Genomic DNA, 44,792 nt, shown 5'->3' with positions numbered 1-44,792 from the left:
TCTAAAACACCTATATTTTAATAAACACACCAAATATCCGCTCGCGCCCGGGGGGGGGGGCCCGCGGGCGCGCGGCGTCGCCCGCCCCCCCCCCCGCCTTTCGGGTGCGGGGGGCGCGGATCAGGCCCTGGCGGCGGCCCGGCGCTGCCTCAGGTACCCGGTCGCGGCGAGCGCGACGGTCAGACCGCCGGTGAAGACGACCTGGACGCGGGTGTCCTCGCCCAGGGCCATCAGGACCAGCACCCCGGCCACCGCGGCCAGCGCCACCCAGGTCAGGTAGGGGAAGCCCCACATCTTCACGACGAGCTTCCCGGGGGCCTCGCGCTCCATGCGGCGCCGCAGCGCGAACTGCGAGACGGCGATGAAGCCCCAGACGACGAGGACGACCCCGCCGACCATGTTCAGCAGCCAGGCGAAGAGGGTGTCCGGGTACCAGTACGACAGCAGCACGGTGACGAAGCCGAAGCCGCAGGAGGCGAGCACCGCGCGGCGCGGCACCCCTCCGCTGACCTTGCCCAGCGCCTTGGGGCCCTGGCCGCGGGCGACGAGGGAGTAGGCCATGCGGGAGGAGCCGTAGATGTTCGCGTTCATCGCGGACAGCAGGGCGACCAGGATGACCACGTTCATGATCTGGCCGGCGTGCGGGATGCCCAGGTGGTCCAGGGTGGCCGCGTACGGGCCGTCGGTGCTGACCGCCGGGTCGTTCCACGGCAGCAGCGTGACGATGACCAGCATCGAGCCGACGTAGACGACCGCGATCCGCCACATGGTGGTCTTCACGGCCCTGGCGACGCCCTGGACCGGGTCGTCGGACTCGGCGGCCGCGATGGTCACCGTCTCCAGGCCGCCGTACGCGACCACGGAGGCGAGCAGTCCGACGAGCAGCCCGTCCATGCCGTTGGGCAGGAAGCCGCTGTCGTGGAACAGGTTGGCGGTGCCGGGGGAGTCGGTGCCGGGCAGCACGCCCAGGACGGCCAGCACGCCCAGGCCCAGGAAGAGGGCGATCGCGCCGATCTTGAGGGCGGCGAACCAGAACTCGAACTCGCCGAAGTGGGAGACGGCGGCCAGGTTGGACCCGCAGAACACCGCCATGAAGATCAGCACCCACATCCACGACGGGGTGCCCGGGAGCCAGCCGGTCACGATGTGCGCCGCGCCGATGGCCTCGATGGCCACGCCCACGCACAGCAGGGTCCAGAACATCCACCCGGCGGTGAAGCCGGCCCACGGTCCGATGGCCCGGTCCGCGTGCACGGAGAAGGAGCCGGAGACGGGATTGGCCGCGGACATCTCGCCGAGCATCCGCATCACGAACATCACGAGCAGGCCGGAAGCGGCGTACGCGAGCACGATCGAGGGGCCCGCGGCAGCGATGCCGGCGCCGGAGCCCACGAAGAGCCCGGCCCCGATGACGCCGCCGAGGGCGATCATCGAGAGGTGGCGCTGCTTGAGCCCGTTGCCGAGGGGTGACCCGGCTTCGGGCGGAGGTACGGAGCCCTGCTGCTCGGGCGGGGTCAGGGTGCTCTGGCGCATGGGGAGTTGCCTGTCCGGTGTGCGGGTGGACGGGGTGAAGTGCCCCAGTCTGCCGACCGTCCGTTTATCGGACATTCACTGTCCAACATTCGGACGCCTGTTTCACCGGACGTGATCATGCACCCCGCGCAACGCGACGGGCGGGCCCGGGACCAAAGCCCCGGACCCGCCCGTCGCCGTCCTCCGCGCCAGGACCGCTAGGCCCTCCCGGGCTCCCGGTGCTCCCGGCGTGCGCGGACCTCTCGGATCCACGCCACCAGCAGCACCGCGCCCGCGGCCCCCGTGGACCACAGCAGCTGCGGCCGCGCCGCATCGTCGAACAGCATCAGGACCAGTACCGCGGCCATCCCGATCAGCGCCGCCCACGTCGCGTACGGGAACAGCCACATCGGCAGCGTCAGCCGTTCCGGCATGTCCCGCTCGATCTTCGCCCGCAGCTTCAGCTGCGAGACCGCGATCAGCGCCCACACGAAGAGCAGGACCGCGCCCACCGCGTTGAGCATGTAGAGGAAGATCGTGTCCGGCCACAGCAGGTTCAGCACCACCGAGACGAACCCGAAGGCCACCGACGCGAAGACCGCCCGGCGGGGGACCCCGCCGGCGGAGACCTTCAGCAGTGCCCCGGGCGCCTCGCCCCGCTCCGCCAGCGAGAAGATCATGCGCGAGGACCCGTACAGGTTCGCGTTCAGCGCCGACAGCAGGGCGACGAAGATCACGATGTCCATGATCTGGCCGGCCCCCGGCACGCCGATGGAGTCCAGCACCGCCACGTACGGACTCTGGCCCGGCTCCAGCGAGTCCCACGGCAGCAGGGCCACGATGACCAGCATCGAGCCGACGTAGAAGAAGAGGATGCGCCACACGGCGCTGCGCACCGCGCGGGCCACGGACTTGGCCGGGTCGTCGGACTCGGCCGCCGCGATGGTGACGACCTCCAGGCCGCCGAAGGCGAAGACGACGGCCAGCATGCCGGCCACCACGCCGCCCGCGCCGTTGGGGAAGAAGCCGCCGTGGCCGGTCAGGTTGGCCATGCCGACCGGGTCGGTGTCCGGGAGCTTGCCGAAGACGGCCAGCGTGCCGAGGACCAGGAACAGCACGATCGCGCCGACCTTGAGGGCCGCGAACCAGAACTCGAACTCCCCGAAGTTCCGCACGGCGGCCAGGTTGCTCACCGTGAAGACCACCATGAACAGGAGCACCCAGACCCACTGGTCCACCGACGGGAGCCAGCCGTTCGCGATCTTCGCCGCGCCGGTCGCCTCCACCGCCAGCACCACGACCAGCAGGAACCAGTACAGCCAGCCCGCCGAGAAGCCGGCCCAGCGGCCGAGCGCCTTCTCCGCGTACACCGAGAACGAGCCGGACGCGGGCATCGCCGCCGACATCTCGCCGAGCGCCCGCATCACCAGCATCGCGAGGACGCCCGCGAGCAGGTACGAGCAGATGATCGCGGGACCGGCGATGCCGATGCCGACGCCGGAGCCGACGAACAGCCCGGCGCCGATCACGCCGCCGAGTCCCAGCATGGTCAGGTGGCGCTGTTTGAGGCTGTGGCTCAGGGGTTCCGGAGGGAGCTCGCCCGTGCTGGCGGGCGGGTCGGGCAGGAGGTCGCGCATGAGGAGTGCTCGTACTCTCTGTGGCCTGGCGGCGGTGGGGGCTCCGCGACAGTTGGAGGGACCCTACAGTCTCCCTGGAGCGCACCCATCCGTGCAAAACGGACGTGCTATCGGTTCTGGCTCGTGATGCGGATCACTTCAACTCGGGTGTGAAACGGGTCTTTGTCAACTCCCCACCAAACGTGGGAGTGCGGCTTTGTCCCGGGCGACCCTGCTGCGGCCACGGGTCCGGGACTAACGTCGGTGATCTTCCTGTCGACACCACCCCCCGCGGAGTCCCCGATGAGCACTGCTTCCGTCTCCTTCCGGCCCGGCGCCGTCCTCGCCGACCTGCTGCCCGCGAGCCGCGTCCGTGAGGTGGCGCTCGTCGTCGGCGGAGCCGCGCTCACCGGCCTGGCCGCCCAGATCGCCGTGCCCGTCCCCGGCTCCCCGGTCCCCGTCACCGGCCAGACCTTCGCCGCACTGCTGGTCGGCGCCTCCTTCGGCGCCCGCCGCGGGTTCCTCTCGCTGGCCCTGTACGCGCTCGTCGGCATGGCCGGCGTGCCGTGGTTCGCGGGCGGCACCTCCGGCGCGGGCGGCGCCTCCTTCGGCTACGTGCTCGGCATGCTGCTCGCCGCCACCGTCGTCGGCGCCCTCGCGCGGCGCGGCGCCGACCGCTCCGCCTGGCGCACGGCGGCCACGATGCTGCTGGGCTCCGCGGTCATCTACGGCGTCGGCGTGCCCTACCTCGCGCTGTCCACCGGGATGTCCTTCGGCGCGGCCGTCGCGGCCGGTCTGACCCCGTTCCTGATCGGCGACGCGCTCAAGGCCGCGCTGGCGATGGGCGTGCTGCCGGCCGCCTGGAAGCTGGTGGGCCGCCGCGGCTGACCGCGCCCCGGACGAAAGACCGGCAGCCCCGGACCGCGAGCGGCGGTCCGGGGCTGCTGTGCGTCGTGGGCGGGGCCCTCGCGCCGGCGGCGGCACGCTGCCGCCCGTGCGCTTACGCGGAGAGGCGTGCGGCGGCCTTGCGGCGCACGTCGCGGATCACGCCGATCACCAGGACCACGGCCGCGACCAGCAGCGACAGCAGGACGGTCTCGCGGTTGTCCTTGTCGTAGACCATGTAGCCCAGGACGAAGGTGATCATCGCGGCGGTGGCCCAGGTCAGGTACGGGAAGAACCACATCTTCACCGTCACCTTCTCCGGCGCCTCGCGCATGAGGATCCCGCGCATCCGCAGCTGGGTCAGGCAGATCACGAGCCACACGAACAGCGCGATGGCGCCCGACGCGTTCAGCAGGAAGGTGAAGACCGTGTCCTTGAAGGCGTAGTTGAAGTAGACGGCGACGAAGCCGAACACGACCGAGCCCAGGATCGCGATCACCGGCACGCCGCTCTTGCTGACCTTGGCGAAGGCCTTCGGGGCGTCGCCCCGCTCGCCCAGCGAGAACGCCATGCGGGAGGCGGTGTACAGGCCCGAGTTGAGGCAGGAGAGCACGGCCGTCAGCACGATCACGTTCATGATCTGTCCGGCGTGCGCGATGCCGATCGAGTCCAGGGCGGCGACGTACGAGCCCTTCTCGGTGATCGACTTGTCGTTCCACGGCAGCAGGGTGAGGACGATGAAGATCGATCCCAGGTAGAAGACGCCGATCCGCCAGATCACGGAGTTGGTGGCCTTGGTGACCGCGCGCCGCGGGTCCTCGGACTCGCCGGCGGCCAGCGTGACGATCTCACTGCCCATGAAGGAGAAGACGACCATCAGCACACCGGTGAGGACCGAGCCCCAGCCGTTCGGCATGAAGCCGCCCGTGTCGGTGAGGTGCGCGAAGCCCGCGCCCGGGTTGTCCGAGCCCGGCAGCACGCCGAAGACGGCCAGCATGCCGATGACCACGAAGCCGCCGATGGCGACCACCTTGATGCCGGCGAACCAGAACTCGAACTCGCCGTACGAGGCGACCGAGCCGAGGTTGGTGACCGTCAGCACCGCCATCACGATCAGCGCCCAGGCCCACTGCGGGACGGCCGGCACCCAGCCTTCGAGGATCACCGCGCCGGCGGTGGCCTCCACGGCCAGGACCACGACCCAGAAGAACCAGTACAGCCAGCCGATGGAGAAGCCGGCCCAGCGGCCGAGCGCCCGGTCGGCGTACGCGGAGAAGGAGCCGGAGTTCGGGCTCGCGGCGGCCATCTCGCCCAGCATCCGCATGACGAAGACGACCATCGCGCCGACCAGCGCGTAGGAGATCAGAATGGCCGGTCCGGCCTTGGCGATACCGCCGCCGGAGCCGACGAAGAGGCCGGCACCGATGACGCCGCCGATGGCGATCATGGACAGGTGGCGGTTCTTGAGACCGGCCTTCAGTCCGTCGGAGGGCTGGCCTTCGCCGGAGTTTCCGGTGGGGTCGCCTGCCTTCTGAAGGGTCGTCGTGGGACTCATGAACGATTCCTTAGGTTCTCGGGGCGCTCGGGTTACGAGCCCCGGCATTCAAACCCGACACACCGACGGGACGGAAGACCCTGTTCCGGATAGTTGCCCAGGGCTCAAAGTCCCGGACATGCGTCCCGCCCCGTCCCATCTGGGTTGTTTGGGTTTACTTGAGCTTGAGAAGTGACTTACGCGACACCCGCTTCGGGCCGACGGGGCGGCTCGTGCCACACTCGACCCATGCGCGTGTACCTCGGATCCGACCATGCCGGCTTTGAGCTCAAGAACCACTTGGTGGACTGGCTCAAGAACAACGGCCACGAGCCCGTCGACTGCGGGCCCCACATCTACGACGCGGTGGACGACTACCCGCCGTTCTGCCTGCGTGCCGCGGAGAAGACCGCAGCCGACGCCGACGGCCTGGGCATCGTGATCGGCGGCTCCGGCAACGGCGAGCAGATCGCCGCGAACAAGGTCAAGGGCGTGCGCGCCATCCTGGCCTGGAGCGTCGAGACGGCGAAGCTCGGCCGTGAGCACAACAACGCCAACGTCATCTCGGTCGGCGGCCGGATGCACACGCAGGACGAGGCCGTCTCCTTCATCGAGGCCTTCCTGGCGACCCCGTACTCCGACGAGGAGCGCCACACGCGCCGCATCGAGATGCTCTCGGCGTACGAGACCACCGGCGAGCTCCCCGCGATCCCGGCGCACCACCCGCAGGGCTGATCCCGCTTCCGGTCGCGTCGCCTCCCGGGGCGGCGCGGCCGGTTTTTCTTTTCCGAGGAGTACCGCCGTGCCCGAGGGGCATACGATCCACCGCCTCGCCGAGGACCACCTCGAGTGGTTCGCCGGCCGGGAGGCCGCCGTCAGCAGCCCCCAGGGCCGGTTCGCCGAGAGCGCGGCCCTGCTCGACGGTCGGATCCTGGACGGCGTCGACGCCCACGGCAAGCACCTCTTCCTCGGCTTCGGGGGGAGCGGGTGGATCCACATCCACCTCGGGCTCTTCGGCACGTACGCGACGGGCCCCGCCCCGGCCCCGCCGGCCACGGACACCGTCCGGCTGCGCCTCGCCAACGAGGACTGGTTCTCCGACCTGCGCGGCCCGACCACCTGCGCGTGGATCACGGACGCGGAGAAGGCGGCGGTGAGCGACCGGCTGGGCCCGGACCCCCTGCGCGACGGCGACGACCCGGACCGCGCCTGGGCCCGCATCTCCCGCTCCCGCACCACCGTCGCCGCCCTGCTCATGGACCAGAAGATCGTCTCGGGCGTCGGCAACGTCTACCGCGCCGAGGTCCTCTTCCGCCACGGCATCGACCCGTACCGCACCGGCAAGGACCTCACGCGCGGCGAGTGGGACGCGGTCTGGGCCGACCTGGTGCTGCTCATGCGCGAGGGCGTGCGCAACAACCGCATCGACACCGTCCGCGACGAACACCTGCCCGAGGCGATGGGACGCCCGCCGAGGGTGGACGACCACGGCGGCGAGGTGTACGTCTACCGGAGGGCGAACATGCCCTGCCACATCTGCGGGGGCGAGATCCGCACCGCCGGTCTCGCCGCCCGCAACCTCTTCTGGTGCCCGGGGTGCCAGGCCCGCTAGCCAGCCACGTCACCCACCGGTGCACCGGCCCTGCCGGCCCGCACTGGTCCCTGCCGGCTCTGCTAGCCCTGACGCGGCACTAGAACCCGTGCGACAGCCACGGGGCCACGTCCCCGGCGAAGGCCCGGGAGGCCTGCGCCAGCGCGTCCGCGCGCGGTGCGCGCACCCGGCCGGCCGCGGCGAGGGAGGTCAGGGTGACCCCGCCCAGGTACGCCGCGCCGAGCTCGCCGACCGACAGTTCCAGATCCGCCGGCGCGTCGGTGCGCGTACAGGAGGCCGCGCCCCCGGCGGCGGCCGTCAGCCGCCATCGGCCCGCGTTCCACGGGCAGAACCGGTCCTCGACCTCGAGGACCACGTCCAGCGGGGCCCCGTAGCCACGGGCCTCCAGCGCCGCCGGCAGGTCCACGAGCCGCACGTGCAGCGCGTCGCGCTGGCGCACCTCGGCCCGCCGCACGTCGCTCACCAGGTGCAGCACCGGATCGTCGACGGGCCGCCCGTACGCCCGCACCCGCCAGGCCAGGTCGATGTCGAAGAGGTAGCGCCACAGGGCCGCGTACGCCGCCGGATCCAGCGCTTCCAGGGTGCGCAGCTGGACCTTGCCGTCCGAACCGGTCTGCTCCCAGTCGGGCTTGACCCGGTAGCGGGCGTAACCGACCACCTCGCCCTCCGGCCCCTCGGCCACCACGCACTTCAGCGGCGAGGCGCCCGACCGCCCCGACGGCGGGTCCAGCAGCGCCTGCAGTTCCCAGCCCGGCTGCCGGGCCGGCATCCCCGGCCGGCCCGCGACCAGGGCCGCGTAGACCCGCTCGCAGTCGGGCAGGGACTTCAGGGGATCGACGAGCCGCAGGCGCACGTCGTCGGTCCCCGGCGGCACGGAGAGCCGCACGCGCGTCGTGTCGATGTCGATGGACACGGCGTACGCGGCGGTGCCGTAGCCGAAGCGCCCGTAGATCGCCGGATCCGAGGCCGTCAGCACGGCGAGCGGTTCACCACCCGCCCGGATGTCGTCCAATTGCCGGCGCATCAGCGAAGTGAGCACGCCCCGCCGCCGATGGGTGGGGGAGACGCCCACCATCGTGACCCCGGCGGCCGGCACGAGCGCGCCGCCCCCGGGGACGGACAGGCGGAAGGAGAAGGCCCCGGCCGAGCCGACGCACTCGCCGCCGTCCCACACACCGAGCGAACGTTCGAGCTCGGTCAGGGACTTGTAGAGTTCGCGCTCCTCGGAGATTTCGGGCACACCTCCGAACGCCAGTTCCAGATGGTCGAACCAGACATCCCACTCATCAGCCGTCAATATGCGCGTCTCAAGTGCCATACGGCCATCCCTATCAGGGCAATCCGTCCCGTGCGAGCCCTTTTCGGTCGCCGTTGGACCCGTGTTCCGGGGGTACCCCTGCGCACGCACAGCCAGGATGGATAGGGTCCCGAAGCAATGGCCGGAGCACGTGTGGAGACCCTCCTGGCCCGGACGCGCATGCTGTCGCACCGGGCACGCACCGCCCTGCGCAAATCCGCCGTCGACTATTTCCGCGGCGACGCCTCGGACTGGCTCGCCTTCGGCGGGCTGCTGCTCACCGTCCCCGCCATCGCCTGCGGCACCCTGATGCTGCCGGTGTGGTTCTCGCCGTCCGCGCTCGTCCTGCCGATCGTGGCCGGCGGCCTGCTGTTGCGGCCCGCCAGCCTGCTCTCCCTGTACGCGGCCTCCGCGGCCGCGCTCATCGTCGAGGCCCTCGTCCTCGGGCCGTACACCCAGGGCCCGGCCCGGGTCACCCCCGGCACCGTGCTCGTCGTCGCCGCCTGCGGGTTCTTCGGGCTGGTCATCGCCCAGTTCCGCAGCCGCGTCGGCGTGCCGTGGAGACGCGGCGGCACCATGCTCTTCGACCTGCGCGAACGCATCCGCGTGCAGAGCAAGCTGCCCGCCCTGCCGCGCGGCTGGCACCGCGAGATGGCCCTGCGTCCGGCCGGCGGCCAGTCCTTCTCCGGAGACTTCGTCGTCGCCGCCCGCACCAACGGCGGCCGCACCCTGGAGATCGTCCTCACCGACGTCTCCGGCAAGGGCATGGAAGCCGGCTCCCGGGCCCTGCTGCTCTCCGGCGCCTTCGGCGGCCTCCTCGGCGCCCTGCCCGCGCACGGCTTCCTGCCCGCCGCCAACGGCTACCTCCTGCGCCAGGACTGGGACGAGGGCTTCGCCACCTCCATCCACCTCGTCCTGGACCTGGAGACCGGGGACTACGAGCTGCTTTCCGCCGGACACCTGCCCGCCCTCCAGCTCTGCGCGGGCACCGGCCGCTGGCAGGAGGTCTCCGGCGACGGCCCGCTGCTCGGGGTCTACGACGGGGCCGAATTCGAACCCGCCCGCGGGAACCTGCGGCGCGGCGACGTCCTGATGCTCTTCACCGACGGCCTCGTCGAGACCGCCGAACGCGATATCAGCGAGGGCATGGACCGGCTCACCGGCGAAGCCGACCGCTATGTCGCCGCGGGCTGGGACGGCGCGGCCTGGCACCTGATCGAGAAGGTCGCCAAGGACGTCAACGACGACCGCGCCCTCCTGCTGATCCGCCGCTCGGTCTGATCCGCCGGTCGGTCCGACCCGGGGCTCGGGTCCGACCCGGGGCCGGGCTGAGCTGCCCTTTCCCCCGGCCGATGCTGGGGTTTACCCCACCATCGGTCCGCCTGCCTCCGTCATGGCCGCGGACCCCCCGCCCTCCGTAGCGTCAACGACACGATCACCGCGGGGTGGTCGACCAGCACGGAAGGCGGCACACCATGGGGCTCCGGCGGAGCAAACGACAGGCCGAGCAGCGGGCGGGGCAGGCCGATCACGCCGGGCACGCGGGGCATGCGGGGCATGCGGGGCACGCGGGGCACGCGGGGTGGACCGCGCAGGCCGGGCAGGCCCGGCACGCCGGGAACGGCGCGCACACCGCGCAGGCCGGGAACGACGGATGGGCCGCGGCGTCGTACGACTCCACCGCCGCCGTCGAGCTGCACGGGGTCCGCCGCCGGTACGGGCGCGGCTCCGCCACCGTCCACGCCCTGCGCGGCATCGACCTCAGCCTGCCGCGCGGCAGCTTCACCGCCGTGATGGGCCCCTCCGGCTCCGGCAAGTCCACCTTCCTCCAGTGCGCCGCCGGCCTCGACCTCCCCAGCGAGGGATCCGTCCGCCTCGGCGGGACCGAGATCACCGGCATGAACGAGAACCAGCTCACCACCCTGCGCCGCGGCCGCCTCGGCTTCGTCTTCCAGGCCTTCAACCTGCTGCCCTCCCTCACCGTCGAGCAGAACGTCCTGCTCCCGCTGCGCCTCGCCGGCGGCCGCGCCGCCGCCCAGGGCCAGGCCCGCGCCGCCGAACTCCTCGCCCGCGTCGGCCTGGAAGGCAAGGGCCGGCGCCGCCCCGCCGAACTCTCCGGCGGCCAGCAGCAACGCGTCGCCATCGCCCGCGCCCTCGTCACCAGCCCCGACGTGATCTTCGCCGACGAGCCCACCGGCGCCCTCGACACCACCACCGCGGTGGAAGTGCTCGAACTGCTCCGGAGCGCCGTGGACACCCTCGGTGCCACCGTCGTCATGGTCACCCACGACCCGGCCGCGGCCGCCCACGCCGACCAGGTGCTCTTCCTCGCCGACGGCCTCATCGCCGACCGGCTCCCGCGCAGCTCCGCCGCCACGATCGCCGCCCGGATGACCACCCTCACCGCCGCCCCGGTGTACGCGGGAGCGGCCGCCTGATGGCCCTCCGCTCCAACGGCCTGGCCCGCGCGGCGATCCGCTTCCGCCCCGCCGCCTTCGCCGGCACCCTCGTCGCCCTGCTCATGACCGTCGCCATCGTCTCCGCCTGCGGACTCCTCCTGGAGACCGGCATCCGGGCGAGCGTCCCGCCGACCCGGTACGCCGCGGCCCCCGTCGTGGTCGCCGCCGACCAGCGGGTCACCCTGCGGGTGGGCAGCGGCGAGGGGGCCTACGACGTCTCCGCGCAGATCCCCGAGCACGCCCGGGTCGACGCCGCGCTCCTGGACCGGCTGGCCCCCCTGGGGCGGGCCGTCCCCGACGTGACGTTCCCCGTGCGCGACGCGGCGGGAGCGGGGGCCGCGGCCGGAGCCGCCGGCGCGGCCGGCCGTTCCCTCGACGCGTACGGCTGGGGCTCCACCGCCTTCAGCCCCGCGGAGCTGCGCACGGGCCGCGCCCCGGCCGCCCCCGGGGAAGTCGTCCTCGGCGGCGCCGACGGGCCCGGCCGGGTCACGCTCGACACCCCCGCCGGAAAGCGGGAGTTCCGGGTCGTCGGGCGCACCGACCGCCCCGGCGCCTGGTTCTCCGACGCCGAGGCGCGCGCCCTGTCCGGACACCCCGAGGCCCTCGACGCCATCGTGCTGCTCGGGGCCGACGCGGCGAAGGCACGGACCGCCGTGGACGGCCGCGCCCAGGTCCTGACCGGCCCGGACCGCGCCATGGACAAGCAGCTCGCGGGCGCCAAGGAGCTCCTGACCGGTCTCGGCGGCTCCTTCGGCGGCATCGCCACCCTCGTCGCCGTCTTCACCGCCGCGGGCACCGTCGCGCTCTCCGTCGGCCAGCGCTCCCGCGAGTTCGCGCTGCTGCGCGCCGTCGGAGCCACCCCGCGCCAGATCCGCCGCACCGTCGCCACCGAAGCCCTGCTCGTCGCACCGGTCGCGGGAGTCCTGGGCTGCGTACCCGGCGTCGCGCTCGCCTCCTGGTGGTTCGGCCAGCTCAAGGAGAAGGGGGCGATCCCGGCCGACGTCGACCTGACCGTCTCCTGGATCCCGCTCGTCTCCGCCGCCGGCATCGGGCTCGTCACCGCCCTGCTCGCCGGCTGGGCCGCCGCTCGCCGCCCCGCCCGCATCCGCCCCGGCCAGGCTCTGGCCGCGGCCGCCCGGGAACGCCTGCGGCCCGGGTGGGTCCGTACCCCGCTGGGCCTCGCCGCCCTCGCCGGCGGCGCCACCTGCGCCTCCCTGGCCGCCACCAGCAACGGACCGGACGCCGCCAACGCCGCCCTCGGCGTCGTCATGCTCTTCATGCTCGCGGTCGCCCTGCTCGGCCCGCTGATCGCCCGCGCCTGCGCCGCCCTCTTCGGATTGCCGCTGCGCGCCGCCGGCGCCTCCGGCTCCCTGGCCGCCGCCAACTCCGGCGCCAACGCCCGCCGCCTCGCCTCCGCGATCACCCCGATCGTGCTCGCCATGGCCTTCTCCTCCACCCTGGTCTTCCTCCACACCAGCCAGGACCGCGCCGTGAGCCAGCAGCAGAAGGCCGGACTGATCGCCGACCACGTCATCACCGACCCGCGCGACCCGGACCGGGCGGTCGCGGCCGGAGCGGTCGCGCTCACCCGCACCTCCGTCCTCGCCGTCGTCGGTTCCGGCTCGGAGCGCCTGGTCCAGAACGCCTCGGCCCAGGGGGTCACCGGCGACATCACCACCGTCGAGGATCTGGGCGTGGTCTCGGGAGACCTCGCCCGGCTGGCCCCCGGCAAGATCGCCGTCGACCGGACCCTGGCCGCCGCCGACGACGCCGCCGTGGGCGACCGCCTCGAGCTCCGCCTCCCCGACGGCACCCGGGCCGACCCCGAGATCGTCGCCGTCTACTCCCGCGGCCTCGGCCTCGGCGAGATCACCCTGCCCGCCGCCGACCTGGCCGGCCACACCACCGCGGGCCGGCCCACGGAGCTCCTGATCCGCGGCCCGCTCCCCGCGGACCTCGGCCCGGCGCAGTCCGCCTCCGCCTGGACCACCGCCCAGAGCCTGGACCGCGAGGTCAACGCCTGGGCCAACACCGTCATGGCGGCCGTCCTCGGCGGCTTCGCGGCCGTCGCCGCCGCCAACACCCTGGTGATGACCGTCCTCGACCGCCGCCGCGAACTGGGCATGCTCCGCCTCGTCGGCTCCACCCGCCGCCAGGTGCTGCGGATGCTCCGCTGGGAAGCCCTCCTCGTCAGCGGCGCCGGTATCACCCTCGGCTCGGCGATCGCGCTGACCACGCTGATCCCCCTGGCCAAGGCCGTGACGGGCAGCGGTCCCTACGTCCCGCCCGGCGTCTACGCCTCCTTCGTGGCCGCCGCCGTGGCCCTCACCCTGGCCGCCACGGCCCTCCCGGCCCGCCGCGCGCTCCGGCTCAGCCGAGCCTGATGTGCCGTACGCCGACCAGCGCGCGCCGGGCCCACGCCCGGAGCGCGCTGTCGGTGTCCGCGGTCAGCTCCAGCCCGGAGCGGGCGGCCACCCGCTCGGCCACCCCGGCCACCGGGATCCGGTCCGTACGCAGGTGCTCCGCGAACTCCGGCGCTTCCAGGGCCTCCAGACACCCGTCCAGCCGCGCCACCGCGAAGCCCTCCCGCTTCAGCCCGCGCCCCCAGCCCCGCTCGCGCAGCCGCCGCAGTACGGTCTCGCGTTCGGCCAGCAGCGCGAAGTGGCGTACGTCGTGCCCGCGTTCGCGCAGCCGCCCCACCGTCTCGGCGAAGTAGCCGGAGTCGGTGACGGTCATGGGCACGATCACCACCCCGGGATGCTCCCGGGCCGCCAGGTCCAGCACCTCGAACACGCCCCGCCGCCATGCCGGAAGGTCCTGGAAGTCCCCGCGCAGCGCCGGCGGCAGCATCCGGTGCAAGCCGAAGCCGACGTGCTCCGGATCGCACACCACACTGCCGGGCAGCCGTCGGTGCAGGGCGTACGCCGTCTGGGTCTTGCCGCCCCCGAAGGGCCCGTTGAGCCACACGATCACCGCGGCATCTCCTGCCACGGGCCGATCCCGAGCAGCCCGGTGTTGCCCAGGTCGACCGGCCGGGTCAGCCGCAGCCGCTGCTTGGGAGCACCGGGCCGGGCGGTGATCTCCAGCACCCAGGCGTCCGTCGCGACCACGGTCGAGTCCGTGACGAGGTTGCGCCAGACCATCGGCATGTACGCGGTCCGCCCCGGCCCCACCACCAACGGCCGCGGGGCCGCCTCCACGTTCGGTACCCCGGTGGTGATGTCCGCGGCCCCGTGCGCGACGGTCACCTCCACGGGCGTCCCGGCCTTGTCGAGCAGCCGCAGCTCCGGGTACCCGTCCAGTGCGTAGGGCTCCGTCCCGCAGTTGACCAGCTGCACGGACTCCGCCCGGAGCCCCATCGCGGCGCTCCCGTCCCCTTCGAGCAGCCGCACCCCGCCTTCGGGACACTCCGCTCCGGCTTCCGCCCCGGCGCCCGGTCCGGAGCCCGCCCCGGCCGCGGCCGAGGATCCGGAGCCGGCCGAGGACCCGGGCCGCGCCGGGGATCCCGCCGTCGCCCCCGGGGAGCTCCCCGACGGCCTTCCCGCCGCCGCCCCCGTGGGCCCCGGCGCGGGCGAGGGCGCGGGCGGGGTCCCGCACGCCGCCAACACCCCCGCCAGCGCACCGGCACCGACCACACCCCGCACCCACCGCTTCGCGATCATTCCCCGACCTTACGGCCGGCTCCCGGGGACCGTCCGGGGGCCGGCCGGGCGCCGGCAGGGGCGTCCGCGGGCCAATCGGCCCCGATTGGCCGGTCCGCCGCCGCCCGGCGGGGCCTAGCGTGCCCCCATGGACCGCATCCTCGCCGCCGATCTCGCCCGCCTCCCCGCACTCCTCGACGCCACCCGCGACGCCGCCGCCGCGGCCCTCACGGCCCTGGACGCGCGTCCCGTCGTACCTCCCCGTCCGGCCGGGCCCCCGGCTCCCGAACCGCTCCCCGAGCACGGCGCCGGGACGGAAGCCGCCCTCGCCGCCTTCGAGGACCGCTGGGCCCCGCGGCTGTCGGCCTCGGCGGGCCCCCGCTACCTGGGCTTCGTCACCGGCGGCGCCACCCCCGCCGCCCTCGCGGGCGACTGGATCACCGCGACCCACGACCAGAACTCCAACTCCGCCCTGGACGGCGGCGGCCAGGACCTCGAACGCGAGACCGTCGGCTGGCTCCGCGAGCTCTTCGGCCTCTCCGACGCCCACACCGGCACGTTCGTCAGCGGCGCCACCCTCTCCAACACCACCGGCCTGGCCATCGCCCGCGAATGGCTCGGCGAACGCCTCGGGGTCTCCCCGGCCGTGGACGGCGCGGGCGCCCTCGGCCGGGTCCGCGTCCTCTCCGGCGCCCCGCACTCCTCCATCGCCAAGGCCCTCTCCGTCCTCGGTCTCGGCCGTCGCGCGCTGGTTCCCGTACCGACCCTGCCCGGCCGGGAGGCCGTGGACCCCGCGGCGCTGGAGCGCGCCCTCGCCGACGAGCCCGGCCGCCCCGCCGTCGTCGTCGCCAACGCCGGCACCGTCAACACCGTGGACTTCGACGACCTCCCCGCCCTCGCGGCCCTGCGCGCACGCCACGACTTCTGGCTGCACACCGACGCCGCCTTCGGCGCCTTCGCCGCGCTCTCCCCGGAGCACGCCCACCTCACCGCCGGGCTCGACGCCTCCGACTCCGTCTGCGTCGACCTGCACAAGTGGCTCAACGTCCCCTACGACAGCGCCGTCCAGTTCACCCGCCGCCGTGACCTCCAGGCCCGCGTGTTCCAGAACGCCGCCGCCTATCTCGGCCCCCTCGGCGACCACCCCGACCTGGTCCACCTCACCCCCGAGAACTCCCACCGCCTGCGCGCGCTCGCCGCCTGGTTCACGCTGCGCGCCTACGGCCGCGAGGGTCACCGGGAGATCGTCGAACGCGACATCGCCTGCGCCCGCGCCCTCGGCGCGGCGCTCGCACAGGACCCGTCCTTCACGGTCCTCGCCCCGGTCCGGCTGAACGTCGTCTGCTTCACCCTCGCCGAGGAGCCCACGCCCGACCGCCTCACGGCCCTGCGCGAAGCGGCCGGGTCGGACGTCTTCGTCACCCCCACGCACTACGCGGGAACCCCCGCCCTGCGCGCGGCGTTCTCCAACTGGCGTACCACGCAAGCGGATGTGCGCCGGATCGCGCGGGCACTGCACACGGCGGCGAAGGAGCTCGGATGACCGACCACCACCCCCTGACCCTCCTCGAGGTCGAGGCCCTGGCCCGCGCCGCGCACGAGGGCCAGACCGACAAGGCGGGCAGGCCGTACGCCGAGCACCTCGCGGCCGTGGCCGAGGGAGTGCGCCTGCGCGGCGGCACGGCCGAGCAGCAGGCGGCGGCCTGGCTCCACGACGCGATCGAGGACGACGCCCTCACCCCGGCCTGGCTGGAATCGGCCGGACTCCCGCCGTCCGTCAAGGACATGGTCCTGTCCCTCAGCAAGCGACCCGGAGAACCGGTCGAGGAGTACGCGGCCCGCATCCTCGCCACTCCGGGCGCCCTCCTGATCAAGGAGGCGGACCTGGCCCACAACGCGGATCCGGCCCGCCTCGCGGTCCTCGACGCCCCCACCCGGGACCGGTTGTCCGCGAAGTACGCGTATGTCCGCTCGCTCCTCGGACTCACCGCGTCCTGACGGGAATGCGCCAGGTTGGTTGGCCACGAGGCGTATAGCCGGGGCGTGTTGGTGGGAAGATGGCCCATGTGGGGGTGCGCGAGTCGTGCCCCGGGCCGACCAGGGGACGACTGAAGGTGTGATCAGAAGTGGCCATTTCGCTGTCCGTAGTGGTTCTGTTGGCGATCATCCTCGTGGTGCTCGTCCGAGGAAGTCACCTCAAGGCGGGCCCCGCGATCGTCGCGGTCCTCTTCGGCTTCTTCCTCGCGTCGAGCTCGATCGCCCCGGACGTCAACCGCTTCTTGAACTCCCTCGCGGACACGATCGCCGGCATCAAACTCTGAGCCGCCCGGAGCCACCGCGAACCCCGCCGCCGTTCCCCGCCACTCCCCGCTCGCCGATGCCCCACCGGACACGCGCAGGGCACGGCCGCTACGAGCTCTCTGCACTCTCCGCGGGACGCGAGTGAACGGGGCCGGTCGCCGACGTGGTCCCGAGCTCTGTCACCGACCCCTCGGCCGCCGCCTCCCGGGCGTGGGCCTCGCGTCGAAGACGCAGCTCATAGTCCGCGATCTGACGCTCCACGGGCACGCTGGTAGCGGTTCGGATCAGCCGCTCGTTCTCACGATCCACCAGGAAGGGGCCGTTGCCTCCAAACCGGGGGCGCTGCCCTCTCGGCCTGTCACCGACCGCTCCCCAGTAGACGAGCCACCCGAACGAGAGCGGCTGTACCCGGTGGATTCCAAGCTCCTGCTCGACGCGGTAACGCGCTCGCGCGATCTCGGCGAGCACCAGCCGGCGGGCATCCTCTTCGGTCAACATCGCTCGATGGTGCCACGCGGACAGTGCCATGCCTGCGCTCCTGCGAGACCCCCCTGGACGATGTGTGCCGATCGTACGGGGGGTCGTGCACGCGGCCGGGGGGCACGCGGGGGGCGCGGCGGGCTGATCGGAGCCCCGGGAACGACGAAGGGCCAGGCGGAGGAAACATCCTCTGACCTGGCCCTTCGTACTTCTGAGCGGGTGACGGGAATCGAACCCGCGTAGCTAGTTTGGAAGACTAGTGCTCTACCATTGAGCTACACCCGCAGCACGTGCACCGCAGGTCCGGGGACCGCGGCACGGACAGCATCCTAGCGGGTCGGAGCGGGGGATCGCACACCACATTGCGGCCCCGCGTGTGCGCGCGGTGACGCTTTCGCCGGAACTCCGCACGGCGGAGGGTCTTCGGGCATGTACCCTACGTGTCGCACCGACGGGGTGTGGCGCAGCTTGGTAGCGCGTCCGCTTTGGGAGCGGAAGGTCGTCGGTTCGAATCCGGCCACCCCGACCAGCAGGGCCCTTCGCCGAAGATCGCGCGGGTGATCGCGCCGATGATCGCGTTGTGGGCTGATTGCCGCTTGCGGTTACTATGCAAGCTGCGTGCCCGTGTGTCTGATGGACCGGGCCCGATCCGCCGGACCGCTGAATCCCAGCGTGACGACAGAGACCCCAGCAGTCAGCCACAAGGAGACCAAACCGTGAAGAGCGCCGTGGAGACCCTGAACCCGACTCGGGTTCGGCTCACTGTTGAGGTGCCCTTCGAGGAGCTCAAGGAAAGCCTCGACGCGGCCTACAAGAAGATCAACCAGCAGGTCACGGTGAAGGGCTTCCGCAAGGGCAAGATCCCCGCCCGCGTCATCGACCAGCGCTTCGGCCGCGGTGCGGTGCTCGAGGAGGCCGTCAACGACGCCCTCCCGAAGTTCTACACCGAGGCGGTCAACGAGGCCGACCTGAACCCGCTGGGCCAGCCCGAGGTCGACATCACGGAGCTGAAGGACGGCGAACTGCTGGCCTTCACCGCCGAGGTTGACATCCGTCCCGCGATCGAGATCCCGGACTACTCCGGCATCGAGGTCACCGTGGACGCCATCGAGGTCTCGGACGAGGACGTCGAGAAGTCGGTCGAGCAGCTGCGCGGCCGCTTCGCGTCCACCAAGGACGTCGAGCGCGCGGCGGAGGACGGCGACGTCGTCACCATCGACCTCGAGGCCAAGGTCGACGGCGAGGTGCTGGAGGACGGTGTCGCCCAGGACGTCTCCTACACCATCGGCTCGGGTGAGCTTCTCGAAGGCATCGACGAGGCCGTCAAGGGCCTGGAGGCCGGTGGCGAGGCCACCTTCACCTCCCAGCTCAAGGGCGGTTCCGCCGAGGGCAAGGACGCCGAGGTCACCGTCAAGGTCACCAAGGTTTCCGCCCGCGAGCTGCCGGAGCTGGACGACGAGTTCGCCGGCATGGCCAGCGAGTTCGACACCCTCGAAGAGCTGAAGGCGGACAGCCGCAAGCGCCTCGAGAACATGAAGCAGTACGACCAGGCCACGCAGGCCCAGGAGCGCGTCCTGGAGAAGCTGCTGGAGCTCGTCGAGGTCCCGATCCCCGAGAAGCTCCTCGCGGACGAGGTCCAGACCCGCAAGCACAACCTCGAGCACCACCAGCTCGGCCAGATGGGCCTGTCCATCGAGAAGTACCTCGAGATCCAGGGCAAGACGGTCGAGGAGTTCGACGCCGAGACCGCCGAGCAGGCGATCAAGGGCATCAAGACCCAGTTCGTCCTCGACGAGCTGGTCAACAAGGAGAAGCTGAACGTCAACCAGGAGGAGCTCACCGAGCACCTCATGCGGCGTGCTTCCTCCTCGGGCATGTCCCCCGACCAGTTCGCCCAGGCCGTCGTCGAGGGCGGCCAGGTTCCGATGCTCGTCGGCGAGGTCGCCCGCGGCAAGGCCCTCGCGGTCGTCGTCGAGGCCGCCAAGGTCACCGACACCAACGGTGAGGTCGTCGACCTCTCCGACGACGAGGACGAGACCGGGGCCGAGCAGGGCGCCGAGACCGTCGAGGCCGACGCCGAGACCGCGGCCGACGAGGCCAAGTAACACCCCGGGGTCACCCCCGCCGAGCAGTACCGGAGCACTGCCGAAGGGCCCGCACGCAGCCGCGTGCGGGCCCTTCGCGGCACCCGTGGCGAACGCCCCGTGAGCGCCCGCGGACCTTGCGCTCCGAGCGAACAGTTCGGGAAGCGGGATGGCGTTGTCCTACCTGCGCGTTAGGGTCCATGAATACGAGGGCACGGGAGTACCCGACGCCGCGGGGCATCGCCCCATCGGTAGGTCCGAGCCCCAGAACGAGACGCTGAGACGGCACATGGCCGTCGGAGACGAGCAGGTGGATACGTGACGAATCTGAAGCCTTACGCCGCGGGTGAGCCGTCCATCGGTGGCGGCCTCGGCGACCATGTCTACAACCGGCTGCTCGGCGAGCGCATCATCTTCCTCGGCCAGCAGGTCGACGACGACATCGCGAACAAGATCACGGCGCAGCTCCTGCTCCTGGCCGCCGAGCCGGAGAAGGACATCTACCTGTACATCAACAGCCCCGGTGGCTCGGTGACGGCGGGCATGGCGGTCTACGACACCATGCAGTACATCCCGAACGACGTCGTCACCATCGGCATGGGCATGGCGGCCTCCATGGGCCAGTTCCTGCTCACCGGCGGCACCGCGGGCAAGCGCTTCGCGCTCCCGAACACCGACATCCTGATGCACCAGGGCTCCGCCGGCATCGGCGGCACCGCCTCGGACATCAAGATCCAGGCCCAGTACCTGCTGCGCACGAAGCAGCGCATGGCTGAGATCACCGCCCGCCACTCCGGCCAGACCGTGGAGACGATCATCCGCGACGGCGACCGCGACCGCTGGTACACGGCGGAAGAGGCCAAGTCCTACGGCCTCATCGACGAGATCATCTCCGCGGCCTCCCTGGTCCCCGGAGGCGGCGGCACCGGGGCCTGATCCCGGCCCCGGCGCGCGAGTCCCCGTACGGGGGCCCGTACGCCCGCCAGCACCAGGCAAGCCTCAGCCCGCAGAACGCCACCAGGATGGTGAACACCCAGATGCACATGAACAACCTCTCTCCCGCGAGCGGCCTCTACACCGGCGCGCCGGTGGACAACCGCTACGTCGTCCCGCGCTTCGTCGAGCGCACCTCGCAGGGCGTGCGCGAGTACGACCCGTACGCGAAGCTCTTCGAGGAGCGCATCATCTTCCTCGGCGTGCAGATCGACGACGCCTCCGCCAACGACGTCATGGCGCAGCTGCTGTGCCTGGAGTCGATGGACCCGGACCGCGACATCTACCTCTACATCAACAGCCCCGGTGGCTCCTTCACCGCGCTGACGGCCATCTACGACACGATGCAGTTCGTGAAGCCGGACATCTCGACGGTCTGCATGGGCCAGGCGGCCTCCGCCGCCGCCGTCCTGCTCGCCGCCGGCGCCCCCGGCAAGCGCATGGCTCTGCCGAACGCCCGCGTGCTGATCCACCAGCCCTCCGGTGGCACCGGTCGCGAGCAGCTCTCCGACCTGGAGATCGCGGCGAACGAGATCCTGCGCATGCGCGACCAGCTGGAGACCATGCTGGCCAAGCACTCGACGACGCCGCTGGAGAAGATCCGCGACGACATCGAGCGCGACAAGATCCTCACTGCCGAGGGCGCGCTCGCCTACGGCCTGATCGACCAGGTCGTCGCCACGCGCAAGACCTCGCACTGATCCTTGCCGCCAGTTGGCGTGGGCACGTCGCCGGATTCGGGATGTGAACCACGTCAAGGGGGCCCCGCACGGGGCCCCCGGCAAGGTACCGTCGGATATGAGGCACCAGGGGCGCTGATCCAGGCGTCTCCCAGGCGAAGGGGAAGTACCTCGTGGCACGCATCGGTGACGGCGGCGACCTGCTCAAGTGCTCGTTCTGCGGAAAGAGCCAGAAGCAGGTGAAGAAGCTCATCGCGGGACCCGGTGTGTACATCTGCGACGAGTGCATCGACCTCTGCAACGAGATCATCGAAGAGGAGCTCGCGGAGACCTCCGAGGTCCGGTGGGAGGAACTCCCCAAGCCCCGTGAGATCTACGAGTTCCTGGAGAGCTACGTCGTCGGCCAGGAGCCGGCGAAGAAGGCGCTCTCGGTCGCGGTGTACAACCACTACAAGCGCGTCCAGGCCGGCGAGAACGGCGGCGCGCAGGGCAAGGACGACGCGATCGAGCTCGCGAAGTCCAACATCCTGCTGCTGGGCCCCACGGGCTCCGGCAAGACCCTCCTCGCGCAGACCCTCGCCCGGATGCTGAACGTCCCGTTCGCCATCGCGGACGCGACGGCGCTGACGGAGGCCGGGTACGTCGGCGAGGACGTCGAGAACATCCTGCTCAAGCTGATCCAGGCCGCTGACTACGACGTCAAGAAGGCCGAGACCGGGATCATCTACATCGACGAGATCGACAAGGTCGCCCGCAAGAGCGAGAACCCGTCGATCACGCGCGACGTGAGCGGTGAGGGCGTGCAGCAGGCCCTCCTGAAGATCCTGGAAGGCACGACCGCTTCGGTACCGCCGCAGGGCGGCCGCAAGCACCCGCACCAGGAGTTCATCCAGATCGACACGACGAACGTGCTGTTCATCGTGGGCGGCGCCTTCTCCGGCCTGGAGCGGATCATCGAATCCCGCGCCGGCGCCAAGGGCATCGGCTTCGGGGCGACGATCCGCTCGAAGCGCGAGATCGAGGCGAGCAACCAGTTCCAGGAGGTCATGCCGGAGGACCTGGTGAAGTTCGGGATGATCCCCGAGTTCATCGGGCGCCTGCCCGTCATCACCTCGGTGCACAACCTGGACCGCGAGGCCCTGCTCCAGATCCTCATCGAGCCGCGCAACGCCCTGGTGAAGCAGTACCAGCGGCTGTTCGAACTCGACGGTGTGGAGCTGGACTTCGAGCGCGAGGCGCTGGAAGCCATCGCGGACCAGGCGATCCTGCGCCAGACGGGCGCGCGCGGTCTGCGCGCCATCATGGAAGAGGTCCTGATGTCGGTGATGTACGAGGTCCCGTCCCGCAAGGACGTGGCCCGCGTGGTCATCACCGCCGACGTGGTCCGCTCCAACGTCAACCCGACGCTGGTCCCGCGGATCGTCCCGAAGGACCAGGGTCCGCACGAGAAGTCGGCGTACCCGCCGTCCGCTACTTCTTGACGCGGGCGGTGTTGTAGAGCTTCGCCGTGAGGTCCGCGGTCTGCTCCAGGGTGTAGCCCTTCTTGCCTGCGAAGAGGGAAGCCACGTCGCTGGCGCTGACCATGCTCAGGGTGCTGTAGTCACCCCAGATGCAGATCGGCAGGGTCATCTCCTTCGGCCCCTTTGCCGTGGTGCTGGTGCCCGTGGAGGTCAACTTCATCTCCTGGCACTTCATCACCGCGCCCTTGAAGCCGGCCGGGGTCATGGTCTGGGGGCTCCCGATCAGCTCCGCCGAGAACTCCTTTTCCTTGCCGGCGTTGAGCTTGGCCATGGCGAAGTACGAGTCCACCGACTTCTCCGGGTCGGCGATGTCACCGTAGAGGCCGGAGAAGTTCAGGCCCTTGGCGGTCAGCGGGTTCTTCGGGTCGCCGGACTGGTAGTTCATGCCGACCTGGGTGGGGTTCTTGATGCCCACCCCCTCGGCTTCCTTCTTGTCCTTGTCGCTGAAGTCCTTGGCCACGTACTTCGGGTCCTTCTTGAAGTCGTCGACGGACTCCGGCGCCACCAGCTTGTAGCCCTTGGTGTCGGCCGAGATGGACGCGCTCGCGCCGCCGCCCTTCGTGAAGTACCAGCCCGCGCCGCCGATCACGGCGACCGCCAGGACCACCGCGATGACCACACCGGCCTTCGACTTCTTCGGGGGCGTGCCGCCGTACGGAGGCTGCTGCGGGTAGCCGCCGTACGGGGGCTGCTGCTGCGGGTAGCCCTGCGGGGGGACGCCCTGGGGAGCCTGCTGCGGGTATCCGTAGCCCGGCTGCGGGGCGGCGGGCTGCTGCCCGTAGGGACCGGGCTGGCCGTAGGGTCCCGGCTGCTGCGGCTGCGGCGGCTGCTGCCCGTAAGGCCCCGGCTGCTGCGGCTGTTGGCCTCCGTACGGCCCCGGCTGGTTGTAGCTCATCCCGCGTCCCCCCATGAGGTTGTTTATTCGTTTCACACATCCTGGCGGAAGCCGTGGGGCCACAGGGCCGCGGGGCCCCTGGAAAGCCGGTTTCATGACTGGACTGTTACCGCTCTAAACTGTGCCTCGTGACCGAGAACACGCAGACACCCAGCAGCCCCGACTCCGAACTGCCGACCGCCTACACGCCGGCCGACGTAGAGGGGAAGCTCTACGAGCGCTGGGTAGAGCGTGGCTACTTCGAGGCGGACGAGAAGAGCGAGAAGCCTCCGTACGCCATCGTCATCCCGCCGCCGAACGTCACCGGAAGCCTCCACCTGGGGCACGCCTTCGAGCACACGCTCATCGACGCCCTCACCCGCCGCAAGCGCATGCAGGGCTACGAGACGCTCTGGCAGCCCGGCATGGACCACGCGGGCATCGCCACCCAGAACGTCGTCGAGCGCGAGCTCGCCAAGGAGGGCAAGTCCCGCCACGACCTGGGCCGCGAGGCGTTCGTCGAGCGCGTCTGGCAGTGGAAGGGCGAGTCCGGCGGGCAGATCTCCGGCCAGATGCGCCGCCTTGGCGACGGCGTCGACTGGTCGCGCGAGCGCTTCACCATGGACGAGGGCCTGTCCGAGGCCGTCCAGACCATCTTCAAGAAGCTCTACGACGACGAGCTGATCTACCGCGCAGAGCGCATCATCAACTGGTGCCCGCGCTGCCTCACCGCGATCTCCGACATCGAGGTCGAGTACCAGGACGACGAGGGCGAGCTCGTCTCCATCCGCTACGGGGAGGGTGACGCCTCCATCGTCGTCGCCACCACCCGCGCCGAGACGATGCTCGGTGACACGGCCGTCGCCGTCCACCCCGAGGACGAGCGCTACAAGCACCTCGTCGGCACCGAGATCGAGCTGCCGCTCACCGGCCGCCGCATCCCGGTCGTCGCCGACGAGCACGTCGACCCCGAGTTCGGCACCGGCGCCGTCAAGGTGACCCCGGCACACGACCCCAACGACTTCGAGATCGGTCAGCGCCACGGCCTGCCCAACCTCGCCGTCATGGACGAGCACGCGGTCATCACCGTCCACGGCCCCTTCCAGGGCCTGGACCGGCTGGAGGCCCGTTCCGCCATCGTCGCCGCGCTGCGCGCCGAGGGCCGGATCGTCGCGGAGAAGCGCCCGTACACCCACTCCGTCGGGCACTGCTCGCGCTGCAAGACCACCATCGAGCCGCGCCTCTCGCTCCAGTGGTGGGTCAAGGTCGGCCCGCTCGCCAAGGCCGCCGGTGACGCGGTCCGCGACGGCAAGGTCAAGATCCACCCGCAGGAGATGGAGAAGCGGTACTTCGACTGGGTCGACAACCTCCACGACTGGTGCATCTCGCGTCAGCTGTGGTGGGGCCACCGCATTCCGGTCTGGTACGGCCCGAACGGCGAGATCGTCTGCGTCGGTCCCGACGAGCAGCCGCCCACCGGCGAGGGCTGGAGCCAGGACACCGACGTCCTGGACACCTGGTTCTCCTCCGGCCTGTGGCCGTTCTCCACGCTCGGCTGGCCGCAGCAGACCGACAGCCTGGCGAAGTTCTACCCGAACGCCGTCCTGGTCACCGGCTACGACATCCTCTTCTTCTGGGTCGCCCGGATGATGATGTTCGGCCTGTACGCGATGGACGGCACCCCGCCGTTCCACACCATCGCCCTGCACGGCATGGTCCGCGACGAGCGCGGCAAGAAGATGTCGAAGTCCTTCGGCAACGCGGTCAACCCGCTGGACTGGATGGACAAGTACGGCTCCGACGCCGTCCGCTTCACCCTGGCCCGCGGCGCCAACCCGGGCATCGACGTCCCGATCGGCGAGGACTGGGTCCAGGCCTCCAGCAAGTTCGCCAACAAGATCTGGAACGCCACGCGCTTCGCGCTGATGAACGGCGCCACGATCGAGGGCGACCTGCCGCCGGTCGAGCAGCTGTCGGCGACCGACCGCTGGATCCTGTCCCGGCTGAACACAACGGTCGCGCAGGCCGACGCGTTCTACGAGGACTACCAGTTCTCGAAGCTGTCGGACGCCCTCTACCACTTCGCGTGGGACGAGGTCTTCGACTGGTACGTCGAGCTGTCGAAGACGACCTTCTTCGCGGGCGGCGAGCCGGCCAAGGCGTCCGCCCGGGTCCTCGGCGAGGTCCTCGACGTCATGCTGCGGCTGCTGCACCCGGTGGTCCCCTTCGTCACCGAGACGCTGTGGACCACGCTGACCGGCCGTGAGTCCCTCGTGATCGCCGACTGGCCGAAGGACAGCGGCTTCCGCGACGCGGCCGCCGAGGCCGAGATCGAGGGCGTCCAGGCCCTGGTCAGGGAGGTCCGCCGGTTCCGCAAGGAGCAGGGCCTCGACGACAAGCAGAAGGTCCCGGCCCGCCTGGACCTGTCCGCCACCGCGCTGGCCGCGCACGAAGGCGCCATCCGCCAGGTTCTCCGCCTCCAGCCCGAGGGCGAGGCGTTCAGCGCCACCGCGACCCTGCCGGTCGCCGGTGCCACCGTCGCGCTCGACCTGTCGGGCACCATCGACGTGGAGGCGGAGCGCAAGCGGCTCTCCAAGGACCTCGCCGCCGCCGAGAAGGAGAAGCAGCAGGCCGAGGCGAAGCTCGGGAACGAGGCGTTCATCGCCAAGGCGCCCGACAACGTCGTGGACAAGATCAAGGGCCGCCTCACCAAGGCCGAGGGTGACATCGCCCGGCTCCGGGCCCAGCTGGACGCGCTGCCCCCGGCCTAGCCGCCCGGTGGCGCCGTAGAGCGCAGGCGAAGGCCCCCACGCCGTCGGTCGACGTGGGGGCCTTCGTCGTATCCGTTCCCCGCGGGGGAGCCGTCGTCACAGCAGGCGGCCGCCGAACCTCGTCAGGACCAGCGCCGCGACCACCCCGTACAGGGCCACCGGCACCAGCCAGTGCGGGACCGCCCGCAGCCGGGAGCCGGCCGGTGCCCTGGTTGCCGGGGCGGCGTTCCCGCGCTGGCTGTGGCGCGGGGTGTGGGCCGGGGCCGCGGCGGGGTTCGGCTTCACGCTGTGGCTGATCGGCCAGTGCCTGTACGCGATCGGGGCGCTGTGCCCGTGGTGTGACGTCTGGGCGGTGATGATCCCGCTGTTCTGGTACGTCACCCGGCACCTGGCCGGAGCCGACGGGACGGGGCTGTTCGGGTGACATTTTTCTCCTACGCTACGAAACCGGGCGCCCCCGCGGCAGGGCCTTCCGGCCATGACCGGACCGTCCAAAGTGCCGCATATCACGCTATGGGCGGCGTCGGCGGATCGGATCCACGATGGTGACCACGGATGATGGAAGGCATGCACGTGAAGCCCGTCGTCCCGGCGTTCCACCGGGCCCTGGCCGCCGGTCGCCGGTTCGCCGAGGGCTGGGCCGGCTCGCCCCGGGCGATGGACGTCCTCGCGGCGGGCAGCTGCTTCGCCCTGATGGCCCTGGACCTGCCGGGCCTCGCCGCCGCGGACAACTCCCTCACCGGCCCGCTCGCCGCCGTCGTGCTCGCCGCGGGCTGCCTCGGCCTGCTGGTGCGCCGGCGCGCGCCCTGGGTCTCCTACCTCACCGCGCTCCTCTTCATCGGCTGGCTCCACGAACTCACCCTGATCCAGTTCGCGCTCTACTCCGTGGGCCGCTACCGCGGGCGCCGCACCGGGATCCTGGCCACCCTCGGGTACGTGGCCTTCGCGCTGATGGTGTTCGCCGTACCCGGCTGGCCCGAACCGCGGATCGAGACACTGAGCTCGTTCCTCAGCCTCGTCGTCCCCATCGGGGTGCTCGCCTCGGCCGTCGGCATCGCCGCCTACCGGCACGACCTCGTGCGCGAGCTCGACACGGGGCGCGCGGAGGCCGCGGTCCTGCGGGCCGTCCAGGAGGAGCGCACCTCGGTCGCCCGTGACGTCCACGACTTCGTGGGGCGGGAGCTGACCCTGCTCACGGTCCGCTCCGAGGTGCTGTCGATGCGGGCGCGCGAGACGGCGTACGCGAAGGACTTCGAGGAGCTGGCCGACACCGCGCGCCGGGCGCACCTGGTGCTGAACGAGATCATCGTGCAGCGCGGGGAGCGGGCCGCGACCCCGGGGGTGGAGGGGCTGGAGGAGCTCGCGCAGGAGAGCGGGCGCGCGGGTTCGCCCGTACGGCTCGACCTGGATCCGGAGGCGCACGGGCTGTCGCCGCTGCGGCAGGCGGCGGTCTACCGGGTGGTGCAGGAATGCCTGACCAACGCGGCCAAGCACGCCCGCGGCGAGACCATCGAGGTCTCGATAGCGGCGAAGGGCCCGCAGCTCCGGATCGCGGTCAGCAACGGGCTTCCGGAGCGCAATCCGACCCGGGCGCCCGTCTCCGCCGGTTCGGGCACCGCGAGCATGTCGGAGCGCGTGCGCAGCCTGGGCGGCAGCCTGACGGCGACCCGCACGCAGGACGCGTACGAGGTCGTCGCGACCCTCCCGAAGGCCTAGACCGGGCGTCGGCCGGACGCCTGGCGGGCGCCGGGCGTCCGCCTTCGCCGGTCCCCGCGGGCGCGGGCGTCAGGCCTTCGCCGGTGCCAGCAGGCTGCTGAGCGCGTCCATGTCCTCGACGCAGCGGCCCGAGCCCAGGGCCACGCAGTCCAGCGGGGAGTCCGCGACGAAGACGGGGATCCCGGTGGCGTAGGCCATCCGCAGGTCCAGGCCGGGCAGCAGCGCACCGCCGCCGGTCAGGACGATGCCGTGCTCCATGATGTCGCCGGACAGCTCGGGCGGGCACTCCTCGAGGGTGGTGCGCAAGGCCGCGATGATCGCCTCGACGGGTTCGTCGAGGGCCGCGCGGACGTCGGCCGCTCCGAGCTGGAGGCTCTTGGGCATGCCGCCGACCTTCTCGCGGCCCCGGACGGTGAAGCTGCGCGTCTCCAGCTCCGGCCGGTCCGGCACGGGCCAGGCCGAGCCGATGGCGATCTTGATGTCCTCGGCGGTGCGTTCGCCGATGAGCAGGGCGTGCTCCTTGCGGACGTAGTCCATGATCGCGCCGTCCAGCCGGTCCCCGCCGACGCGCAGGGACTGGGCGGTGACGATGCCGCCCAGGGAGATGACGGCGACCTCGGAGGTGCCGCCGCCGATGTCGACGACCATCGAGCCGCGCGCTTCGGACACCGGCAGTCCGGCGCCGATCGCCGCGGCCATCGGCTCCTCGATCAGGTGCACGGTCCTGGCGCCGGCCCGGGTGGAGGCGTGGATGATGGCCCGCCGCTCGACCGGGGTGACCCCGGAGGGCACGCAGATCACCATCCGGGTGCGGACGCGCCGGCCGGGGACGGCCTTGCGGACGAAGTGCCGGATCATCTCCTCGGCGGCCTCGTAGTCGCAGATCACACCGTCCTTGAGCGGGCGGATCGCGGTGATGGAGCCGGGGGTGCGGCCGATGGTCTCCTTGGCCTCGGCGCCGACGGCCAGGGCGGTGGTCGTACCGGCCTTGACCGCGACCACGGACGGCTCATTCAGGACGATGCCGTGCCCCCGTGCGTAGACGAGGGTGTTGGCGGTTCCCAGGTCTATCCCTATGTCGCGGCTGGAAGCTGTCTTGTTGGTGCTGGCCTGCGGCATTCATTCCCCTATCTCCTGTCCGCAAGGCTTGCATGACGATCAGGTCACCTCCGCCGCCGAAGGCCCCGAAGCGACCAGGCCGAAAGTCCCGCCGCCCCTCGTCCGTAGACTGGGTCCCGTGAGTGAGCAGCAGCCCGAGAGCCACGATGACAGCTTCGACGAGTTCGACCAGATCGTGGCGGAAGAGTCCGACCGCGACCCCGACCTGGCGGTGATCGCTGCGGGCAGCCGCACCCTGCGCGCGCACGCCGGTCCACCCCAGGGCGACCCGGTGCCCGACGTGCCCGCCGACCCCCAGGTGAGCGAAGCGCTGCGGGAGGTGGAGCAGGAGCTGGCCGGGCGGTGGGGCGAGACGAAACTGGAGCCCTCCGTCACGCGGATCGCCGCGCTGATGGACGTCCTCGGCGAGCCGCAGCGCGCGTACCCCTCCATCCACATCACCGGCACCAACGGCAAGACGAGCACCGCCCGCATGATCGAGGTGCTGATGAACGCCTTCGAGCTGCGCACCGGCCGCTACACGAGCCCGCACGTGCAGTCGGTCACGGAGCGGATCAGCCTGGACGGGGCGCCGATCTCCGCCGAGCGGTTCGTCGAGACCTACCACGACATCAAGCCGTACGTGGAGATGGTGGACGCGGCCGAGGAGTTCCGGCTGTCGTTCTTCGAGGTCCTCACCGGCATGGCGTACGCGGCGTTCGCGGACGCGCCGGTGGACGCGGCCGTGGTCGAGGTCGGCATGGGCGGCACCTGGGACGCGACCAACGTGATCGACGCCGCGGTCGCCGTGGTCACCCCGATCAGCCTGGACCACACGGACCGGCTCGGCTCCACGCCCGGCGAGATCGCGGTGGAGAAGAGCGGGGTCATCAAGCAGGGCGCCACCGTGATCCTGGCGCAGCAGCCGGTGGACGCGGCGCAGGTGCTGCTGAAGAAGGCCGTCGAGGTCGACGCGACGGTGGCCCGCGAGGGCATGGAGTTCGGCGTCGTCACCCGTGAGGTCGCGGTCGGCGGCCAGCAGCTGACGCTGCGCGGGCTGGGCGGCGAGTACGACGGGATCTTCCTGCCGCTGTACGGCGCCCACATGGCGCACAACGCGGCCGTGGCGCTGGCCGCGGTCGAGGCCTTCTTCGGGATCGGCGCGGACCACGCGCGGGTGCTGGACGCGGACACCGTCCGCAAGGCCTTCGCCTCGGTGACCTCGCCGGGCCGCATGGAGGTCGTGCGGCGCAGCCCGACGGTGGTCCTGGACGCGGCGCACAACCCGGCCGGGGCGCAGGTCACGGCCGAGGCGGTCACCGAGGCCTTCGGCTTCAGCCGGCTCATCGGGGTCGTGGCCGCGAGCGAGGGCAAGGACGTGCGCGGGCTCCTGGAGGCCTTCGAGCCGATCTTCGCCGAGGTCGTGGTCACGGAGAACACCAGCCACCGGGCGATGTCCGCCGACGAACTGGCGGCCATCGCGGTCGAGGTCTTCGGACCGGACCGGGTGCAGGTGGAGCCGCGGCTGGACGACGCCCTGGAGGCGGCGATCACCCTGGCGGAGGAAGAGGCGGAGTACGGAGGGGCCGGGGTCCTGGTGACCGGGTCCGTGATCACGGTGGGCGAGGCCCGCCTGCTGCTGAAGAGGGGCTGAGGGATGCGCACGCTGTGTGCTTCGACGCTGATCGGCGAGTTCTTCGTGATCGGTTTCGCGGGGCTGGTCGCCATGAAGGGCGACCTGAGCCAGGCCGTGGTCTGGACGGTCTGCGGGCTCGGGATGCTGCTGTCGGTGCTGCTGTGCGGGATGCTGTCCCGCCCGGGGGCCGTGCAGATCGGCTGGGCCCTGCAGATCGGGCTGATCCTGAGCGGCCTCGTGGTCCCGATGATGTTCATCCTGGGCGTGGTGTTCGCGGGCCTGTGGTGGTGCTCGGTCCACTACGGGCGCCGGATCGACGTCATCAAGGCCCGCTGGGCGGCCGCGCAGGCCGAGACGCCCGCCGCCGCGGAGGCGTAGGCGCCGACGGGGCCGGGCCGGGCGACGCCTGCCCGCCCTGCCCCGATCGGCCTAGCCCCGCCGGGCCTTGACCCGATCGGCCCAGGGCGCCGCCGCCGAAGTGGCGCCCGGCCGCCGAAGTGGCGCCCGGCCCGGGGAAGGCCCCGTACGGCGGGGCTCCGGGCCCCTGTAGCCTCGTCGGACCGCACCCGTATGCCGCAAGGAGTTACCCACATGACCCAGCGCACGCTCGTCCTGCTCAAGCCCGACGCCGTCCGTCGGGGCCTGATCGGCGAGATCGTCGGCCGCATCGAGCGGAAGGCCGGCTGGACCATTCCCGCGCTGGAGCTGCGCACGCTGGACCAGGAGACCCTGGAAGCGCACTACGGCGAGCACAAGGGCAAGGTCTTCTACGAGCCGCTCATGGGCTTCATGGCCAGTGGCCCGGTCGTGGCCCTGGTCGTCGAAGGGGAACGCGTGATCGAGGGTGTCCGCCAGCTGGCCGGACCCACTGACCCGATCGCCGCGGCGCCCGGTTCCATCCGGGGTGATTTCGGTACCGTCACCCGGGAGAACCTCATCCACGCCTCGGACTCCGAGGAGTCCGCCGAGCGCGAGCTGAAGCTTTTCTTCCCGTCGCTCTGATCACTCTTTCCTGACGGAACATCAGCCGAATAGCGCTAGTGACCTGGGGCGACCGAAGTAATTTCGGTCGCCCTTTGGTATTACCGGTAATTTCGGGGAACGCATGGACAGGACGCAACGTCACCACTAGGGGGCGGGTATCCGTTCCGGCGGGATTGCCGGAGTCCCGTCGCGCGGTGTCCGTACTCCCGGCACTACGATGGGGCTTCCACCCACACACCCACCTCGCCGACCTGACAGCAACTGCTATCAACTGGAAGGCCAGACGCTCCTCATGGGGAACAAGGGGAACTACATGTCGTTCATCGGCCGTGACATGGCGATCGACCTCGGGACCGCCAACACGCTGGTGTACGTGAGGGGCCGGGGAATCGTCCTGAACGAGCCGTCCGTGGTCGCCATCAACACGAACACCGGCGGCATCCTGGCGGTCGGCACCGAAGCGAAGAAGATGATCGGGCGCACGCCCGGCAACATCGTCGCCGTTCGGCCCCTCAAAGACGGCGTGATCGCCGATTTCGAGATCACCGAGCGCATGCTCCGGTACTTCATCCTCAAGATCCACAAGCGCCGCTACCTGGCCCGTCCGCGCGTCGTGGTCTGCGTACCCTCCGGCATCACGGGAGTGGAGCGCCGCGCCGTGATCGAGGCGTCCACGCAGGCCGGCGCCCGCCAGGTGCACATCATCGAGGAGCCCATGGCCGCGGCCATCGGCGCCGGGCTGCCCGTCCACGAGGCCACCGGCAACATGGTCGTGGACATCGGCGGCGGCACCACCGAGGTGGCCGTCATCTCCCTCGGCGGAATCGTCACGGCGCAGTCCATCCGGGTGGCCGGTGACGAGCTGGACAACGCGATCATCCAGCACATCAAGAAGGAGTACTCGCTCCTCCTCGGCGAGCGCACGGCCGAACAGATCAAGATCACCATCGGGTCGGCCTACGACCTCGACAAGGACGAGCACACCGAGATCCGCGGCCGGGACCTGGTCTCCGGCCTGCCGAAGACGGTCGTGATCTCGGCCGCCGAGGTCCGCAAGGCGATCGAGGAGCCGGTCAACGCCATCGTCGACGCCGTCAAGACCACCCTCGACAAGTGCCCGCCCGAACTCTCCGGCGACATCATGGACCGCGGCATCGTCCTCACCGGAGGCGGCGCCCTGCTCCGCGGCCTCGACGAGCGACTGCGCCGCGAGACGGGCATGCCCATCCACATCGCCGAGGATCCGCTCGACTCCGTCGCGCTCGGATCCGGCAAGTGCGTCGAGGAGTTCGAGGCGCTCCAGCAGGTCCTGGACGCCCAGCCCCGACGCTGATCCGGCCCGCCGAGGGGCGGTGGAACGCAAATGATCCGCCGTACGGGTGCTACCGGGCCCGTGCGGCGGATCGTTGATATACAGGCAAGGTCCGGTTCGAGCCCCGGCTCCACCGGAGCGGCTTCGCCGCACGGTTCACTATGAGGAAGGCACGGCCGCCGCACGTGAGGGACACACGAGAAAGCCGGCTGCTCCTGGTGCTTCTGATCGCCATCGCGTTCGCATTGATCACGGTGGACATCAGGACGGGCGAGGACTCGCCGGTCGACGGTGCCCGGCAGGCCGCCGCAGCGGTCTTCGGGCCGGTCGAGAAGGGCGTGGCCAAAGGGGTCGACCCGGTCGCCAACGCCATAGGGGCGGTACGGGACTCCGGGGAGCGGCACAACCGCATCGCCGGGCTGGAGCGCGAGAACGCGGCGCTCAAGGCCAAGCTGGGCAGTGACGACCAGACCCGCAGCCGGATCCGCGAACTGGACGAGATGCTCAAGCGGGCGGGCGCCGGACAGTACGGCATCAAGGGCGCCGAGGTCATCGCCATAGGAGCGGCCCAGGGTTTCTCCTGGACCGTGACCATCGACGCCGGCAGCAAGGACGGCATCGAACGCGACATGACCGTCCTCAACGGGGACGGACTCGTCGGCCGCGTCGCGACCGTCGGCCCCGACACCGCCACCGTGGTCCTCGCCAACGACCCCGACTTCACGGTCGGCACCCGTCTGGAGAAGACCGGCGAACTCGGTTTCGCCACCGGCCAGGGCGACCGCGCGCTGTCCGTGCAGATGCTCAACGGCAAGGCCAAGATCAACCCCGGCGACCGCCTCGTCACCTTCGGCTCGCGCGGCAACAAGCCCTTCGTCCCCGGTGTCCCGATCGGTGAGGTGGTCAAGGTCGACCCCTCGCGCGGCGACCTGACCCGGACCGTCTGGGTCCGCCCGTTCGTCGGCTTCTCGCGCCTGGACATCGTCGGCGTCGTGGTGATGCCCCCGCGCGAGGACCCGCGCGACGCCGTCCTGCCGCCCAAGCCGGAGGCGCCCAAGCCCATCCCGACGGTCACCGTCACGGTCACCCCGTCGGCCAGCGCGCCCGGCAAGCCGGCCGACGAGTAGGAGCCGATCACCATGCGCTTCAACCGGATCCTGCTCGCTGCCACGCTCGTCGTGGTCGCCCTCGTCGTCCAGGTCTCCGTCCTGGGCCGCCTCCAACTGCCCGGAGCCGTCCCCGACCTGGTCCTCCTCACCGTCGTCGCCCTCGCACTCGTGTACGGCAGCGTCAGCGGCGCCCTCATCGGCTTCGCCGCCGGCCTCCTCACCGACCTGGCCCCGCCCGCCGACCACGCCGCCGGCCGCTACGCGCTCGTGCTGTGCGTCATCGGCTACGTCGCCGGCCTGGTCCGCCCCGACACGGGGCGGTTCCGCTCCGCCTGGGGCCCGATGCTCACCGTCGTCGGCGCCGCCTTCGCCTCCACCCTGCTCTCCGCGGGCGTCGGCGCACTGGTCGGCGACACCGCCGCCCGCCACGTCGGCCTGACCGGGCTGCTGTTCACCGCGGTCCTCTACGACCTGCTGCTCGCGCCCTTCACCGTGCCGTTCATCATGGCCCTGGCCCGCCGCGCCGAGAACGACCCGATGGCCGTCGACGCCAACGGCGGACCCCCGGCGGGCAAGGACTTCGCCTCCGGCTGGCTGGCCGGCGGCACCGGGCTGCGGATCGGCAGCCAGCGCGGCGGCCTGCGGATGAAGACCGCCCGAAGCCGCGCCAACCGGGCCGGCCGCATAAAGGGCGTCAAGGGAATCAAGGGTGTGAAGAGCGTCAAGAAGCTGTGAGGGAGGAGTCCCCGTGACCAACATTCCGGACACCGGCCGTACCTCCCGGGTGCGGATCCGGCTCGTGATCATCCAGGTCCTCGTCTTCTCCCTGCTGCTCACCCTCGGCGGACGCCTCTGGTACCTCCAGATCCGCAACGGCGACGAGTACTCCGACGAGGCGAAGAACAACCACGTCCAGCAGGTGGTCCAGCCGGCCGTGCGCGGCTCGATCCTCGACGCCCGCGGGGTCGCGCTCGCCGACAACGAGACCCGCCTCGTCGTCTCGGCCAGCCGCACCGAGCTGATGAAGATGAAGGACCGGGGCAAGGCGGTGCTCGCCCGGCTCGCCGGGGTACTCGACATGAAGCCGCGGGACGTCGCCGACAAGGTCCGGCTCTGCGACAACCAGACCCCGCAGCCCTGTTGGAACGGCTCCCCGTACCAGCCGATCCCGGTCACCAACAAGGCCACCACCCAGCAGGCCCTCCAGATCCGCGAGCGCCCCGAGGACTTCCCCGGGATCACCGCCGAGCCCACGGCCGTACGCCGCTACCCGGCCCCGGGCGGCGCCAACACCGGACAGGTCCTCGGCTACCTCTCCCCGGTCACCGACGGCGAGATCGTCAAGGCGAAGGACACCAACTCGCCGTTCCTGCGCTCCGACCAGGTCGGCCGCTTCGGCATCGAGCGCACGTACGACAAGGAGCTGCGCGGGAAGTCGGGCGTCACCCGCTACGAGGTGGACAACCTCGGCCGGGTCATCGGCCAGGCCAGGAACGACCCGGCCGTTCCCGGCGCGCACCTCGTCACCAGCATCGACGCCCGTGTCCAAGGGGTCGCCGAGTTCGAGCTCAACGCGGCCATGGTGGAGGCGCGCAAGCAGATCGACCGCAACACCGGCGTCCCCTACAAGGCCGACGCGGGCGCCATCGTCGTCCTGGAGTCCAAGACCGGCCGGGTCGTGGCGATGGCCTCCAACCCGAGCTACGACCCGAACGTCTGGGTCGGCGGCATCTCCGGCAAGGACTACGCCAAGCTCACCGCCAAGGAGTCCAACGTCCCGCTGATGAACCGGGCGATCCAGGGGCAGGCCGCCCCGGGCTCCATCTTCAAGGTCATCCCGACCGCGGCCGCGGTCAACGCCGGATACAAGTTCGACGGCGAGTACCCCTGCCCGAGCTCGTACTCCATCGGCGGCCAGGTCTTCAAGAACTTCGAGTCCCAGGGCCACGGCTCGATCACCCTCGGCCGGGCCCTCGAGGTCTCCTGCGACACCGTCTTCTACGCCCTCGGCCACCAGCAGTGGATCAAGGACGGCGGACTCCATCCCAAGAAGAGCCCGGCCGAGGTCTTCTACAAGACCGCCCACCAGTTCGGCCTCGGCGCCGAGACCCACGTGGACCTGCCGGGCGAGGAGAAGGGCCGTGTCCCCGACCGCGCCTGGAAGCAGCGGTTCTGGCAGGCCAACAAGGACGTGTGGTGCAAGACCGGCAAGAAGGGCGGCACCTACGTCGAGCTGCTGTCCTACGAGAACTGCCTCGAGGGCAACCTCATGCGCGCCGGTGACGCCGTCAACTACTCCATCGGCCAGGGCGACACCCTCGTCACCCCGATCCAGATGGCGACCATCTACGCGGCCATCTCCAACGGCGGCACCCTGTGGAACCCGACCATCGGCAAGGCCATCGTCTCCGCCGACGGCAAGAGGATCGAAGAGATCAAGCCGCAGGCCCACGGCAGGCTGCCGATGACCGAGGTCACCCGGCAGAAGATGGCCGCCGCGCTGGAGGGCGTCGCCACCCGCGGCACCGCCGCCTGGCGCTTCGGCGGCTGGCCGCAGAAGGAGATCCCCATGCACGCCAAGACCGGTACCGCGGAGGTCTACGGCAAGCAGACCACCTCCTGGTTCGCCACGTACACCGACGACTACACGATCGTGATGACGATCTCCCAGGGCGGCACCGGCTCCGGCGCCTCCGGTCCCGCGGTGCGCAACGTCTACAACGCCATCTACGGGCTCACCATGTCCGGGGTCCAGGACCCGAAGAAGGCCCTGCTGCTCAAGCCGGAGGCGAAACTGCCCAGGATCCTGCCCGACGGCTCCATCGAGGCCCCGGACATCACCCCGTACGTGCCGCCGTCCCCCGAGGAACTGGCACCGCCCGCGCTCGCCGGGCCCCCCGCCCCACCCGCCGCGCGCCAGGACTGAGGACCGAGACCCGACATGCAGACCGCGAACAAGTTCTCCGTATCCCGGTACGCGCCGGAACGCGGGGCGATGGCCAAGCTCACCGCGCGCGACTCCGTGGTGCGCCGGCTCGACTGGCCGATACTCCTCTCCGCGCTCGCCCTCTCCCTCCTCGGCTCCCTGCTGGTGTGGTCGGCCACGCGCAACCGCACCTCGCTGAACAACGGGGACCCGTACTACTTCCTCTTCCGGCACGCCATGAACACCGGCATCGGCCTCGTGCTGATGATCGGCACCGTCTGGCTCGGCCACCGGACCCTGCGCGGCGCCGTGCCGATCCTCTACGGCCTCTCCTTGGTGCTGATCCTCGCCGTGCTCACCCCGCTCGGCGCCACCATCAACGGCGCCCACGCCTGGATCGTGATCGGCGGCGGCTTCTCGCTCCAGCCCTCCGAGTTCGTGAAGATCACGATCATCCTGGGCATGGCGATGCTGCTCGCGGCCCGGGTCGACGCGGGCGACCTCGCCCACCCCGACCACCGCACCGTCGTCAAGGCGCTGTGCCTCGCGGCCGCCCCCATGGGCATCACCATGCTGATGCCCGACCTCGGCTCCGTCATGGTCATGGTCGTCATCGTGCTCGGCGTGCTGCTCGCCTCCGGCGCCTCCAACCGCTGGGTGCTCGGCCTCCTCGGCTCGGGCGCGGCCGGCGCCATCCTCATCTGGCAGCTCGGGATCCTCGACGAGTACCAGATCAACCGCTTCGCGGCCTTCGCCAACCCGGAGCTCGACCCCGCGGGCGTCGGCTACAACACCAACCAGGCGCGGATCGCGATCGGCTCCGGCGGACTCACCGGATCCGGGCTCTTCCACGGCTCGCAGACCACCGGCCAGTTCGTGCCGGAGCAGCAGACCGACTTCGTCTTCACGGTGGCGGGGGAGGAGCTCGGTTTCGTCGGAGCCGGTCTGATCCTCGTCCTCCTGGGCGTCATCCTGTGGCGGGCCTGCGTGATCGCCCGCGAGACGACCGAGCTGTACGGGACGATCGTGTGCGCCGGGATCATCGCCTGGTTCGCCTTCCAGGCCTTCGAGAACATCGGGATGACGCTGGGGATCATGCCGGTGGCGGGGCTCCCGCTGCCGTTCGTGTCGTACGGAGGATCGTCGATGTTCGCCGTCTGGGTGGCCATCGGACTGCTCCAGTCGATCAGGGTGCAGCGGCCGATGTCGGCCTGACCCGCCGCCAGGGGGGCCGCTTTCGGCCGCTTTGCCCGTTCGCCTTCACGTTGCCGCCCGTTCAGGACTAAATTCGGTTCATGGCGGACACGAAGCGTGAGATCGAGCGGAAGTTCGAGTTCTCCACGGCCAAGCGGGCCCGGCGCGGGGTACCGGACCTGACCGGCACGGCCGCCGTCGCGGCCGTCACCGACCAGGGCACCGTGGACCTCGACGCCGTCTACTACGACACCCACGACCAGCGGCTCGCCGCCGACGGGCTCACCCTGCGGCGGCGCACCGGCGGCAAGGACGCGGGGTGGCACCTGAAACTTCCGGTGTCCCCCGGGGTGCGCGACGAGATCACGGCCGCCCTCAGCGACACCGTCCCCCGTTCGCTCGCCGTCCTGCTCCGCTCCCGGATCCGCGACAGGCCCCTGGAACCGCAGGTCAGGCTGCTGTCCTCGCGCCGGATCAGCCACCTCCTGGACGCCGACGGCGCCCTCCTCGCGGAGCTGTCCACCGACGCGGTCCGGGCCGAGCGCGCGGACGCCACCGCCGCCTGGACCGAGGTCGAGGTGGAACTCGCCGACGGCGTCGACCCGGCACTGCTGGACGCCGTCGAGAAGACGTTCCGCAAGGCCGGCCTGCGGGTTTCCGCCGCCCCCTCCAAGCTGGCCCGCGCGCTCACCGAGACCTCCGCCGAGCCTCCGGTCCGGGCCGAGACCGACGCCCCCGAGGGCACGGCGGGCGCCTGCGTCCTGGGATACCTGCGCGAACAGCGCGACACCCTGATCGCCCAGGACCCCGCCGTACGCCGGGGCCTGCCCGACTCCGTCCACCAGATGCGCGTCGCCACCCGGCGGCTGCGCAGCGCCTTCAAGACCTACCGCCGGCTCCTGGATCCCGCCGTCACCGGCCCGGTCGGCGAGGAGCTGCGCTGGCTCGCCGCCGAGCTCGGGGTCGACCGCGACCAGGAGGTGCTGCTGGCGCGGATCCAGACCCGGCTGGGCGAACTCCCGGTGACCCTGCAGCTGGGCCCGGTCCGCGGCCGCCTCAAGATCTGGAACACCGCCCGCCGCACCGGTTCGCGCCGCACGGTGCTCGCCGCCCTCGACAGCAGGCGCTACGTGGCCCTGCTGAACGCCCTCGACGCCCTGCTGGCCGACCCGCCGCTGCTGAAGGCCGCCGGCCGGCCCGCCGGGACGGCGCTGCCCGCGGCGGTCATCGGCGACTACGAACGCCTCGCCGGCCGGATCGAGGGCGCGCTGGCCATCGATCCGGGCCAGGCCCGCGACCTGGCCCTGCACGAGGCCCGCAAGGCCGCGAAGCGGGCCCGGTACGCGGCGGAGGCGGCGGCCCCGGCCCTGGGCAAGCCCGCCCGGCGCCTGGCCAAGGGGGTGAAAGCGGTCCAGAGCCTGCTCGGCGACCACCAGGACAGCGTCGTCGCGCGCGCGGCCCTGCGCGGGCTCGCGGTCCAGGCGGCCGGGGCGGGGGAGTCCTCCTTCACCTGGGGCGTGCTCTTCGCCCGCGAGGAGGCGCTGTCCGACCGCCGCGAGCGGGAACTGCCCGAGATGTGGGCGGGAACCGCTGCTCGGGCGGCCGCACTGCGCGGCTGATCTTCGGGCGGGAGGCCGCCGGGCCTCGGGGTACGCTTGAGAGTCGCCCCCTGCCCGCTCCAGAAAGTCGCGTGATGACCGAATCGGTCTTCCCTCAGCTCGAGGCTTTGCTTCCGCACGTCCAGAAGCCGATCCAGTACGTCGGCGGTGAGCTCAACTCGACCGTCAAGCCCTGGGACAGCGCCGACGTGCGCTGGGCGCTCATGTACCCGGACGCGTACGAGGTCGGCCTGCCCAACCAGGGCGTCATGATCCTGTACGAGGTGCTCAACGAGCGCGAGGGCGTGCTCGCGGAGCGCACGTACAGCGTGTGGCCGGACCTCGAAGAGCTGATGCGCGAGCACAAGGTGCCCCAGTTCACCGTCGACTCGCACCGTCCGGTCGGGGACTTCGACGTCTTCGGGCTCTCCTTCTCCACCGAGCTCGGCTACACCAACATGCTGACGGCCCTGGACCTGGCGGGCATCCCGCTGGAGGCCAAGAACCGGACGCTCGACCACCCCATCGTGCTCGCGGGCGGCCACGCGGCCTTCAACCCCGAGCCGATCGCGGAGTTCATCGACTGCGCGGTCATCGGCGACGGCGAGCAGGCCGTCCTCGACATGACCGAGATCATCCGCGCGTGGAAGGCCGAGGGCCGGCCGGGCGGCCGCGAAGAGGTCCTCCTGCGGCTCGCGAAGACCGGCGGCGTCTACGTGCCGGGCTTCTACGACGTCGAGTACCTGCCGGACGGCCGCATCGGCCGCGTCGTCCCGAACCGCTCCGGCGTGCCGTGGCGCGTGTCCAAGCACACCGTCATGGACCTCGATGAATGGCCCTACCCCAAGCAGCCCCTGGTCCCGCTCGCCGAGACCGTCCACGAGCGCATGTCCGTGGAGATCTTCCGCGGCTGCACCCGCGGCTGCCGTTTCTGCCAGGCCGGCATGATCACGCGTCCCGTACGGGAGCGAAGCATCACCGGCATCGGCGAAATGGTGGAGCGCGGCCTCAAGGCGACGGGCTTCGAAGAGGTCGGCCTGCTGTCGCTGTCCTCGGCGGACCACACCGAGATCGCCGACATCGCCAAGGGCCTGGCCGACCGCTACACGGAAGACAAGGTGGGCCTGTCCCTCCCGTCGACCCGCGTGGACGCCTTCAACGTCGACCTGGCCAACGAGCTGACCCGCAACGGCCGCCGCTCCGGCCTGACCTTCGCCCCCGAGGGCGGCTCCGAGCGCATGCGCAAGGTCATCAACAAGATGGTCTCGGAAGAGGACCTGATCCGGACCGTCGCCACGGCGTACGGCAACGGCTGGCGCCAGGTGAAGCTGTACTTCATGGTCGGCCTGCCGACCGAGACCGACGAGGACGTGCTCCAGATCGGCGACATGGCGGTCAACGTCATCGCCAAGGGCCGCGAGGTCTCCGGTCAGAACGACATCCGCTGCACGGTGTCCATCGGCGGGTTCGTGCCCAAGCCGCACACCCCGTTCCAGTGGGCGCCGCAGCTGTCGGCGGAGGAGACGGACGCCCGTCTGGGCAAGCTCCGCGACAAGCTCCGCGCGGACAAGAAGTACGGCCGTTCCATCGGCTTCCGCTACCACGACGGCAAGCCGGGCGTCGTCGAGGGCCTGCTCTCGCGCGGCGACCGCCGCGTCGGCGACGTCATCCGCGCCGTGTACGAGTCGGGCGGCCGCTTCGACGGCTGGCGCGAGCACTTCAGCTACGACCGCTGGATGCGCGCGGCCGAGCAGACCCTGCCCGCGTACGGCGTGGACGTGGCCTGGTACACGACCCGCGAGCGCACCTACGAGGAGGTCCTGCCCTGGGACCACCTGGACTCCGGTCTCGACAAGGACTGGCTCTGGGAGGACTGGCAGGACGCCCTCGACGAGACCGAGGTCGAGGACTGCCGCTGGACCCCGTGCTTCGACTGCGGCGTGTGCCCGCAGCTCGACCTCGACATCCAGATCGGCCCCACGGGCAAGAAGCTGCTGCCCCTCACGGTCGTGAAGTGACCCCGGGCTGAGTCCCGCCCCGACGATGCCCCCACCGGAAACGGCGGGGGCATCGTCATGCGCGCCCGGCGAGGCCGGGACGCGCGCCAAACAGCCGGAGCCGCCCACCCGTTGGCCCGCGGCCCCGGGATCCGCCGACCGAGGGCGCCCGTGGTGCAACGGCGCGGGGCCGTGGCGTGTCCTTACCGTCATGGAACTCGATGAGTCGCGGCCCGCGCAGGGCGACGGCGACGGCTGCCTGGCCGGGATGGTCCGGATTCCCGTGAAGATCGTGGCGGTGCTGCTCGTGCTGCCCGTGCGGGTGGTGTGGGACCTGCTCGTCGCCGCCGCGCGGACGCTCAACCGGACGGTCCTCGGGCCGCTCTGGCGACGGGTGCTGCTGCCCGTGCTGCGCGGGCTCGGGCTGGTGACGGAGATCCTGGTGAAGGCGGTCTTCTACTGGCCCTGGGCCGGCCTCTGGCGGTTCGTCGCCGTTCCGGCCGGGCAGGGGCTGGCCTGGCTCGGACGGGGTGTGTACGCGTACGTGCTCCGGCCCGTCGGGCAGGGGATCGCCCGGCTCGGACGGGGTGTGTACGCGTACGTGCTCCGGCCCGTCGGGCAGGGCGCCGCCCGGCTCGTACGCGCCGTGTACGCCCACGCGCTCCGGCCGGTCGGCGTGGGCCTCAAGTGGGCCGGCTGGGCACTGGGGATGGCGCTCTTCGTCTGGCCGTGGACCGGGCTCTGGCGGTTCGTCATGGTCCCGGCCGGGCGGTACGTTCTGGTGCCCCTCGGCCAGGGCCTCGCCTGGCTGGTCACCCGCCTGGTGCGGTACCTGCTGGTGGCGCCCGTCCGGGCGCTGTACCGGTACGTGGCCGCGCCGGTCGGCCGGGGCCTCTACGCCTGGCTGCTCCTGCCCCTGGGACGACTCCTCGTCAGTGCCTGGCACCTCGCCGGGAGGCTGAGCCGGGCGCTCGGACGCGGGCTCGTCCTGCTGTGGCGCGGGCTCGTCGCGCGGCCCGCCGCCTGGGCGTACCGGTGGATCGCCACACCCGTCGGGCACGCCGTCCGCGCGGTGTGGACCTCCGCCCGCCGCGCGGTCCGCGCGGTGCACCGGCAGGCGATCGCTCCCGTCGGCCGCGCCACCGGCGAGATCTGGCGCGCCTCCCGCCTCGCGGTGCGCGAGGCACGGGACGATGTGCGCCGCGCGCTGTTCGGCGGCCCGTCCCGGGAACCGGGGAGGTCACGGGCGCGTACTCTGGGTAGTAACACAGCCGCAGGCGACACGCCCGCCCCCGAGATCTCCTTGTCCAAGCAAGGGTGAGCCGGAGGGCACGGCGAGCCGGCAGGCTCCACAGACCTCAGGGCGACGCGCGAGCCGCGGAGCCCCGCACAAGGAGAAGAACCACTGGGCAAGCGCCAGCCCGAAGGCCCGCCTCCCGCACCGGTGGTGCAGCGCATTCGTCTGCGCTACACCAAGCGCGGCCGCCTCCGGTTCACCAGTCACCGGGACTTCCAGCGTGCCTTCGAGCGGGCCCTGCGCCGCTCCGAGGTACCCATGGCCTACTCGGCGGGCTTCACCCCGCACCCCCGCGTCTCGTACGCGAACGCCGCTCCGACCGGGACCGGCAGTGAGGCCGAGTACCTGGAGATCGCCCTCGCGGAGCCCCGCGACCCCGCGGTCCTGCGCAAGCTGCTCGACGACTCGATGCCCGTCGGCCTCGACATCATCGACGCCGTCGAAGCCCGCACCTCGGGCCTCGCCGAGCGGCTGGCCGCCTCCGTGTGGGAGCTGCGCCTGGACGGTGTCGAGCCCGCGGAAGCCGCGAACGCCGTCGAGGCCTTCCTCGCCGCCGAGGCCGTCGAGGTCCAGCGCCGCACCAAGAACGGCATGCGGACCTTCGACACGCGTGGGGCCGTGGTGGCCCTGGAAACGGTTCCGGCAACGGCTGATAGGCCCCTGGACAATGCTTGTGCGATACTGCGCCTGGTTGTTCGGCATCTGACACCTGCCGTGCGACCCGACGACGTCCTGTCCGGTCTCCGAGCTGTGGCCGACCTAACGCCGCCGGTCCCCGCTGCGGTGACCAGGCTGGCGCAGGGGCTCTTCGACGAGGAGTCCGGCACGGTGACCGACCCGCTCGCGCCCGACCGCGAAGCTGTCGCGACCGCCCCATCCACGGCGGCCGTGACCGCCGACGCGAAGGCGCCGGAAGGTCCCGCCGCGTAAGGATCGTCGTCGTCGCGCAGCCCTGGTACTCGGGAGCCACCTGGGTCGGGCCGCGCACAGACCTGAAGACTTCCGCCAGGCCGTACGGACTACCACGTACGGAACCGGCGGCCATTGAACTGAGCTCCCGTGTGGCGAACGCGCCCCGGAGGCCGGCTCCGCGCTCATTACGCGTGGCCGTGCCGGACCGGAAGTCAGCCGCGGCGCCCGGGAGCGTGACGGGAGACCCCCGCATGCTCAACAACGAAAACGACAACACCACCGCCGCCGACAGTGGCAGCCCCAGCGACAACCTGCCTCCGCGCAGGCGCCGGCGGGCCGCTTCCCGGCCGGCCGGTCCCCCCGGTGGCCCCGTAGCCGCCGCCGAGGCGGCCCCCGCACCCGTGGTGGCAGCCGCTCCCGCCGAGGAGGCCGCTCCGGCCGCCGCCCCGGCCCGTACCCGTCGCCGCGCCACCCGTGCCGTGACCGCTCCCGAGGCGCCCGTGGCCGAGGCCGCGCCGGTCGTCGAGGAGGCTCCGGCCGCGCCCGTCGCCGCCGCTGCCGAGGAGACCGCCGCCCCGGCTCCGCGTGCCCGTCGCCGCGCCACCCGCGCCGTGACCGCCCCGGAGGCTCCCGCCGCCGAGGCCGCGCCCGCCGCTCCGGCCGCTCCCGCCGAGGAGGCCGCTCCGGCCGCCGCCCCGGCCCGTACCCGTCGCCGCGCCACCCGTGCCGTGACCGCTCCCGAGGCGCCCGTGGC

General features: G+C 71.6%; 39 protein-coding genes and 2 tRNA genes. 30 read left to right on the top strand and 11 right to left on the bottom strand.

Annotated features, from left to right (window positions below):
- Positions 1–120 precede the first annotated feature (120 nt).
- Both ACWF9Z_RS25870 and ACWF9Z_RS25865 read right to left on the bottom strand, forming a co-directional pair.
- The gene (locus tag ACWF9Z_RS25870) at positions 121–1,533 is read right to left on the bottom strand and encodes an amino acid permease (protein WP_453605641.1); all 1,413 of its coding nucleotides are present in this window, start codon (positions 1,531–1,533) and stop codon (positions 121–123) included.
- A 197-nt stretch (positions 1,534–1,730) separates the two neighbouring features.
- Positions 1,731–3,149 carry an amino acid permease gene (locus tag ACWF9Z_RS25865; protein WP_453605639.1) on the bottom strand — a complete coding sequence of 473 codons (1,419 nt, stop codon included), beginning with the start codon at positions 3,147–3,149 and terminating at the stop codon, positions 1,731–1,733.
- Positions 3,150–3,431: 282 nt separating this feature from the next.
- Between ACWF9Z_RS25865 and ACWF9Z_RS25860 the strand changes: the two genes are divergently transcribed.
- Positions 3,432–4,016 (top strand): biotin transporter BioY, encoded by a 585-nt coding sequence (locus ACWF9Z_RS25860; RefSeq protein WP_453605637.1) that lies wholly within the window; start codon positions 3,432–3,434, stop codon positions 4,014–4,016.
- A 112-nt stretch (positions 4,017–4,128) separates the two neighbouring features.
- On the opposite strand, the gene ACWF9Z_RS25855 is transcribed toward ACWF9Z_RS25860, so the two are convergent.
- On the bottom strand, positions 4,129–5,568 hold the full coding sequence (locus ACWF9Z_RS25855) for an amino acid permease (protein ID WP_453605635.1): 1,440 nt from the start codon (positions 5,566–5,568) through the stop codon (positions 4,129–4,131).
- Positions 5,569–5,796: 228 nt separating this feature from the next.
- Here ACWF9Z_RS25855 and ACWF9Z_RS25850 point away from each other — a divergent pair, with 228 nt between their 5' ends.
- Together ACWF9Z_RS25850 and ACWF9Z_RS25845 are read left to right on the top strand one after the other, a co-directional pair.
- Complete coding sequence (locus tag ACWF9Z_RS25850) at positions 5,797–6,282, top strand: ribose-5-phosphate isomerase (protein ID WP_356655614.1); 486 nt, start codon at positions 5,797–5,799, stop codon at positions 6,280–6,282.
- Positions 6,283–6,349: 67 nt separating this feature from the next.
- Positions 6,350–7,159, top strand: coding sequence for an Fpg/Nei family DNA glycosylase (locus tag ACWF9Z_RS25845; protein ID WP_453605633.1), 810 nt, complete (start codon positions 6,350–6,352; stop codon positions 7,157–7,159).
- Between the two features lie 79 nt (positions 7,160–7,238).
- Here the strand turns inward: ACWF9Z_RS25845 and ACWF9Z_RS25840 are convergent, their stop codons facing one another.
- The gene (locus ACWF9Z_RS25840) at positions 7,239–8,477 is read right to left on the bottom strand and encodes a GNAT family N-acetyltransferase (protein WP_453605632.1); all 1,239 of its coding nucleotides are present in this window, start codon (positions 8,475–8,477) and stop codon (positions 7,239–7,241) included.
- Positions 8,478–8,594: 117 nt separating this feature from the next.
- On the opposite strand from ACWF9Z_RS25840, the gene ACWF9Z_RS25835 reads away from it, so the two are divergent.
- From ACWF9Z_RS25835 to ACWF9Z_RS25825, 3 genes are all read left to right on the top strand, one after another.
- On the top strand, positions 8,595–9,737 hold the full coding sequence (locus ACWF9Z_RS25835) for a PP2C family protein-serine/threonine phosphatase (RefSeq protein WP_453605630.1): 1,143 nt from the start codon (positions 8,595–8,597) through the stop codon (positions 9,735–9,737).
- 194 nt (positions 9,738–9,931) lie between these two features.
- Entirely contained in the window at positions 9,932–10,894 is a 963-nt protein-coding gene (locus ACWF9Z_RS25830; RefSeq protein ID WP_453605628.1) for an ABC transporter ATP-binding protein, read from the top strand.
- Complete coding sequence (locus ACWF9Z_RS25825) at positions 10,894–13,299, top strand: ABC transporter permease (RefSeq protein WP_453605627.1); 2,406 nt, start codon at positions 10,894–10,896, stop codon at positions 13,297–13,299. Before ACWF9Z_RS25830 ends, ACWF9Z_RS25825 begins: the two co-directional genes overlap by 1 nt.
- On the opposite strand, the gene ACWF9Z_RS25820 is transcribed toward ACWF9Z_RS25825, so the two are convergent.
- Together ACWF9Z_RS25820 and ACWF9Z_RS25815 are read right to left on the bottom strand one after the other, a co-directional pair.
- Positions 13,286–13,888 carry an AAA family ATPase gene (locus tag ACWF9Z_RS25820; protein ID WP_453605708.1) on the bottom strand — a complete coding sequence of 201 codons (603 nt, stop codon included), beginning with the start codon at positions 13,886–13,888 and terminating at the stop codon, positions 13,286–13,288. The two genes, ACWF9Z_RS25825 and ACWF9Z_RS25820, sit on opposite strands and share 14 nt — an antisense overlap.
- The gene (locus ACWF9Z_RS25815) at positions 13,885–14,307 is read right to left on the bottom strand and encodes a DUF4232 domain-containing protein (RefSeq protein ID WP_453605625.1); all 423 of its coding nucleotides are present in this window, start codon (positions 14,305–14,307) and stop codon (positions 13,885–13,887) included. Before ACWF9Z_RS25815 ends, ACWF9Z_RS25820 begins: the two co-directional genes overlap by 4 nt.
- 397 nt (positions 14,308–14,704) lie before the next feature.
- On the opposite strand from ACWF9Z_RS25815, the gene ACWF9Z_RS25810 reads away from it, so the two are divergent.
- The 3 genes from ACWF9Z_RS25810 (at position 14,705) to ACWF9Z_RS25800 (ending at position 16,877) form a co-directional block, all read left to right on the top strand.
- Complete coding sequence (locus ACWF9Z_RS25810) at positions 14,705–16,099, top strand: pyridoxal phosphate-dependent decarboxylase family protein (protein ID WP_453605623.1); 1,395 nt, start codon at positions 14,705–14,707, stop codon at positions 16,097–16,099.
- The gene (locus ACWF9Z_RS25805) at positions 16,096–16,554 is read left to right on the top strand and encodes an HD domain-containing protein (protein WP_453605621.1); all 459 of its coding nucleotides are present in this window, start codon (positions 16,096–16,098) and stop codon (positions 16,552–16,554) included. The genes ACWF9Z_RS25810 and ACWF9Z_RS25805 overlap by 4 nt, the downstream gene beginning before the upstream one ends.
- Positions 16,555–16,682: 128 nt before the next feature.
- Positions 16,683–16,877 (top strand): hypothetical protein, encoded by a 195-nt coding sequence (locus ACWF9Z_RS25800; protein WP_215021580.1) that lies wholly within the window; start codon positions 16,683–16,685, stop codon positions 16,875–16,877.
- 88 nt (positions 16,878–16,965) lie between these two features.
- Here the strand turns inward: ACWF9Z_RS25800 and ACWF9Z_RS25795 are convergent, their stop codons facing one another.
- Both ACWF9Z_RS25795 and ACWF9Z_RS25790 read right to left on the bottom strand, forming a co-directional pair.
- On the bottom strand, positions 16,966–17,355 hold the full coding sequence (locus ACWF9Z_RS25795; protein WP_453605620.1) for a hypothetical protein: 390 nt from the start codon (positions 17,353–17,355) through the stop codon (positions 16,966–16,968).
- A gap of 196 nt (positions 17,356–17,551) precedes the next feature.
- Positions 17,552–17,622, bottom strand: a tRNA-Gly gene (locus ACWF9Z_RS25790).
- Positions 17,623–17,789: 167 nt separating this feature from the next.
- On the opposite strand from ACWF9Z_RS25790, the gene ACWF9Z_RS25785 reads away from it, so the two are divergent.
- From ACWF9Z_RS25785 to clpX, 5 genes are all read left to right on the top strand, one after another.
- Positions 17,790–17,866: transfer RNA gene (locus ACWF9Z_RS25785), tRNA-Pro, on the top strand.
- 187 nt (positions 17,867–18,053) lie between these two features.
- Entirely contained in the window at positions 18,054–19,442 is a 1,389-nt protein-coding gene (gene tig, locus ACWF9Z_RS25780) for a trigger factor (RefSeq protein ID WP_453605618.1), read from the top strand.
- A gap of 297 nt (positions 19,443–19,739) precedes the next feature.
- Positions 19,740–20,357, top strand: coding sequence for an ATP-dependent Clp protease proteolytic subunit (locus tag ACWF9Z_RS25775; protein WP_215021577.1), 618 nt, complete (start codon positions 19,740–19,742; stop codon positions 20,355–20,357).
- Positions 20,358–20,443: 86 nt separating this feature from the next.
- On the top strand, positions 20,444–21,115 hold the full coding sequence (locus tag ACWF9Z_RS25770; RefSeq protein WP_285427762.1) for an ATP-dependent Clp protease proteolytic subunit: 672 nt from the start codon (positions 20,444–20,446) through the stop codon (positions 21,113–21,115).
- Positions 21,116–21,267: 152 nt separating this feature from the next.
- Positions 21,268–22,575: an ATP-dependent Clp protease ATP-binding subunit ClpX gene (clpX, locus tag ACWF9Z_RS25765; RefSeq protein ID WP_453605616.1), complete on the top strand. Its 1,308-nt coding sequence runs from the start codon at positions 21,268–21,270 to the stop codon at positions 22,573–22,575.
- Here clpX and ACWF9Z_RS25760 read toward each other — a convergent pair.
- The gene (locus tag ACWF9Z_RS25760; protein ID WP_453605614.1) at positions 22,565–23,509 is read right to left on the bottom strand and encodes a hypothetical protein; all 945 of its coding nucleotides are present in this window, start codon (positions 23,507–23,509) and stop codon (positions 22,565–22,567) included. The two genes, clpX and ACWF9Z_RS25760, sit on opposite strands and share 11 nt — an antisense overlap.
- 128 nt (positions 23,510–23,637) lie before the next feature.
- Between ACWF9Z_RS25760 and ACWF9Z_RS25755 the strand changes: the two genes are divergently transcribed.
- Positions 23,638–26,259, top strand: a complete 2,622-nt coding sequence (locus ACWF9Z_RS25755; protein WP_453605613.1) for a valine--tRNA ligase — start codon at positions 23,638–23,640, stop codon at positions 26,257–26,259.
- 96 nt (positions 26,260–26,355) lie between these two features.
- Here the strand turns inward: ACWF9Z_RS25755 and ACWF9Z_RS25750 are convergent, their stop codons facing one another.
- A complete protein-coding gene (locus ACWF9Z_RS25750) occupies positions 26,356–26,544 on the bottom strand; it encodes a hypothetical protein (protein ID WP_453605611.1) in 189 nt (62 codons plus the stop codon).
- On the opposite strand from ACWF9Z_RS25750, the gene ACWF9Z_RS25745 reads away from it, so the two are divergent.
- Positions 26,510–26,683, top strand: coding sequence for a vitamin K epoxide reductase family protein (locus ACWF9Z_RS25745; RefSeq protein ID WP_453605609.1), 174 nt, complete (start codon positions 26,510–26,512; stop codon positions 26,681–26,683). The two genes, ACWF9Z_RS25750 and ACWF9Z_RS25745, sit on opposite strands and share 35 nt — an antisense overlap.
- Positions 26,684–26,826: 143 nt before the next feature.
- Complete coding sequence (locus ACWF9Z_RS25740; protein WP_453605607.1) at positions 26,827–27,975, top strand: histidine kinase; 1,149 nt, start codon at positions 26,827–26,829, stop codon at positions 27,973–27,975.
- 69 nt (positions 27,976–28,044) lie between these two features.
- Here the strand turns inward: ACWF9Z_RS25740 and ACWF9Z_RS25735 are convergent, their stop codons facing one another.
- On the bottom strand, positions 28,045–29,094 hold the full coding sequence (locus ACWF9Z_RS25735) for a rod shape-determining protein (RefSeq protein ID WP_453605605.1): 1,050 nt from the start codon (positions 29,092–29,094) through the stop codon (positions 28,045–28,047).
- Between the two features lie 118 nt (positions 29,095–29,212).
- Here ACWF9Z_RS25735 and folC point away from each other — a divergent pair, with 118 nt between their 5' ends.
- From folC to ACWF9Z_RS25670, 13 genes are all read left to right on the top strand, one after another.
- A complete protein-coding gene (gene folC, locus ACWF9Z_RS25730; RefSeq protein WP_453605603.1) occupies positions 29,213–30,727 on the top strand; it encodes a bifunctional tetrahydrofolate synthase/dihydrofolate synthase in 1,515 nt (504 codons plus the stop codon).
- A 3-nt stretch (positions 30,728–30,730) separates the two neighbouring features.
- Positions 30,731–31,087, top strand: coding sequence for a DUF4233 domain-containing protein (locus tag ACWF9Z_RS25725; protein WP_453605601.1), 357 nt, complete (start codon positions 30,731–30,733; stop codon positions 31,085–31,087).
- A gap of 213 nt (positions 31,088–31,300) precedes the next feature.
- Positions 31,301–31,711, top strand: a complete 411-nt coding sequence (ndk, locus tag ACWF9Z_RS25720; protein WP_356655578.1) for a nucleoside-diphosphate kinase — start codon at positions 31,301–31,303, stop codon at positions 31,709–31,711.
- Positions 31,712–32,006: 295 nt separating this feature from the next.
- Positions 32,007–33,026, top strand: a complete 1,020-nt coding sequence (locus tag ACWF9Z_RS25715) for a rod shape-determining protein (RefSeq protein ID WP_112453164.1) — start codon at positions 32,007–32,009, stop codon at positions 33,024–33,026.
- Between the two features lie 164 nt (positions 33,027–33,190).
- Entirely contained in the window at positions 33,191–34,132 is a 942-nt protein-coding gene (gene mreC / locus ACWF9Z_RS25710) for a rod shape-determining protein MreC (RefSeq protein WP_453605599.1), read from the top strand.
- A 12-nt stretch (positions 34,133–34,144) separates the two neighbouring features.
- A complete protein-coding gene (gene mreD / locus ACWF9Z_RS25705) occupies positions 34,145–34,849 on the top strand; it encodes a rod shape-determining protein MreD (RefSeq protein ID WP_453605597.1) in 705 nt (234 codons plus the stop codon).
- A 13-nt stretch (positions 34,850–34,862) separates the two neighbouring features.
- A complete protein-coding gene (gene mrdA, locus ACWF9Z_RS25700; protein WP_453605596.1) occupies positions 34,863–37,040 on the top strand; it encodes a penicillin-binding protein 2 in 2,178 nt (725 codons plus the stop codon).
- Between the two features lie 15 nt (positions 37,041–37,055).
- A complete protein-coding gene (gene rodA / locus ACWF9Z_RS25695; protein ID WP_453605595.1) occupies positions 37,056–38,255 on the top strand; it encodes a rod shape-determining protein RodA in 1,200 nt (399 codons plus the stop codon).
- An 80-nt stretch (positions 38,256–38,335) separates the two neighbouring features.
- Positions 38,336–39,853, top strand: a complete 1,518-nt coding sequence (locus ACWF9Z_RS25690) for a CYTH and CHAD domain-containing protein (RefSeq protein WP_453605594.1) — start codon at positions 38,336–38,338, stop codon at positions 39,851–39,853.
- 71 nt (positions 39,854–39,924) lie between these two features.
- On the top strand, positions 39,925–41,850 hold the full coding sequence (locus tag ACWF9Z_RS25685) for a TIGR03960 family B12-binding radical SAM protein (RefSeq protein WP_453605592.1): 1,926 nt from the start codon (positions 39,925–39,927) through the stop codon (positions 41,848–41,850).
- 190 nt (positions 41,851–42,040) lie between these two features.
- Entirely contained in the window at positions 42,041–43,150 is a 1,110-nt protein-coding gene (locus tag ACWF9Z_RS25680) for a hypothetical protein (RefSeq protein WP_453605590.1), read from the top strand.
- A 126-nt stretch (positions 43,151–43,276) separates the two neighbouring features.
- The gene (locus ACWF9Z_RS25675) at positions 43,277–44,056 is read left to right on the top strand and encodes a TIGR03936 family radical SAM-associated protein (RefSeq protein WP_453605588.1); all 780 of its coding nucleotides are present in this window, start codon (positions 43,277–43,279) and stop codon (positions 44,054–44,056) included.
- A gap of 233 nt (positions 44,057–44,289) precedes the next feature.
- Positions 44,290–44,792: hypothetical protein (locus tag ACWF9Z_RS25670; RefSeq protein WP_453605587.1), on the top strand; the 503-nt coding region annotated here is incomplete at its 3' end.

It is taken from the genome of Streptomyces sp. NPDC054961 (assembly GCF_053609145.1).
Note: the sequence above shows the minus strand (reverse complement) of the source record. Positions and strands in the feature narration are given on the sequence as shown.

What these genes read in the sequence shown, in the direction of transcription:
- ACWF9Z_RS25870 (WP_453605641.1), bottom strand. Translation starts at nt 1,533, where the DNA reads ATGCGCCAGAGCACCCTGACCCCGCCCGAGCAGCAGGGCTCCGTACCT.
- ACWF9Z_RS25865 (WP_453605639.1), bottom strand. Translation starts at nt 3,149, where the DNA reads ATGCGCGACCTCCTGCCCGACCCGCCCGCCAGCACGGGCGAGCTCCCT.
- ACWF9Z_RS25860 (WP_453605637.1), top strand. Translation starts at nt 3,432, where the DNA reads ATGAGCACTGCTTCCGTCTCCTTCCGGCCCGGCGCCGTCCTCGCCGAC.
- ACWF9Z_RS25855 (WP_453605635.1), bottom strand. Translation starts at nt 5,568, where the DNA reads ATGAGTCCCACGACGACCCTTCAGAAGGCAGGCGACCCCACCGGAAAC.
- ACWF9Z_RS25850 (WP_356655614.1), top strand. Translation starts at nt 5,797, where the DNA reads ATGCGCGTGTACCTCGGATCCGACCATGCCGGCTTTGAGCTCAAGAAC.
- ACWF9Z_RS25840 (WP_453605632.1), bottom strand. Translation starts at nt 8,477, where the DNA reads ATGGCACTTGAGACGCGCATATTGACGGCTGATGAGTGGGATGTCTGG.
- ACWF9Z_RS25835 (WP_453605630.1), top strand. Translation starts at nt 8,595, where the DNA reads ATGGCCGGAGCACGTGTGGAGACCCTCCTGGCCCGGACGCGCATGCTG.
- ACWF9Z_RS25830 (WP_453605628.1), top strand. Translation starts at nt 9,932, where the DNA reads ATGGGGCTCCGGCGGAGCAAACGACAGGCCGAGCAGCGGGCGGGGCAG.
- ACWF9Z_RS25825 (WP_453605627.1), top strand. Translation starts at nt 10,894, where the DNA reads ATGGCCCTCCGCTCCAACGGCCTGGCCCGCGCGGCGATCCGCTTCCGC.
- ACWF9Z_RS25810 (WP_453605623.1), top strand. Translation starts at nt 14,705, where the DNA reads ATGGACCGCATCCTCGCCGCCGATCTCGCCCGCCTCCCCGCACTCCTC.
- ACWF9Z_RS25805 (WP_453605621.1), top strand. Translation starts at nt 16,096, where the DNA reads ATGACCGACCACCACCCCCTGACCCTCCTCGAGGTCGAGGCCCTGGCC.
- ACWF9Z_RS25795 (WP_453605620.1), bottom strand. Translation starts at nt 17,355, where the DNA reads ATGTTGACCGAAGAGGATGCCCGCCGGCTGGTGCTCGCCGAGATCGCG.
- ACWF9Z_RS25770 (WP_285427762.1), top strand. Translation starts at nt 20,444, where the DNA reads ATGGTGAACACCCAGATGCACATGAACAACCTCTCTCCCGCGAGCGGC.
- ACWF9Z_RS25760 (WP_453605614.1), bottom strand. Translation starts at nt 23,509, where the DNA reads ATGAGCTACAACCAGCCGGGGCCGTACGGAGGCCAACAGCCGCAGCAG.
- ACWF9Z_RS25740 (WP_453605607.1), top strand. Translation starts at nt 26,827, where the DNA reads ATGCACGTGAAGCCCGTCGTCCCGGCGTTCCACCGGGCCCTGGCCGCC.
- ACWF9Z_RS25735 (WP_453605605.1), bottom strand. Translation starts at nt 29,094, where the DNA reads ATGCCGCAGGCCAGCACCAACAAGACAGCTTCCAGCCGCGACATAGGG.
- ACWF9Z_RS25725 (WP_453605601.1), top strand. Translation starts at nt 30,731, where the DNA reads ATGCGCACGCTGTGTGCTTCGACGCTGATCGGCGAGTTCTTCGTGATC.
- ndk (WP_356655578.1), top strand. Translation starts at nt 31,301, where the DNA reads ATGACCCAGCGCACGCTCGTCCTGCTCAAGCCCGACGCCGTCCGTCGG.
- ACWF9Z_RS25715 (WP_112453164.1), top strand. Translation starts at nt 32,007, where the DNA reads ATGTCGTTCATCGGCCGTGACATGGCGATCGACCTCGGGACCGCCAAC.
- mreD (WP_453605597.1), top strand. Translation starts at nt 34,145, where the DNA reads ATGCGCTTCAACCGGATCCTGCTCGCTGCCACGCTCGTCGTGGTCGCC.
- rodA (WP_453605595.1), top strand. Translation starts at nt 37,056, where the DNA reads ATGCAGACCGCGAACAAGTTCTCCGTATCCCGGTACGCGCCGGAACGC.
- ACWF9Z_RS25690 (WP_453605594.1), top strand. Translation starts at nt 38,336, where the DNA reads ATGGCGGACACGAAGCGTGAGATCGAGCGGAAGTTCGAGTTCTCCACG.
- ACWF9Z_RS25680 (WP_453605590.1), top strand. Translation starts at nt 42,041, where the DNA reads ATGGAACTCGATGAGTCGCGGCCCGCGCAGGGCGACGGCGACGGCTGC.